Source organism: Corynebacterium sp. NML140438 (assembly GCF_001875725.1).
In the GTDB taxonomy this organism is placed as follows: domain Bacteria; phylum Actinomycetota; class Actinomycetes; order Mycobacteriales; family Mycobacteriaceae; genus Corynebacterium.
The window spans coordinates 115,344-169,411 of the sequence record NZ_MLCQ01000018.1; the positions used below are offsets into that span (position 1 = coordinate 115,344).

General features: G+C 56.2%; 49 protein-coding genes and 2 tRNA genes (1 of these 51 only partly in view). 36 read left to right on the plus strand and 15 right to left on the minus strand.

The annotated features are described in order from the left end of the window. The 4 genes in view from BJP08_RS05760 to coaD are tightly spaced (at most 16 nt apart) and all read left to right on the plus strand, a layout consistent with a single transcriptional unit that may run on beyond the window. Positions 1 to 746, plus strand: partial view of a DAK2 domain-containing protein gene (locus BJP08_RS05760; RefSeq protein WP_071568709.1) — the 3' end only. 805 nt of this gene lie to the left of the window's left edge; only the last 746 of its 1,551 coding nucleotides appear in the window; its start codon lies beyond the left edge, outside the window; it ends in the stop codon at positions 744 to 746. A gap of 3 nt (positions 747 to 749) precedes the next feature. Then, on the plus strand, positions 750 to 2,852 hold the full coding sequence (locus tag BJP08_RS05765; RefSeq protein WP_071568710.1) for an ATP-dependent DNA helicase RecG: 2,103 nt from the start codon (positions 750 to 752) through the stop codon (positions 2,850 to 2,852). A gap of 16 nt (positions 2,853 to 2,868) precedes the next feature. After that, entirely contained in the window at positions 2,869 to 3,453 is a 585-nt protein-coding gene (locus BJP08_RS05770) for an RsmD family RNA methyltransferase (RefSeq protein ID WP_071568711.1), read from the plus strand. A gap of 3 nt (positions 3,454 to 3,456) precedes the next feature. Continuing rightward, a complete protein-coding gene (gene coaD, locus BJP08_RS05775; protein ID WP_071568712.1) occupies positions 3,457 to 3,966 on the plus strand; it encodes a pantetheine-phosphate adenylyltransferase in 510 nt (169 codons plus the stop codon). Between the two features lie 52 nt (positions 3,967 to 4,018). Here the strand turns inward: coaD and BJP08_RS05780 are convergent, their stop codons facing one another. From BJP08_RS05780 to BJP08_RS05805, 6 genes are all read right to left on the minus strand, one after another. Next, on the minus strand, positions 4,019 to 4,807 hold the full coding sequence (locus BJP08_RS05780) for an amino acid ABC transporter ATP-binding protein (protein ID WP_071568713.1): 789 nt from the start codon (positions 4,805 to 4,807) through the stop codon (positions 4,019 to 4,021). Between the two features lie 2 nt (positions 4,808 to 4,809). Continuing rightward, positions 4,810 to 5,751 carry an amino acid ABC transporter permease gene (locus tag BJP08_RS05785; protein WP_071568714.1) on the minus strand — a complete coding sequence of 314 codons (942 nt, stop codon included), beginning with the start codon at positions 5,749 to 5,751 and terminating at the stop codon, positions 4,810 to 4,812. A 6-nt stretch (positions 5,752 to 5,757) separates the two neighbouring features. After that, positions 5,758 to 6,624: an ABC transporter substrate-binding protein gene (locus BJP08_RS05790; RefSeq protein WP_083428443.1), complete on the minus strand. Its 867-nt coding sequence runs from the start codon at positions 6,622 to 6,624 to the stop codon at positions 5,758 to 5,760. 87 nt (positions 6,625 to 6,711) lie between these two features. Further along, positions 6,712 to 7,266, minus strand: a complete 555-nt coding sequence (locus BJP08_RS05795; protein WP_071568716.1) for a hypothetical protein — start codon at positions 7,264 to 7,266, stop codon at positions 6,712 to 6,714. A gap of 87 nt (positions 7,267 to 7,353) precedes the next feature. Beyond that, positions 7,354 to 8,493, minus strand: a complete 1,140-nt coding sequence (gene hypD / locus BJP08_RS05800) for a hydrogenase formation protein HypD (RefSeq protein ID WP_071568717.1) — start codon at positions 8,491 to 8,493, stop codon at positions 7,354 to 7,356. Positions 8,494 to 8,520: 27 nt separating this feature from the next. Then, the gene (locus tag BJP08_RS05805) at positions 8,521 to 8,790 is read right to left on the minus strand and encodes a HypC/HybG/HupF family hydrogenase formation chaperone (protein ID WP_071568718.1); all 270 of its coding nucleotides are present in this window, start codon (positions 8,788 to 8,790) and stop codon (positions 8,521 to 8,523) included. A 215-nt stretch (positions 8,791 to 9,005) separates the two neighbouring features. Here BJP08_RS05805 and hypE point away from each other — a divergent pair, with 215 nt between their 5' ends. Then, positions 9,006 to 10,100, plus strand: a complete 1,095-nt coding sequence (gene hypE, locus BJP08_RS05810; RefSeq protein ID WP_071568719.1) for a hydrogenase expression/formation protein HypE — start codon at positions 9,006 to 9,008, stop codon at positions 10,098 to 10,100. Positions 10,101 to 10,122: 22 nt separating this feature from the next. Here hypE and hypF read toward each other — a convergent pair whose 3' ends face one another. Next, a complete protein-coding gene (hypF, locus tag BJP08_RS05815) occupies positions 10,123 to 12,423 on the minus strand; it encodes a carbamoyltransferase HypF (protein ID WP_071568720.1) in 2,301 nt (766 codons plus the stop codon). A gap of 47 nt (positions 12,424 to 12,470) precedes the next feature. Here hypF and BJP08_RS05820 point away from each other — a divergent pair, with 47 nt between their 5' ends. The 6 genes from BJP08_RS05820 to BJP08_RS05845 all read left to right on the plus strand — a co-directional run bounded on the left by BJP08_RS05820 (position 12,471) and on the right by BJP08_RS05845 (position 18,626). After that, a complete protein-coding gene (locus BJP08_RS05820; RefSeq protein ID WP_071568721.1) occupies positions 12,471 to 12,815 on the plus strand; it encodes a hydrogenase maturation nickel metallochaperone HypA in 345 nt (114 codons plus the stop codon). Between the two features lie 17 nt (positions 12,816 to 12,832). Beyond that, positions 12,833 to 13,651 (plus strand): hydrogenase nickel incorporation protein HypB, encoded by an 819-nt coding sequence (hypB, locus tag BJP08_RS05825; protein ID WP_071568722.1) that lies wholly within the window; start codon positions 12,833 to 12,835, stop codon positions 13,649 to 13,651. A gap of 168 nt (positions 13,652 to 13,819) precedes the next feature. Next, complete coding sequence (locus BJP08_RS05830; RefSeq protein WP_071568723.1) at positions 13,820 to 15,064, plus strand: hydrogenase small subunit; 1,245 nt, start codon at positions 13,820 to 13,822, stop codon at positions 15,062 to 15,064. A gap of 38 nt (positions 15,065 to 15,102) precedes the next feature. Then, the gene (locus tag BJP08_RS05835; protein WP_071568724.1) at positions 15,103 to 16,842 is read left to right on the plus strand and encodes a nickel-dependent hydrogenase large subunit; all 1,740 of its coding nucleotides are present in this window, start codon (positions 15,103 to 15,105) and stop codon (positions 16,840 to 16,842) included. After that, entirely contained in the window at positions 16,839 to 18,071 is a 1,233-nt protein-coding gene (cybH, locus tag BJP08_RS05840) for a Ni/Fe-hydrogenase, b-type cytochrome subunit (protein WP_083428433.1), read from the plus strand. Before BJP08_RS05835 ends, cybH begins: the two co-directional genes overlap by 4 nt. Positions 18,072 to 18,074: 3 nt before the next feature. Beyond that, the gene (locus tag BJP08_RS05845) at positions 18,075 to 18,626 is read left to right on the plus strand and encodes a HyaD/HybD family hydrogenase maturation endopeptidase (protein ID WP_083428434.1); all 552 of its coding nucleotides are present in this window, start codon (positions 18,075 to 18,077) and stop codon (positions 18,624 to 18,626) included. Here the strand turns inward: BJP08_RS05845 and BJP08_RS05850 are convergent. Further along, positions 18,604 to 18,939, minus strand: coding sequence for a hydrogenase maturation nickel metallochaperone HypA (locus BJP08_RS05850; RefSeq protein ID WP_071568725.1), 336 nt, complete (start codon positions 18,937 to 18,939; stop codon positions 18,604 to 18,606). The two genes, BJP08_RS05845 and BJP08_RS05850, sit on opposite strands and share 23 nt — an antisense overlap. A 51-nt stretch (positions 18,940 to 18,990) precedes the next feature. Here BJP08_RS05850 and BJP08_RS05855 point away from each other — a divergent pair, with 51 nt between their 5' ends. The 3 genes from BJP08_RS05855 (at position 18,991) to BJP08_RS05865 (ending at position 20,511) form a co-directional block, all read left to right on the plus strand. Continuing rightward, the gene (locus tag BJP08_RS05855; protein ID WP_071568726.1) at positions 18,991 to 20,115 is read left to right on the plus strand and encodes a hypothetical protein; all 1,125 of its coding nucleotides are present in this window, start codon (positions 18,991 to 18,993) and stop codon (positions 20,113 to 20,115) included. Between the two features lie 7 nt (positions 20,116 to 20,122). Further along, the gene (locus tag BJP08_RS05860) at positions 20,123 to 20,380 is read left to right on the plus strand and encodes a HypC/HybG/HupF family hydrogenase formation chaperone (protein ID WP_071568727.1); all 258 of its coding nucleotides are present in this window, start codon (positions 20,123 to 20,125) and stop codon (positions 20,378 to 20,380) included. A gap of 57 nt (positions 20,381 to 20,437) precedes the next feature. After that, positions 20,438 to 20,511 (plus strand) — tRNA-Leu (locus BJP08_RS05865). Positions 20,512 to 20,640: 129 nt separating this feature from the next. On the opposite strand, the gene BJP08_RS05870 is transcribed toward BJP08_RS05865, so the two are convergent. The 3 genes from BJP08_RS05870 to BJP08_RS05880 all read right to left on the minus strand — a co-directional run bounded on the left by BJP08_RS05870 (position 20,641) and on the right by BJP08_RS05880 (position 22,287). Continuing rightward, positions 20,641 to 21,000 (minus strand): hypothetical protein, encoded by a 360-nt coding sequence (locus tag BJP08_RS05870; protein WP_071568728.1) that lies wholly within the window; start codon positions 20,998 to 21,000, stop codon positions 20,641 to 20,643. Beyond that, positions 20,997 to 21,404, minus strand: coding sequence for a TetR/AcrR family transcriptional regulator (locus BJP08_RS05875; RefSeq protein ID WP_071568729.1), 408 nt, complete (start codon positions 21,402 to 21,404; stop codon positions 20,997 to 20,999). Before BJP08_RS05875 ends, BJP08_RS05870 begins: the two co-directional genes overlap by 4 nt. 133 nt (positions 21,405 to 21,537) lie before the next feature. Further along, positions 21,538 to 22,287: a sulfite exporter TauE/SafE family protein gene (locus tag BJP08_RS05880; RefSeq protein WP_071568730.1), complete on the minus strand. Its 750-nt coding sequence runs from the start codon at positions 22,285 to 22,287 to the stop codon at positions 21,538 to 21,540. Between the two features lie 143 nt (positions 22,288 to 22,430). On the opposite strand from BJP08_RS05880, the gene BJP08_RS05885 reads away from it, so the two are divergent. From BJP08_RS05885 to BJP08_RS05915, 7 genes are all read left to right on the plus strand, one after another. Beyond that, positions 22,431 to 22,504 (plus strand) — tRNA-Leu (locus BJP08_RS05885). 106 nt (positions 22,505 to 22,610) lie between these two features. Then, positions 22,611 to 25,214 (plus strand): DNA polymerase I, encoded by a 2,604-nt coding sequence (gene polA, locus BJP08_RS05890; RefSeq protein ID WP_369816405.1) that lies wholly within the window; start codon positions 22,611 to 22,613, stop codon positions 25,212 to 25,214. A gap of 635 nt (positions 25,215 to 25,849) precedes the next feature. Then, complete coding sequence (gene rpsA / locus BJP08_RS05895) at positions 25,850 to 27,313, plus strand: 30S ribosomal protein S1 (protein WP_071568732.1); 1,464 nt, start codon at positions 25,850 to 25,852, stop codon at positions 27,311 to 27,313. A gap of 67 nt (positions 27,314 to 27,380) precedes the next feature. Continuing rightward, complete coding sequence (coaE, locus tag BJP08_RS05900) at positions 27,381 to 27,983, plus strand: dephospho-CoA kinase (RefSeq protein ID WP_071568733.1); 603 nt, start codon at positions 27,381 to 27,383, stop codon at positions 27,981 to 27,983. Between the two features lie 43 nt (positions 27,984 to 28,026). Further along, the gene (gene uvrB / locus BJP08_RS05905) at positions 28,027 to 30,126 is read left to right on the plus strand and encodes an excinuclease ABC subunit UvrB (protein WP_071568734.1); all 2,100 of its coding nucleotides are present in this window, start codon (positions 28,027 to 28,029) and stop codon (positions 30,124 to 30,126) included. Between the two features lie 18 nt (positions 30,127 to 30,144). Continuing rightward, the gene (locus tag BJP08_RS05910; RefSeq protein ID WP_071568735.1) at positions 30,145 to 30,603 is read left to right on the plus strand and encodes a universal stress protein; all 459 of its coding nucleotides are present in this window, start codon (positions 30,145 to 30,147) and stop codon (positions 30,601 to 30,603) included. A 108-nt stretch (positions 30,604 to 30,711) separates the two neighbouring features. Beyond that, complete coding sequence (locus tag BJP08_RS05915; RefSeq protein ID WP_071568736.1) at positions 30,712 to 31,155, plus strand: universal stress protein; 444 nt, start codon at positions 30,712 to 30,714, stop codon at positions 31,153 to 31,155. A 46-nt stretch (positions 31,156 to 31,201) separates the two neighbouring features. Here BJP08_RS05915 and BJP08_RS05920 read toward each other — a convergent pair whose 3' ends face one another. From BJP08_RS05920 to BJP08_RS05930, 3 genes are all read right to left on the minus strand, one after another. Beyond that, positions 31,202 to 33,385 carry a UvrD-helicase domain-containing protein gene (locus BJP08_RS05920; protein ID WP_083428435.1) on the minus strand — a complete coding sequence of 728 codons (2,184 nt, stop codon included), beginning with the start codon at positions 33,383 to 33,385 and terminating at the stop codon, positions 31,202 to 31,204. A gap of 82 nt (positions 33,386 to 33,467) precedes the next feature. Next, positions 33,468 to 34,508: a DoxX family protein gene (locus BJP08_RS05925; protein ID WP_071568738.1), complete on the minus strand. Its 1,041-nt coding sequence runs from the start codon at positions 34,506 to 34,508 to the stop codon at positions 33,468 to 33,470. 82 nt (positions 34,509 to 34,590) lie between these two features. Then, positions 34,591 to 35,202: an MBL fold metallo-hydrolase gene (locus tag BJP08_RS05930; protein WP_071568739.1), complete on the minus strand. Its 612-nt coding sequence runs from the start codon at positions 35,200 to 35,202 to the stop codon at positions 34,591 to 34,593. A 106-nt stretch (positions 35,203 to 35,308) separates the two neighbouring features. Between BJP08_RS05930 and uvrA the strand changes: the two genes are divergently transcribed. The 14 genes from uvrA (at position 35,309) to tyrS (ending at position 51,391) form a co-directional block, all read left to right on the plus strand. Further along, positions 35,309 to 38,161, plus strand: coding sequence for an excinuclease ABC subunit UvrA (uvrA, locus tag BJP08_RS05935; protein WP_071568740.1), 2,853 nt, complete (start codon positions 35,309 to 35,311; stop codon positions 38,159 to 38,161). 271 nt (positions 38,162 to 38,432) lie between these two features. Beyond that, positions 38,433 to 38,981, plus strand: coding sequence for a translation initiation factor IF-3 (gene infC / locus BJP08_RS05940; RefSeq protein WP_083428436.1), 549 nt, complete (start codon positions 38,433 to 38,435; stop codon positions 38,979 to 38,981). A 31-nt stretch (positions 38,982 to 39,012) separates the two neighbouring features. Beyond that, the gene (gene rpmI / locus BJP08_RS05945) at positions 39,013 to 39,207 is read left to right on the plus strand and encodes a 50S ribosomal protein L35 (RefSeq protein ID WP_070362525.1); all 195 of its coding nucleotides are present in this window, start codon (positions 39,013 to 39,015) and stop codon (positions 39,205 to 39,207) included. Positions 39,208 to 39,260: 53 nt separating this feature from the next. Then, the gene (gene rplT / locus BJP08_RS05950; RefSeq protein WP_070362524.1) at positions 39,261 to 39,647 is read left to right on the plus strand and encodes a 50S ribosomal protein L20; all 387 of its coding nucleotides are present in this window, start codon (positions 39,261 to 39,263) and stop codon (positions 39,645 to 39,647) included. A gap of 88 nt (positions 39,648 to 39,735) precedes the next feature. Beyond that, positions 39,736 to 40,557 (plus strand): RNA methyltransferase, encoded by an 822-nt coding sequence (locus tag BJP08_RS05955; protein WP_071568741.1) that lies wholly within the window; start codon positions 39,736 to 39,738, stop codon positions 40,555 to 40,557. 91 nt (positions 40,558 to 40,648) lie between these two features. Beyond that, complete coding sequence (gene pheS, locus BJP08_RS05960; RefSeq protein WP_071568742.1) at positions 40,649 to 41,695, plus strand: phenylalanine--tRNA ligase subunit alpha; 1,047 nt, start codon at positions 40,649 to 40,651, stop codon at positions 41,693 to 41,695. Between the two features lie 14 nt (positions 41,696 to 41,709). Further along, complete coding sequence (gene pheT / locus BJP08_RS05965) at positions 41,710 to 44,217, plus strand: phenylalanine--tRNA ligase subunit beta (RefSeq protein WP_071568743.1); 2,508 nt, start codon at positions 41,710 to 41,712, stop codon at positions 44,215 to 44,217. 161 nt (positions 44,218 to 44,378) lie between these two features. Continuing rightward, on the plus strand, positions 44,379 to 45,512 hold the full coding sequence (locus BJP08_RS05970; protein ID WP_071568744.1) for a bifunctional ornithine acetyltransferase/N-acetylglutamate synthase: 1,134 nt from the start codon (positions 44,379 to 44,381) through the stop codon (positions 45,510 to 45,512). Between the two features lie 110 nt (positions 45,513 to 45,622). Continuing rightward, positions 45,623 to 46,570, plus strand: coding sequence for an ornithine carbamoyltransferase (gene argF, locus BJP08_RS05975; protein WP_071568745.1), 948 nt, complete (start codon positions 45,623 to 45,625; stop codon positions 46,568 to 46,570). Beyond that, entirely contained in the window at positions 46,570 to 47,055 is a 486-nt protein-coding gene (locus BJP08_RS05980; protein WP_071568746.1) for an arginine repressor, read from the plus strand. Before argF ends, BJP08_RS05980 begins: the two co-directional genes overlap by 1 nt. Before the next feature lie 95 nt (positions 47,056 to 47,150). Then, positions 47,151 to 48,350, plus strand: a complete 1,200-nt coding sequence (locus tag BJP08_RS05985; protein WP_071568747.1) for an argininosuccinate synthase — start codon at positions 47,151 to 47,153, stop codon at positions 48,348 to 48,350. An 18-nt stretch (positions 48,351 to 48,368) separates the two neighbouring features. Further along, the gene (gene argH, locus BJP08_RS05990) at positions 48,369 to 49,802 is read left to right on the plus strand and encodes an argininosuccinate lyase (RefSeq protein ID WP_071568748.1); all 1,434 of its coding nucleotides are present in this window, start codon (positions 48,369 to 48,371) and stop codon (positions 49,800 to 49,802) included. A gap of 101 nt (positions 49,803 to 49,903) precedes the next feature. Beyond that, positions 49,904 to 50,086: a Trm112 family protein gene (locus BJP08_RS05995; RefSeq protein ID WP_071568749.1), complete on the plus strand. Its 183-nt coding sequence runs from the start codon at positions 49,904 to 49,906 to the stop codon at positions 50,084 to 50,086. A 36-nt stretch (positions 50,087 to 50,122) separates the two neighbouring features. Continuing rightward, complete coding sequence (tyrS, locus tag BJP08_RS06000) at positions 50,123 to 51,391, plus strand: tyrosine--tRNA ligase (protein WP_071568750.1); 1,269 nt, start codon at positions 50,123 to 50,125, stop codon at positions 51,389 to 51,391. 45 nt (positions 51,392 to 51,436) lie between these two features. On the opposite strand, the gene BJP08_RS06005 is transcribed toward tyrS, so the two are convergent. Continuing rightward, positions 51,437 to 51,964, minus strand: coding sequence for a gluconokinase (locus BJP08_RS06005; protein WP_071568751.1), 528 nt, complete (start codon positions 51,962 to 51,964; stop codon positions 51,437 to 51,439). 190 nt (positions 51,965 to 52,154) lie between these two features. On the opposite strand from BJP08_RS06005, the gene BJP08_RS06010 reads away from it, so the two are divergent. Next, complete coding sequence (locus BJP08_RS06010) at positions 52,155 to 53,534, plus strand: GntP family permease (protein ID WP_071568752.1); 1,380 nt, start codon at positions 52,155 to 52,157, stop codon at positions 53,532 to 53,534. The last annotated feature ends 534 nt before the right edge of the window (positions 53,535 to 54,068 follow it).

Genomic DNA, 54,068 nt, shown 5'->3' on the forward strand with positions numbered 1-54,068 from the left:
TTCACTCCACCGAAGCAGGCGCAGTTATCGAGTGCGCGTTTGCCCGCGGGACCGTCACACAGCTGCACCTCGAAGTTCTGCCAGATGAACCGGTCACCCAAACCCCCACGCGCCTGGTGATCGCAGTAACGCCCCCCGGATCACTCACGGACCTTTACACGCAGGCAGGGGCAGCCACCGTCGCCCCGAGCGAGAACATTGTCGCCGACATCCTTGCAGCAGTCCATAAGACCGAGGCACGCGAAGTCATCCTGCTGCCCAACGGGCTGCTCGACCAACGAAGCCTCGCCGCCGTGGAAAAAGCAACGCATGCCTTCGAGCAAAACATCACCTTGCTGCCCACAGTCAGGCTTGTATCAGGCATCGCGGCCCTCGCCGTCCACGATCCAGCCCAACCACTCGCAACCGCAGCGTTCACCATGTCGGAGGCCGCCGGCGAAATGCGCACCGCAGTCCTACAGCGCGCCCCTAAATCGGGATTGGTCCAGGGAGGAGCCGTCTCGAAAGGCGACATCATCGCCATGGCACACGGCGAAACACTCCTGATCGCCGACGACGCGTTAGCCGCCGTCGAAAAGACTTGCAAGCGTCTCCTCGAGCCAGGAGGCGAACAAGTTACCGTCCTCTTCGATACCGCAACACTGCACGCCGAAGACCTCGCAGCGCTCGAGGAAAAGCTCGACGTCGACGTCATCGTCTTCCCCGCAGACGGCCTCGGTGCGGTCGCCGAGATCGGAGTCGAATAAACAGTGCTCGGAAACATCGACCCCAGGCCCCTCAACCTCGTCATACCCCTCAAACAAGCCAAAGCAATCACCAAACACCTTGGCTACAACACCTGCGGCGAACTCCTCGAGCACTACCCGCGCCGATACCTCCACTACGGCACAGCAACCGACCTCGCAGCCATCAACGATGGCGACACCCTCAGCATCGTCGGCGAAATCACCGCGACCCAACGCATCCCCAACCGGAAACACCCCAACCGTCCCATCTACCGCACCCACGTCTATGACGGAACCAACACCTTCACAGCGACGTTCTTCGGCTCCAACTACGCCATGCGCGTGCTCAAAGAGCACACCCGCGTCATGATGACCGGAAAAATCAGCACCTACCGCAACGAAATCCAATTCCAGCACCCAGATTTCGTACTTCTCGACGGCCCCACCCAAGCCACCGGAGCCCTCCGCCAACTCCAACACTTCGGCGACCTCGAAACAATCCTCTCCGGACGCGAATGGCTCCCTATCTACCCAGCAACAAAACAGGTCAGCACGTGGACCATCATGGGGGCCATCCACACCATCCTCCAAAGCCTCCCCGAAATACCCGAACCCCTCGGAACAACCCCCAACGGATACATTTCGCGCGACATCGCCATTCGAACCATCCACCAGCCAGACGCCGAGGGACCCGAACCCGCCCGCCAACGCCTCAAGTACGACGAAGCCATGACCGTCGCGCTCGCCATGAGCGTGCGACGCACCGACGCAAACAACCACAACGCGCCAGCCCTTCCTCAGCAGCCAGATGGAGAGCAATCCCGGCTCATTACACAGCTGCCATACCCACTCACCGGCGGGCAACAGCGGGTCATCCGAGAAATCTCCACCGACCTGGCGCACGCTCACCCGATGAGCCGTCTTCTCCAAGGCGAGGTAGGCTCCGGTAAAACCATCGTCGCATTGATCAGCATGCTCCAAGCTGTCGACAATGGCGCTCAAGCAGCGCTGCTTGCCCCAACGGAAGTCCTCGCGCAGCAACACGCGCGTTCGCTGACAGAGACGCTCATGCGCGCCGGGCTGCACACGACCGTGGTGCCACTGACAGGTTCCATGCCGACGGCCCAGAAGCAGGACTCGCTACTCAAGATCGTCTCGGGAGAGGCGGATATCGTTGTGGGCACGCATGCGTTGATTCAGGACAGTGTGGAGTTCTTCAACCTCGGTTTCGTTATCGTCGACGAGCAGCACCGCTTTGGAGTCGAGCAGCGTGACCGCCTGCGTGCGAAGTCAGGGGATCAGACTCCACACCTGCTCGTCATGACGGCAACGCCGATTCCGCGCACGATCGCGATGACTGTCTTCGGTGACCTCGAGGTATCAGTGCTCAACGAGCTGCCGGGCGGGAGGAAACCGATCCAGTCCTCGGTGGTTCCGGAGTTCAAGCCGACGTGGATTGCGCGTGCCTGGGAGAAAATGCGAGAGGACGTCGCGGCTGGCCACCAGGTCTACATAGTGTGCCCGCGCATTGACGGTGAGGGCGGCGTCCTTGAAACCGCCGAGTGGCTGCGCGCTACGGAGTTTCCGAACCTGCACGTGGATGTACTTCACGGCAAGATGCACGCCGAAGAGAAAGACGCCGTGATGTCCGATTTCGCGGCGGGTGGCATCGACATCTTGGTGGCAACAACCGTCATTGAGGTCGGCGTGGACGTGCCAAACGCAACGGTGATGATGGTGCGAGAGTCCGAACAATTCGGTGTATCGCAGTTACACCAGCTGCGAGGTCGCGTCGGGCGCGGCGGCAACCAGTCGCTCTGTCTCTTCCATACTTTGGCAGAAGAGGGCAGCGATGCGTTTCAGCGCGTTTGGGAGGTTGCTCAGACAAGCGACGGTTTTGCCCTTGCCGACCTCGATCTGCGCCATCGCCGCGAAGGAGATGTCCTTGGTACCGAACAGTCAGGTATCCGACGCACCTTCAAGCTAATCGACTTGATCGAGGACTACGAGATAGTCACACGGGCGTATCGCGATGCGGCACGCTTTGTTGAGGAAGATCTCGAGAAGGCTCGATCACTGAGTGCACACCTGCAAGACGAGGACTTTGTGTACCTAGAAAAGAGCTAAAGCTAGAGTGAGTACCATGAATCGCATCATTTCTGGTGAAGCCCGCGGACGCAAGATCAAAGTTCCCCCGGAGGGGACCCGTCCTACATCTGATCGGGCACGGGAAGGCCTCTTTTCGTCGCTGCAGGTCCGCTTTGGGTTCCCGGGGCAGCGAGTGCTGGACCTTTTCGCGGGATCAGGAGCGTTAGGCCTCGAGGCGGCCTCCCGTGGCGCTGAAGAAGTAGTGCTGGTTGAGGACGACCCGAAAGCAGTCGCCGTGATCGAGCACAACGCGAGCGTTGTGGGGCACCCAAACACCCGCATCGAGCCTGTGAAGGTCTCCACGTTCGTGGCACGCGCGCCACGCCAGCACTTTTCCATGGTGCTTGCTGACCCGCCATACGACCTCGCCGATGAAGCAGTCGCCGAAATGGTCACCGCACTGCAGGAGCTACTTGTCGACGGCGCCGTTGTCGTCATCGAGCGGCACCGCGAAAGCCCCGAGACCGCATGGCCACCAGCCTTCACCCCAACGGGTCAGAAGCTGAAGAAGCGCCTCTACGGGATCGCCAGATTCGATATGGCAGTGTATACGGCGCCTTCGGGCAGCCAGGAGGTGTAAGTAATGGCGCAGGCACCAACCGAGCACCGCAACGTCGCCGTGTGTCCTGGCTCGTTCGATCCGTTTACCAATGGGCACCTTGACATCGTTGATCGAGCTCGGCGCCACTTCGACGAAGTAGTCGTCCTTGTAACGGGTAACCCAACCAAGCAAACCGGCATGTTTACAGTCGCGGAGCGAGTCGCTTTGATCCAGTTCGCGGTCGCCGATATGCCGAACGTGAGAGCAGATAGTTGGGGAGGGTTGCTGGTCGACTACACCAGCGCTCACGGAATTAACGCCCTGGTCAAAGGGCTGCGCTCGTCGGTTGACTACGAGTATGAGCTGCCGATGGCGCAGATGAATCGGCGCCTTACGGGGGTTGAAACGTTCTTTCTGCTTACCGACGAGAAGTACGGCTACATCTCGTCTTCGTTGTGCAAGGAAGTCGCTCGCTTCGGCGGCGACATCGCAGGGCTTGTACCACCAACGGTCATGCAGGCGATGAGCGAACGTCTCAACGAAGCAAAGTAGAAGCCCGGCAGATCAACCAACACGCTCTACCGGGCTCGGGCTTCATGCGTAACTAGAAAATTGTGGACAGGAAAGCCTTCGTCCGTTCCTTTTGCGGATTGTCCAGCACTTGCTCCGGGGTACCGTATTCGACGATCTGGCCGTCCGCCATAAATGCGACGCGATCGGCGACCTCGCGAGCGAATGCCATTTCATGCGTGACCACCAGCATCGTCATGCCATCCTGGGCGAGCTGCTTCATCACCCGCAACACTTCGCCGACAAGCTCTGGGTCGAGTGCGGACGTGGGCTCGTCGAAAAGCATGAGCTTTGGATCCATCGCGACCGAACGCGCGATGGCGACGCGCTGTTGCTGACCACCCGAAAGCTGGATTGGGTACGCATCAGCTTTCGACTCAAGACCAACCATGCGCAGCAGCTCTAGAGCGCGGACCTTCGCTTTCTCTGGAGACTCACCTTTGACATGGACGGGAGCCTCAATAATGTTGTCCAGCACGGTGCGGTGCCCGAACAAGTTAAAGTTCTGAAACACCATCCCGATGTCGCGGCGCTGCACAGCAGCGTCCTTCTCGCTCATTTCGTAGAGCGTGCCGTTCTTCTCGCGGTAACCAATCAGATCACCATCGACGTAGAGACGGCCGGCAGTGACCTTTTCAAGGTGGTTCACGCACCGCAGGAACGTGGACTTACCGGAGCCCGATGGGCCGATCAGGCAGGTGACAGAGCCGGGAGCGACCTCGAGGTTAATACCTTTGAGTACCTCCAAGTTGCCGAAGGACTTCCACACGTCAATCGCTTGGATCATCGGAGTCTGGGCAGGGGAAGAAGTAGTAGCGGCCATGGTTACCGTTGGTTCCTTTCAGGAGCTTCAATGATCTCTACGTTGTTCGGGATTGTGCCTTCGGCATCCGCCAAACTTGCCAACTGACGGGCAGTGAGCTGGCGGGTGGCGCCGCGGTCGAAATACCGCTCCAAGTAATGTTGGGCGACCATCAGCAGGGACGTAATAACCAGGTACCACGTTGCTGCGACAAGCAATAGCGGAACAGGCTGGAACAGTGCTGCAGCGATATCCATCGAGCGGCCGTACAGCTCCAACGAGTAAGGAACCGCAACCACCAACGAAGACGTCTTCAGCAAGGAGATGAACTCGTTGCCTGTCGGCGGGATAATGATGCGCATCGCCTGGGGGAGGACCGTCCTCGTCATGGTCTGCGACCAGCTCATGCCAAGAGACTTCGACGCCTCGATCTGACCTTCTGGCACCGCAGAGACACCCGAACGAACGATCTCTGCCATGTAGGCGGCCTCATTCAGACCCAGGCCAACGACGGCGAGTGCAAAGGCGGAAGAAGTGAACGGGTCAAGAGATATCTGGGTGAAGCCGAGATTAATCGAGTCGTAAATCGCACCAATCAGGCCCCAGAACATGAGCTGCACGTACACCGGGGTGCCACGGAAAACCCAGAGGAAAACCCAGCTCACGGTGCGGAAGACTGGATTCGGGCTCATGCGCATCACTGCAAGAAGCACACCGCCAACCACGCCGATAATCATGGCAAGGACCGTAATAGCAATGGTGTGCAGTGCTGCTACCGCAATCCGGGTATCGAAGAGGTACTGCGCGTAGGTACCCCACCCATAGGCTTCGTTCTTGGCAGCGCCGATCACAAACCAGACAACGAGGATTCCAAGCAGGATCGCAAGCGCCCAACGCCCTGGATGACGTAACGGCTTCGCTTCAATCCTGGCTGGCCGACTGGTGCTTGTAGATGATGTAGTCATGGTCTGTTAGTTCCATTCTGTAAGGGGCTGTTCGTTAATGAGCGCGGTATCGAGCAGGCCGGTGTGTACATTCCACTGCGCTAGGATGCGCTCGTAGTCGCCGGTGTCAATGAGATGCTGCATTGCGCGGGCGAGAGCGGTACTCAGCTCGGAGTCCTTCGGTACTGCGATACCGTAGGGAGCGGCGTCGAACATATCGCCCACCAGCTCTAGTTTGCCGTCAGAGCGTTCGACCGCCCACGATGTCACAGGGGAGTCAGCGCTGAGCGCGTCAGCTCGGCCTACAAGTGCTGCGAGCGCTGCGTTGTCGGAGGTATCGAAGGACAGGACCGTGATAGGAGGCTTTCCTGCCTCGATGCACGCATCGTTCTTCGGGCGAACATCGTCGGTTTCGGAAACGGTTGTGCGCTGTACCGCGACGGTGAGGCCACAGGCGTTCTCCGGGTCCACGTTGGACCCGGCGGGTTGCGCCCACTGGATTCCGGCGTAGAGGAAGTTCACGAAGTCGAAGCTCTTGCGACGCTCTTCGTTATCAGTAAATCCCGACATGCCCGCGTCAAGGCTGCCAGCTTGAACCGCTGGCAGGATCATGGAGAAATCCATTTCTTGCGGGTCAAACTCAAGGCCCATGATCGAGGCGAGCGCACGTCCGAGGTCAAGCTCCAAGCCGATCAGGTTGCCTTGCGAGTCTTTAAACTCGAACGGAGCGAACGGCGGGTTTGCGCCAATTGAGAACTTGCCGTCTTTCGCAACTTCTTCAGGGACCATCGCCGCAATTTCCGGCACCGTAGCAGGCTCGATTGATTCCCAGCCCTCTGGGTTGCCGCCCTCGACGTTTGTGACGCAGCCACTCAGCAGACCAATGCTCAGCATAAGTGAGAACGCGCTGACAGCCTTCGCTGCCTTGCCGAAGCGTTTGTTTTGGTTCATTATTTTTCGACCTTGTTTATGGGGTTGTTTCTAGCGCATGGTTGGAAGCGTGCGAAGCCCACGCATGATGAGCTCTACCGTCTGTCCAATGAGAAACACGCTTAAGATTCCGAGGAGAACTGGAGCAGTTGCTTGGCTTGACCCCTGCGAACTTTGAGCGAAATCTCCGGTGAATAACCCGCGAACCATATTCGAGGAGCCCTGAATTTCAGCCTTGGTCCACTCAACGGGGTTTGCGGTACTTGGTATCGACGATCCCTTCGCCCATCCCTGGACAACATCCTTTCCGTCGCCTTCTGCCATGCCATCCGTCCACTTCAGGAATAATTCCGAGCTGGAGATCTTCTGCACAGGATTCTTCTCGGGCGGAATATAGAGAGGATCGTTTTCAGGATCTTGATCCAGGGAGCTGGACTTTTCGTCCTTGGAATCGCTGGCGTCTTTCTCGGGAGTCTTGTCAATGTCTGAAGAACTCGTCGCTGGGGTGTCAGGTGTCGCAGTTTCCGCGAGCGCTGATGGGGTACCCGTCGGAGCCGTTGCGATGAGAGAAGCCGCGATGGCCGCGGCTGTGATACGTTTGCGCATGAGTGAATAATACCCATTCGGGTAGTTTCATGCTACCGAATTGTAGAAATCTACCCCCAAGCCAGCATGGCCTGGGGGTATCGAACGTTAGGAGAGGGAAGAAGTCGTGATTTTATCAATTCTGCCGAAGTTGTAATATGCGGCACAGGCACCCTCAGGAGAAACCATACAGGTACCGATCGGGGTATCCGGAGTGCACGCTGTACCGAAGACTTTGCACTGCCACGGCTTGATGTGTCCGGTAAGCACCGACCCACATTCGCACGCGGCGGGATCTTCAACTCGGTTGCCAGGCACATCGAAGATGCGCTCAGCATCCCATTTGGCAAACTCCTCCGAAATTGCCATCCCCGAATTTGGAAGCACCCCGAGGCCACGCCACTCAAACTCATCACGGATGTCGAAGACGCGATTCAACAGTGCTTGCGCAGAGGGGTTCCCCTCTGGGCGGACGACGCGAGCGTACTGGTTTTGCACGCGAGCCTTGCCTGCGGCAATTTCGCCCGAAGTGAACTGCTCCAGCAGTTGTGCAACGCCCTGGAGGATGTCTAGTGGCTCGAACCCACAGACGGAGACCGGTCGGTTGAATTCTTCGGCGAGGAAATCGAATGCCTTCGTGCCAACCACGGTTGCTACGTGTCCTGGTCCGATAAAGCCATCAACCTCAGTGACTCCACCGTTTGCGATTGCGCGCAGGGGTGGCTCGATCGTCACGTGGTTCGAAAAGATGGAGAAGTTCGGGATATTGCGCTGCTTGGCCGCGGTGAGCGTGACTGCAGTGGATGGCGTCGTCGTCTCGAAGCCAATTGCGAAGAAGATAACGTGTTTGTCTGGGTTCTCCTCAGCAATCTTGAGCGAATCCAGCGGAGAGTAGACGAAGCGGACGTCGCAGCCGCGTGCACGAGCCTGCAAGAGCGACTCCTCGGAGCCCGGAACACGCATCATGTCGCCGAATGTCGTCAAGATAACGTCGGGCTGATTCGCAAGCCAGAGTGCATCATCGACCCTGCCCATTGGGATGACACAAACCGGGCAGCCGGGGCCGTGGACGAGATCGATTGAGTCGGGGAGGAGGTTTTCGAGACCGTAACGGTAGATAGTGTGCGTGTGCCCACCGCAAATCTCCATGAGTTTAATCGGGCGTTCGAGGTGCTTTGCTTGTTCCTCGATAGTCGCAATCAGCTGACGGGCTGCAGCTGGGTCACGAAACTCATCAACGAATTTCATGTTGGGTCCTTTCTTCGGAACGTGGGCTTAATCGATTCTTGAAGTCGTGAAAGAATCGAGTTCGTCCTCAAACGTGTTCGCGCCGAGTTGTTGAATTTGTTGCAGCGTCGTTGCAGCCTCTTCCTCATCAATTTTGGAAAGTGCAAAACCGACGTGTACGAGTACCCATTCGCCGACTTCGAGGCCTTCTTCAACGAGAAGGTCGGTTGAGATCGCACGGGTTACACCCGAAATGCTGACCGTGGCGCGGGTAGGGTCTTTAATTTCGACAACCTGCGCTGGAACTCCCAGACACATAAATACAGAGCCTTCCATCACTTGGATTAATGTCACACATTTTCGTGCTTATTCCGTTCTACATTATCGCCTACCCTTCGCGCTTTTCTAAACGCGACGTCCGTCGAGGGACGTGAGCACCCCAAGCTGAGGCGACAGCGGTAGAATCCACATTCGGAACTATTCGTAGCAATTCCATGTGATGGCTAGTTGCGAAAGAAGAAAGGGAAAGTGCTGTGCAGCCTAAGAATCGCCTCAATGTTGATGAGACCAAAGTCAACGACAACATCGCTCGGGTGCGCCGTCGTGGTGGCCGTTTGAAGGACGAATATGTCACGCTTGCGCACGGTGCCGGTGGAAAGGCGAGTGCGACGCTGCTCGAGCAGGTATTTTTCGACGAGTACGGTAACGATCTGCTTTCCCAAGGCGAGGACGCAACGCTGTTGGACTTGGACCTTGAAGGCGGCACGCTGGCGTTCACGACCGATAGCTACGTGGTAAATCCAATTGAGTTTCCAGGTGGATCTATTGCAGATCTTGCAGTAAACGGCACGGTAAACGATCTGGCAGTCGGTGGTGCGGAGCCGAAATATATTTCGGTGGGCTTCATTCTCGAAGAAGGGCTTGAGGTGGAGACCCTTCGTCGAATCGCACAGGAGCTCCGCGTCGCAGCAGAGCGTGCCGGTGTACAGATTGCCACAGGCGACACAAAAGTGGTCCCGAAGGGTGCAGGAGACAAGATTTATATCAACACGGCCGGAATCGGAGTCGTACCCGCGGGGAGGGATCTTGGCTTCACTCAAGTCAAGCCTGGTGACCGGATTATCGTTTCCGGGCCAATCGCGGATCACGGGATGGCGGTGATGATGGCCCGCGGCGACCTTGCGATCGAGGCGCCAATCGAGTCTGATTCGCGGGAGGTCGCAAGCTTGGTACGAGCACTGCTTGCCGACGCCCCCAATACTCGTTGGATGCGTGATGCTACTCGTGGCGGCCTGGCTACTGTCATGAACGAACTTGCAGAGACAACCGGCTATGGTGTCGCGCTGCACGACGAAAAGATCCCTGTGCAGCCGATGACGCGAGCCGCCTGCGACATGTTGGGGATTGACCCCCTGTACGTCGCGAACGAGGGGACTTTCGCAGCAGTTGTTCCCGAGGAACAGGCTGAACAGGCAGTCGTTGCGCTGCATGCTGCTGGTGCCGAGGGGGCGGCGGTTGTTGGAAAGATCGTTGAGGAGCCGGCTGCGGCTGTGGTTCTCGTGACTGGCTTTGGCGGCACCCGCATGGTCGACAAGCTGGTAGGAGATCCGCTTCCGCGTATCTGCTGACTGACCTAGACGGTGGAGGGCGCTATTTCGCCCACAGCCTTCCTGCTGCAGCTTGGCCCAGGCTGAGCCCACCGTCAGTTGCGGGTACTTTCTGATGGGTGAGCACTCTCAGGGATGGACTGTGGCTCCGCAACACATGCAGTATGTCGGTCATGAGGAGACGGTTTACGGCGCAGCCGCCAGTGATACCGACGACCTCGGTTGCTGAGGCGTTAGTGGCGTCGATAAGCGGATTGGCAATCAATGTCGCCATACCAGCGTGGACGATCCGAGCGGTGTCTGCACGTGGATGCGAACCGTCCCGCATTGAATTGATTGCCCACTGTGCAAGCTGAGGGAACGTGCCGAACTTTTCGACTGCGCTGATGGACTCAGCGCGCGTAAGCCGCGAAGTGCTTGCCAAGGCTTCAAGCTCCATCGCTGCTTGCGCCTCGTAGCTCACCGATTGCCGAACCTGAAGTATCGACGCGAAGGCGTCGAAGAGACGCCCCATCGACGACGTGGTTGTGGAGCCGAAACCGCTGCTGATCTGCGAATCGACTAGTTGTAATTCGGCTTGAGCAACTCCGGAGGGCGCAGCGAGACCTTCGAGATGCCAATCGTGCGCGAGGCCGCGTGCGATTCGCCAAGGGTTGCGCACAGCCTTGTCACCGCCGACGAGCGAAAACGGTGGGAGGTGCCAGCGTCGTTCTGCTTCTCCATTGCTGGTCACGTGGAGGATTTCGCCACCCCATATGGTGCCGTCTGTCCCGTAACCCGTGCCATCGAGTGCTGCGATTGTGGCAGGCGTTGATAACTGTTGATGCTCTGCCAGCAGCGAAAGGGCATGGGCATGGTGATGCTGCACCTCGATGAGCTCGACACTGTGGCGATCCGCGTAGCGTTGCGCCCACGCCGACGTTTGGTACCCAGGGTGCATATCGCACACCACGATGTCCGGATGCGCTCCCTGCATTGAACAAAGCTGATCCACCATTTTCTCGAAGTGCCGTTGCGCATCGAACGAGCCCATATCGCCAACGTGCGAGGACATGTGCGCATATCGCCCGACAGCTAAGGTTGCCGTATTCTTCAGCTCCCCACCGACTGCCAGGACCGTCGGCTGCGCTTCGGTGCGTAACAACACCGGGAGCGGTGCTAGTCCTCGCGACCTTCGAACCAGCGTCGTATCAACGTAGACGGAGTCTTCTACAGGCACGTATATCTCGCGATCGTGCAGCACGAACAAGTCTGCAAGGTGTGAGAGCTTACGGAGTGCATCGTCGTTGGTGACGCACAAGGGTTCCCCACTCAGGTTGCCAGAGGTCGCAACCACCGGCCGATCAACGAGCAAATGATGGAGAGGCGAGTAGGGAAGCATGAGGCCAACTTCGTGCAAACCAGGTGCGATCCCTTCGCATAGTGAGTCTTCACGAAGTGGTACAGAGACAATGGGGTGAGGCGCAGAGGTTAAAAGATCCTCTGCCGATTGACTCAGCACCGCAACCGTTCTGGCAGCGTCGAGGTTGGGCACCATGACAGCAAGCGGCTTGTCAGGCCGCTGTTTGCGCTTCCGCAGCGTTTCGACGGCAACTTCGTCTGTAGCCGAACACATCAGATGAAAGCCGCCAATCCCCTTGACAGCAACGATTGCACCGGAGTCCCACGCGCTGCGAACCTTGTGCACGAGCTCGTCAAACTTGGCCGGATCGAGCATTAGCTCACTTGTGCGTGTTTCGGCGAGGGGTATGCCGTTGGAGTCTGTGCACCACACCGTGGGTCCACAGTGTGGGCAACTAATCGGTTGGGCATGAAAGCGTCGATCATCTGGGCTTGTGTACTCCGCCTCACACTGGGGGCACATGGGGAACTCCCTCATGGTGGTTGTCGCGCGGTCATAAGGAAGTGATTCGATGATGGAAAGTCGTGGGCCGCAGTGAGTGCAGGTCGTGAACGGGTAATGGTAGCGGCGATTGTTGGGGTCATCGATGTCCGCCAAACAGGCCTCACAGGTAGTTATGTCGGGGGAGATGAGGGTCTTTTCGCCTTCCACATGTGTCGATGCAACGATCCGAAATGCTTCCTCCCCCTTCACCAGGGAAAGCAGCGACGTTTGGATGTCCAAGATGTGTGCGAGGGGCGGAAGCTCGTCGATAAGTGCTGCTTGTGCTTGTTGAAGCGCTGAGGTGTCGCCCTGGAATTCGATGAACACACCACGCTCGTTGTTGCCTACAAGTCCTGTGAGCCCGAAGCGCCGAGCTACCCGCGCAACATGCGGGCGCATTCCAACGCCTTGAACGATGCCCTCAAGAAAGATGTGGACTCTGCTATTTTCTGCTCCCATGCTGCATACTCTACAAAGTTCTTGAATAATCGCCTAGGCTAGGGCGTGTGCATGAAGTTGCATTAAGTCATCAATTAGCGTCAGCAGTTCAGCGTGCTTCGGGCGGGCGAACTGTGCTGTCGGTGCACCTACGAATCGGTGCGCTGCGACAAGTGGTGCCAGAATCGCTCGAATACGCATGGGGATTCGTGACAAAGGGGAGCGCCATGGAGCAGTCAGAGCTGCAGATCGATTGGGTTCCCGCCCAAATCGAGTGTGCAAACGGCCACCAAAGGACACTTGACCCAAATGAGTACCTTGATGTCCGTTGCCGCGAATGTGATGCACCGACGTCCGTAATCGCAGGCGAGGAATTCGCTGTCGTTGACATTGATGTGACATCTGACAACTGAGAAGGAGACATAAAAGCATGGGACGTTTTCATCGTCACGATGACGGGACAGTTCATAGCCACGATCACTCGCATGATCACACACACCACCACGACCACGATCACCTGCACGTGGGGTCGGACTCCGAGCACTCTGAACACGGAGACCATACGGGGTACGACACCGGTCGGGAACGCATTGCGGTGCTCGAGGACATTTTCACCGAAAATGACGTCAAAGCCGCTGCAAACCGTTCTGCTTTTGAAGAGAACGGTGTGGTCTGCGTAAACGTCATGAGCTCCCCGGGGGCGGGCAAGACGACGCTGCTGCGTAAAACTCTGGAATCGCTGGCCGACAAGATTCACTTCGGCATCGTAGAGGGAGACATTGAAACGGCTCTCGACGCGGAACGCCTGGAGAACCTCGGCGCCCAGGTCAGCCTCCTGAATACGGGCAATGGGTTCGGGGGTGAGTGCCACCTCGACGCACCGATGGTTGCACACGCGCTCAAAGGGCTCAGACTCGATGAGGCCGATATGGTGCTCATCGAGAACGTCGGCAACCTGGTATGCCCGGCCGAATTTGAAGTGGGTGAACATCATAAGGTAATGGTTGCCTCAGTTACGGAGGGCGAAGATAAGCCGCTGAAGTACCCGGTGATGTTCCGGAGTGTCGAAGTGGTCGTGGTGAACAAGGTTGACCTGCTTCCTTACCTGAATTTCGATCTGGAATTGTTCAGGGAGAACCTTGAAAAAGTAAATCCTGGCGTGAAAGTAATCCTTACTTCAGCTACAACGGGGGAGGGGTTGGACGAGTGGAATGAATGGCTCAGCGCCCAATCGGGGGTAGATTTCTAGCCCCACATCTCTGCGAAACCGGAATTACTTTCATGTCTTGATACTCTGGCCTTATAGATGCGTTAAGCATGCAGTCTTACCGCTGAAGGAATCTGTACACGTTCATTTGAGGGGTGTGCACCGGAGTGACAGCCGGCACATGACCCTCGCATGAGAGGGAAATAATCGATGCTTCTACAAGACACCTGGCAGAGTGGAACGCTTTGGGAAAACCTGTCGAAAAAGGGGGTGAAGCGTCGAGACTTTCTGAAGATGTGTAGCTCAATGGCTGCTGTGTTTGCAGTGGGCGCGCCGCTTGCCTCGCGCGCAAACGCCGAAGAGACTGAAGTAATTGCCGAGGCGCTTGGTGACGTCAAGAAGCCCATGGTTGCGTGGCTTCAGTTGCAGGAGTGCACCGGATGCATGGAGTCAGTGCTCCGCTCTGGCTCCTCTACAGTTGAAGACTTAGTCCTTAATCAGCTGTCGATGAACTACAACGAGCTTGTAATGGCGGCCTCTGGGCATGCCGCTGAGCAAGCCCTTGAGGAGATGAACAAGGAACCGCACATCCTGGTGGTGAACGGTTCCGTTCCAACCGGTGCAGGCGGCGCGTACTGCCAAATCGGCGGCAAGAGCGCTGAGCAGGTCCTTCGGGAAGCGGCAGAAAATGCAACCGTCATTCTCTCCGTTGGCGCGTGCGCAGTGTACGGCTCCGTACAGGCGGCACGTCCGAACCCAACCGGGGCCGTCGGCGTCGACGAGATCATTAAGGACAAACCTGTCATCAACGTCGCTGGCTGCCCGCCAATCGGTGAAGTGATCACCGCGACCATTACCTACCTGTTGACTCACGGCGAGCCACCAAAGGTGGACGGCGAGGGTCGTCCACTCTTCGCGTACGATCAGCGCATTCACGATTCTTGTCCAAAGCGTCCCCACTTCGACGCTGGCCAGTTCGTGCGCACCTTTGACGACGAGGGCGCTCGTAACGGTTGGTGCCTCTACGAGGTGGGCTGTAAGGGGCCGTCGACCTTCTCGCCATGCCCGATTATTCAGTGGAACCTCAAGTCCGGCTGGCCGATCGGCGCAGGTCACCCCTGCATTGGTTGTACGGAGAAACACTTCTTTGACCGGTTCACGCCGTTCTATGAGGAGCTGCCGAATGTTCGTGCATTTGGGCAGGAAGCCTCTGCAGGCAAGATCGGCCTTGGCCTGATCGGTGTCGCAGCAGCTGGTACTGCAGTCCACGGCGCGCTCAGTGTTGTCAAGGAGGTCGGCATCCGCCGTAAGAGCGGCGAAGTGCAACCTCTCGCTGCCTTCGGCGAAGAAGACCAGCCGGAGGAGATGTCGGCACTCATGGCAGAAGGCGATCAGGCATTTGCGACGAGTACTGATGCCGATGGACACCACAGGCCGACCAACCCTTCCGCGTAAGCGGCGTTCACGACGATTGAAAGGAATAGCAACTAAAAATGGCTGAAAGAGTTGTTGTAGACCCGCTGACACGTATTGAGGGTCACCTCCGTATGGAGATGGAAGTCGAAGACGGCACCATCACGAACGCGTGGAGCGAAACCACGATGTTTCGTGGTATCGAGAAGATCGTCGAGGGTCGAGACCCCCGCGACGTATGGGCGTTCGTTGGCCGTATCTGTGGCGTGTGCACCGGCGTGCACTCCATGGCAAGCGTAGTGGCCGTCGAGGACGCAATCGGAAGCCACGTCCCGAAGCAGGCGCAGCTTATCCGCGATCTGGTTTTGACAAGCCAGGAGATCCACGACCATGTCGTGCACTTCTACCACTTGCACGCCCTCGATTGGGTCAACGTTGTCTCTGCTGCAAAGGCCGACCCGGAGAAGGCTGTCGAGTTTGCAAAGTCGATTGGCTCGAAGTGGAAGCTCAACTCTGTTGATAAGTTCCAGCAGGTTAAGGACACCTTAAACTCGGTTCTTGACTCTGGTCAGCTGTCTATCTTCACAGGTGGGTACTGGGACCATGAGGACTATCGCCTGCCACCAGAAGCGAACTTGATGGCGGTTTCTCACTACCTCGATGCGCTGCAGTTCCAGCGCTCGATTATCCGAATCAACACGGTGTTTGGTGGGAAGAATCCGCACCCGAACTTCCTGGTCGGCGGCATGGCCTGCACGATTGATCAGGATAAGTCCGAGACGGTCAACCAGGTTTCGATTGACCAAATTAAGAACTGGGTCGCAGAGATCCACGAGTTCATCAACGGTGTGTACTTGCCTGATGCTATGGCGATCATGGGCGTCTACAAGGACTACTTCGATATTGGCGCTGCAGCTCCGAACTTCCTCGCAGTCGGGATGGCTGGTGCAACGGTTCGTGGTGACCATATGGAGCGCACTTTGGGGTACACCCACACGGACATCACTCCAGGTGTTCTCCTGAACGGTGACTACTCTAAGGTTCATGAGCTCAACCCGGACTTGTTCAAGGAATACGTTTCCTCGGCATGGTTCGCTCAAGACGACAAAAACGAGGGCAAGCACCCATTTGAAGGCGATACCATCGCCGACTACACCGGGCCGAAACTGCCGTACAAGTGGCTCGGCGACAACGAGGAGTACACGTGGTCGAAGGCGCCGCGTTACGACGGCCACGTTGTTCAAGTTGGTCCGCTTGCTCGAATCTTCCTTGCATACGCGCAGAACGAGCCAAGTACGAAGCGCATCGTCGACGACGCGCTCAAGAAGCTTGGTATTAAGCTTGAACAGTTAAACTCAACGGGTGGCCGTACGTTGGCGCGCGCTCTTGAAGCGGTATTGACCTCTGAGTCGATGAGCAATGTGTTGTTGCCTGAGTTCATCGAGGGACTGCGCAAGCGCGACTACGATGTCTTCGATTCCAGCAAGTGGGAGCCATCGACCTGGCCGAAGGAGACCGAAGGCTTCTGTATGATGGAAGTTGCGCGTGGCTCTCTCAGCCACTGGATCCAGATCAAGGATGGCAAGACCGAGCGCTACCAGGCTGTTGTGCCTACAACCTGGTTGGCGGGTGGCCGTGACCCTGAAGGAAAGATGGGCCCATATGAGGAGTCGCTGGCAAATGGTAAGCACCCGCTTGCTAATCCGGAAGAACCGCTCGAGGTGCTTCGCACGATCCACTCGTTTGACCCCTGCATGTCTTGCGCAGTTCACCTGTTGGACGCAGAAGGTAATGAACTTGTGAAGGTGATTACCCAATGAGCACCCAGTTGAATCGTGTATCTGCGAGTTCTGGCGATACGCCAGCCACTCGTACGATCACCCCGGACAAGAATTTGGTTTTGAGCGTCACTGAATCTCGTCCAATTGATGACATCGGTGCTGAGACTCTGTTGCGCTTGGCATCTTCGCAGCCCGCGAACTCTCCTGATCCTGTGGACCAAGCTCTGCTCCGCGCCGTTGATCCTGACTATGTATATGGCACCGTGGAAAGCTTTAGCCCTGCGACGCCGAGTCGAAAGTACTCGCTTTCGGTTGTGCGCAACGCAAAGCTACTCGGTGAGCGCAAAGACGTAGCGGTCATGCGCGGTGACCTTGCATCAGTAGTCCAAGCATCTGCATGGGATAAGCATGAGATGAAGACGATGATGCAAAACGTCGACACGGTTTCGAAGTTCGGCAATCGTTGCATGGGTGTCGCGGTTGCGCCCGTAGATGGCGACACGACGGGCGAGTTCGTGCTCAAGGGCTACATTGCCTTCGGCATCGGGGACCATGTGCGTCCCCGTCCCGTTTCTAAGGGTGGCTACACCCGCATCGAGATGTGGCCCGTGGCGTTGCGCTGGCAGCACTGGATCAACATGCTCTTGATCATCATTATGACGATCACGGGTTACTACATTATGGATCCGTTCTTCGGCCCATCGAACGCGCATGATGCAGGGATGCTCATGGGCTGGAATCGTCTAATTCACTTCATCGCTGCATTTGCCTGGATTGCGCTCTCTATCTGGCGGCTTTCTATCATGGTTTTCGCCCAAACACGGCAAATGAAGTGGCGCGCGCTTTGGCCGGTGCGAAGTCAGGATGACCTCAAGTTGATGTGGGAGCAGACGAAGTACTATCTGCTGCTCACCAATGAACCGCCACCGCGCGTCGGGCACAACGGTCTTCAGCAGACGGCGTACACCGGCATCTACGCGCTGTGCATGGTGCAGATTTACTCCGGGCTAGCGCTCTTCGGTCTACCTAAGCAGGAAAGCTGGTTCTGGCAGCTGATGGCGGCGCCGGTGGAATGGATCGGTGTTCCGTACTTCCGCCTGGTCCATGCGCTCATCATGTTCATTATTTGGGCCTTCGTGATCTTGCACGTCTACCTTGTGTTCCGTGCTGACGCCACTGAACGGCATGGTGGCCTGTCCGCGATGATTAACGGTGGTGTTTGGCTGCCGAAGGGCACGAAGCCGGTTGACGGTCCAGAGGTTGAGTAACGTATGACAGTCACGAGGAAACTGCGGCCCGCGCCGGATGTACCGGTACCGACGCGCGAGTTGGTGACGCTCGACGGAGTCACCATTAACGTCATCGGTATCGGAAACGAGATTATGGCAGACGACGCAGTTGGCCTGGCCATTCTTCGCGAGCTGGAGTCTGAACCAATCCCGGGTGTGAACTTCATTTACGGGGGAACATCCGGGATGGAGATCCTGCCCATGGTGCAGGACGCCGATTACTTGTTAGTGCTCGATGGGCTGAAACAGGGGCAGCCAGGCGATGTGGAGGTTTTGATCGGAGACCAAATTCCCCGCCTTTTGCAGCAGCAGTTATCGCCGCACCAGGTGGGGCTGCTGGATCTGCTGAGTGCAGCTCGTCTCACAGGTCAGGAACCCGCGAACGTGGCCGTCGTAGGTATCACTGCTCGTGACGTTGAGTTCAGGACGTCGCTAAGCGAAGAGATCAAGGCAGCGATACCGGAAGCAGTACAACGAGCTCGTCAGTTGCTGGAGAAGTGGACAGCGGAAGCTACTCAACATCCACCCAAGTAACTTGGAATTCGTCGCCCCCACGCAAATCAGCGGTGGGGGTGTCGCATTTCGGGCAACGAAGCGCGAAGTATTCGTCGATCTCGACGGTGTCTTCGCACTGGGGGCACCAAACAGAAGCGGGGATGACGTCGAGGTCGAGCCGAGCATCAGCGCAGGTTGTGTCGACGCGCGCCAGGTCCCATGCCTGACGAAGCGCGTAGACATCGACCCCAGAACGAGTGCCTACCTTCATCCCGATTGCCAGGACATTGCGGCCGGGAACTGACTCGTTGACCGCATCGATTACCCCACGAAGTAGACTCAATTCATGCATACCCCCATTATGTTCAATTGGGGCGAGCATAGCGAGTAAGGAGCATGGAAAATGTCAGAGAAACTATTTCTTGACGCCGTCATCGATCCACTTGCTGCGACAGTCATTGTCGAAGGCGAAGGTGATGAGCGCACCGCACGTTTCGACATTGCAGGGGTGCCGCGCGTAGACAAGCTCTTGGTGGGTAAGCGTGCGAGCGAAGTGCCCACTATCGTGACGCGTCTTTGCGGGCTCTGCCCGGTAACGCACCACTTGGCGGGGATGCGAGCACTTGACCAACTTGTTGGCTCGAGCCATTCGATGGGCGCGCAGGCTTTACAGCTCCGACGTCTCCTACATGCAGGTTCAGTGCTTGACACGCTCGCACCGCGCCTACTGCCTGATCACGGGTTAGAGATTCGCAAGTTTGCGAAGCTGGTGCTCCGCGCCGCCGGATGCCCGGGTCATTTCCCTGACGTGGCGATTCCTGGGGGAGTGCACGCACATGCGGATGCTGATGCGGTCAATCGTGCAGCAGAGGGCATTCCTACGATCCGTGGTCTCTTACCCTCCCAACCAGCTGAGTCCGTGGAGCAGCATCCACCGGAGCTCGCCGACCTTTTCGCCTGTGATGCCGACGGCACAGCAGATCCCCTCGGCGGTTGGATCGCCACACGCTATTTGGGCGAGCTTCACCTGTTCCCAGCGCACGATTTCTACGACCACGTTCGAGAGCAACATCCAGGTTCGATCACCCCGCGACCCCAGGTACTTATCGACGGCCACTGGCGCGATTACCGGGTAGGTCCAGTTGCGCGGTTTCCTCACCTGAGCGCGCGCGATGCCCAATTTGCGCTCGTGCGCTCGGTGCTGGACGATATCGAAAAGCTTTTGCAGGTTCCTGAGCTGTTGGCAGAGCCGGATGTCGTCGATAATTCACTGCGCGATGGCACCGCAACGGGAATCGTTGACGGTCCTCGAGGCTTGCTGGTGCATCGCTACACTGTGGAAGACGGCAATCTCGTCGATTGCCAGATTTTGAGCCCTACCGCGCAAAATGAGGGATGGCTTGCCCGGATGCTGACACAGGCGTCGACTCCCGCGGAGATGGAGGATGCGATCCGTAGCGCGGATCCTTGTCTGCCGTGTACCTCAGCACCGGAGGGTGCCATGAACATCAACATTGAAAGGAAGTGATGTAGCGATGTGTCTTGGAGTTCCAGCGAAAGTGCTCAGCACTGGCGACCTGTCGACCCCCATGCCCATGGGGGCTATTGATGTAAAAGGCGAGAAGCGTCCGTGTTGCTTCGCATATCTACCAGACGTTGAGGTGGGGCAGTGGGTGCTCATCCAAAATGGATTCGCGATGGATGTTATCTCGGAGGAGGACGCCCAGTCCTCGTTCGAGGCGATCGATGAGTTTGACCTGTTGCCCAACCAGCCCGGCTCTACTGTGCGCTGACCTTAACAGCGTCTGATTGTTATTAGGCCCGCCCTGTGCGCTATATTGGGCAGGCACGCCCCAGTAGCCCAATTGGCAGAGGCAACGGATTCAAAACCCGTCCAGTGTGAGTTCGAGTCTCACCTGGGGCACAACGAGCGGGGTCGGAGTCCTTTCTCCGACCCCGTACTTGCCTAGATACGGCTGACTTATATACCTCCGCACGTCTCTTTCAACGGCTAGCGAATATTTTTTACCTTGTTATGTATCCGCCAGTAGCCCTATTTTGCCGAGGCCAGACCGTTGATGCGTTCGACGGCTGTTACAGGGTCATCAACTGTGATAACCAGACGGTCGAATTCCTCGTCTTTTAGCTCGATAACAACTGTGTTTTCGAATCCGCTGACATTCCAAAACAATGTTTCACCATTTGAGTGGAACGTTCCCGCCAGCTTTTCTCCCATCCTTAATCCAGGAAATCGAAACCCCTTGGGCTCGTTCTTCATGCCCGGGTCGTGCGTGGCTCCGCGCACATGTTCCCAGGGGATGTCGATGGATCCCTTGCGTGACCAAATCTTGTCCAGTCCAAGTGGTTCAACAACAAGGGTAGTGTCGGTGAACTTGAGGTTGTTGTTTCTCATGGTGTCTCTCCTTTGGGTGTACCGCTTGCGCGGTCTAGCAGGTGCTTGCCAAGTGCCGTCGGGTTCTCCTCGAAACAAAGTGAGTTTGCTTCGAGGATCAGGGGCCGTAGCTCTTGGTTGATGGGCGCTACTTCCACGAGCGCGACTACAACGAGGTTTTTGGCTTCGGGTGTCACTGCACCAGCCCTCGCGCCCTGACATACTGCCTCAAGCGCGGTCCTCAGAAGGCCGTGCTTGGAACCGAAAATCTTGTAGAAGCTTGAACGATTTAACCCGAGGTACGACAGAGTTGTGTCAACAGACAGTGCTGTGAATCCTCGTTCGCCAAAAAGCTCTATCGCCTTACGAACTACCTCGTCTTCATTAAACTCTCGCGGTCTGCCCATAGGTTTCATACTACTCATTCTGGAATGGATTGTCCATAACTTGAAGAGGGTTTGTCTATGTGTTAACTCGGTCAATTATGGCGCTTCGGGTGGACCGTAATTGAGTGCTGTGTGGCGAGAGCTTCAGTGCAAAACGGCGTTGGTTTGTGCGTTACGATCCGACACCGACCAGCCCGCGAACGAGCGCGGTGAACCCGCCGAAAATCGCCAAAGCGAGCGCGATACGGTATCCCACTTGTACCGGCACTCGTGCTGCCATGCGGGTGCCAACGACGATGCCCAGCACCATCGCAACAATGCCAACCACCCACGTTTCAGGAGTCACCGCGGAGAGGTTTGCTGCACCAGTGATTTCCTTAATGGCAAAAGAGAGAGCGCCACTGACCAGGAAGATTGGCTGGAGCGTAGCTGCGTAGATCTCCTTAGGCCAGCGTGCCGCGTGGGCGTACACGGTGATCGATGGGCCAGCTACCCCCGCCAGTGTGTTCATAAAACCACCAACCGAACCTGCGATAGCAGAAGGTACGGTGCCCTCAATGTTCGGTACATAGCGTTTTCCCAGTGTCACCGTGCCGAGTGCAAGCAACAACAGAACACCAACGATGATCAGAAGCAAACTGGTTGAAACGGCTCGGATGAGGAATGCGCCGGGTACCGCACCCAAAACAAGGGCGCCTGCGATAGGGGCGAAGCGTTTCCAGTCCACTTGGTCGCGCATGGAATAGGTGTTGGCGATCGCGTTGACGGTTGCTAGTACGTTGACCATGAGAACGCCAGAGACTGGTCCGAGGAGGACAGACAGTGCGGGGGCCGCGATAAGTCCGAGTCCCATCCCTGAAATACGTTGTAGGGCAGCTCCAGCGAAGACAGCCAGGAAGATTCCGATCAGAACTGTTGTCACTGTGCCCTCCTGCGTTCTGCTTCTTATATCGCGCTCATCACCCTACATGACGAATTTGAGATACCCGCAGTGAGCTGGCATTTTAGATGGTCGCACGGTGCGATTCACGCGAAAGCGCCCGCCTGCTATATACTTTCGACGTCGCCCCAGTAGCCCAATTGGCAGAGGCAACGGATTCAAAACCCGTCCAGTGTGAGTTCGAGTCTCACCTGGGGCACAACACCCGGCCATGAGCCGGGTTTCTTGTTTGAGTCGTCATGTCGGGGCGTACGTCTACACTAGGGGCCGTGAAGAAACGGTTATTGCTCATTGACGGACACTCCATGGCATTTCGAGCGTTCTATGCTCTGCCTGCTGAAAACTTTTCGACGACCGGTGGCCAAACAACGAACGCGGTGTACGGCTTCTTGTCGATGTTCGCCAACGTTGTTGCACAAGAAGCACCAACGCATATTGGTGTGGCGTTTGATGTGGGGCGCAAAACGTTTCGAACGGAGCGCTTCCCGGAATATAAGGCGCAGCGCGAATCCACCCCGCCTGAGTTTAAGGGGCAGGTTCCTCTGATTCAGGAGTGCCTCGGGGACCTCGGAATTGTCAGTTTGTCGAAAGAGAATTTTGAAGCAGACGACATTGTGGCGACGCTTGTGCACCAGGCACGTGCTGAACAAGACTTCGAGATAGTTCTGGTGTCCGGCGACCGCGATTACCTGCAGCTGGTAGATGACTCCACGACGCTGTTGTACCCAATGCGTGGTGTTTCAACGATGACGCGATTTACCCCGGACAAGGTTGTGGAGAAGTACGGGCTGACGCCGGCGCAGTACCCCGACTTTGCCGCACTTCGAGGAGACCCGTCTGACAACCTCCCTTCGGTTCCGAAGGTCGGGGAGAAGACAGCGACAAAGTGGATTACCCAATACGGGTCGCTTGCGGAACTTGTTCATCACGCGGATGAGATCAAGGGGGTCGCTGGGCAGAATTTCCGAGACCGCATTGAGCAAGTGCAGCTGAATCGTGAACTGACGCAGATGGTCACCGAAGTGGAGCTTCCCGTAGCACCTGCTGATTTAGAGCTTCACTCCGTTGAAATCGGTGCCATCGCGAAGCGTTTTGATTCGTTGGAGTTTGGCACGAATCTGCGCGAGCGGGTGCTTGCTGCGCTTCCGACCGAGGGAGACGCCGAGCAAGATCTGCCGGTTGAGCTTCCAGACGTCGTGATCGCCGAAGATCCTTTGGAGGCTTGGCTTGCTGCACGCCGCGGTCAAGGTTTAGCGCTGTACGTGGATGGCAACCCCACTCCGGCAAACGGCGATGCGACGGCGATTGGGATCGTCGATAAGGAGCGGCACGGCATCCAACGCGAAACAGCGGAGTTAACCCCTGAAGAAGATGCTGCGCTGAAAGAGTGGTTGGAGTCAGATGACCCTAAGTACCTCCACAATGGCAAAGCGATGTACCACATGTTGCGGGGCAGAGGCATCACGCTGGGTGGAATTGCGCATGACACTGCGATTGCTGCCTACCTGCTCCGTCCAGGACAGCGGACCTATGCGCTCGCGGACGTGTATCAGCGTCACTTACAGCGTCAGCTTGACGTGGGGCAGGAGCAACTTAGCCTACTGGATCAGACTTCGCAGGTTGATGCTGCTGTTGCTGTGCTTGAACTCGCGGAACATTTAGCTCAAGAACTTCGTCAAATTGACTCCTATGCGTTGTATGCAGACCTGGAGCTGCCGCTCGTGCCTATTTTGGCTCGTATGGAGGACACCGGTGTGGCTGTTGATGTCGCTGCTCTCGAAGATCTTCGCAAAGAGTTCACCGATAAGGTTGCGCAGGTCGAAGGAGAGGCTCGCACGCTTGTCGACGAGCCCGATCTCAACCTTTCGAGCCCGAAGCAGCTTTCCGTTGTGCTTTTTGAAAAACTCGACCTTCCGAAAACCAAAAAGACAAAGACTGGCTACTCGACGGCAGCCAAAGAAATAGAGGCGCTTGCGGAGAAGAATCCGCATCCGTTCCTCGACTATCTTCTTGCGCATCGTGAATATCAGAAGATGAAGTCCACTATCGAGGGCCTCATTAAGGCGGTACACAGCGACGGTCGAATTCACACAACGTTCAACCAAACTGTGACTTCAACGGGCCGACTGAGTTCGACTGATCCTAACTTGCAGAATATTCCTGTTCGCACAGAGACAGGCCAAAAGATTCGCGGTGCGTTCACGGTCGGCAAGGGGTATGAGTATCTGCTGACTGCTGACTACTCGCAGATTGAGATGCGTGTAATGGCCCACTTGTCTGGGGACAAAGGGCTCATCTCCGCATACAAGGCTGGCGAGGACCTACACAACTACGTGGGGTCTCAGGTGTTTGACGTTGCTATTGACGCAGTGACGCCCGAACTACGTCGCCGAGTCAAGGCGATGTCATATGGATTGGTTTACGGGCTTTCCGCCTATGGCCTTGCTTCGCAGCTCTCAATTTCGCCAGGGGAAGCCAAGGAGATCATGGAAAGCTACTTCCGGCGTTTCGGTGGAGTGAAACACTACCTGGACTCGGTCGTAGAGCAGGCCCGAAAGGATGGCTACACCGCAACAGTGTTTGGGCGTCGCCGCTATCTTCCGGAGCTCAACAGTGACAACCGTGTCGCACGAGAAAATGCTGAGCGGGCAGCACTGAATGCTCCTATTCAGGGCACGGCCGCAGACATCATTAAGGTAGCGATGATTCACGTCGACCGAGCGCTAGCTGGTTACAAGTCTCGTGTGCTGCTGCAGGTCCACGATGAGCTGGTAGTCGAAGTCGCTCCAGGCGAGCTTGACCAAGTGCGCGCGATTATCGAGCGGGAAATGGATCGGGCTATTGAGCTCAGCGTGCCCCTTGAGGTCTCCACTGGGCACGGAGATAATTGGCAGGACGCCGGCCACTAGGCGAGGGTGAGGCTATAGAGCGGACCCCCATTACTCCGCTCTATAGCCTCGGCGGTAGTCCCAGAGCCTCCTACTCTATTTGTCTGGGACCACCGTTCCCCCTTACCAACCGCTTCTTCCCCCGAGTTCCCCCGAGAAGCGGTGCCACGGTTTGCCTCGCGAGGTTTCACAGCTCCGGGTTGGTCAACCCCTCACTGCTGCGCCTTGTTCGTGGCAATGAAAACACTAACAGACGTCTGTGTGTTGCGTAAGAGAATTGATCGAAAAAGGCCTGCACTAAACAAAAGTGTGACTTATTGTGGGGGTGTTCTGGTGGATTGTTGGCGTTGTGACCTGCGGTGATGGACTTGCTGTCCAGTTGGGAAAGCTTACGGCGTTCTTAAATGGGGGCCGCGGATGGTGACGCTTTCACGCTTAGTGGATGCGTTGGGTGCGAGTTTGTGAGGGTGTCCATATTTGCACGAGCTGGTCAAAGGCGATATTCTTGCACGAGCATATCTGGGCAATAGGGCTCGTGGTGTCGTAATAGGAGGGCACGGCGACCTTATATTGCGGGATCTTTCTTTTTCTGGAAGAGATGATATGCCCCTGTCCAAATACGATCTCCTATTTCTATTTCGGAGCACATTTAACTTATGCGCACTTCCAACGCACCACAGGTCGCCATCAACGATATCGGCGGACCTGAGGAATTTCTCGCCGCTGTAGACGCAACCATCAAGTACTTCAATGATGGTGACATCGTCTCCGGCACCGTCGTCAAGGTTGACCACGATGAGGTTCTCCTTGACATCGGCTACAAGACTGAGGGTGTTATCCCTACCCGCGAGCTTTCGATCAAGCACGACGTTGACCCGGACGAGGTTGTCCAGGTTGGCGATGAGATCGACGCACTCGTCCTGACCAAGGAGGACAAGGAAGGTCGCCTCCTGCTCTCCAAGAAGCGTGCTCAGTACGAGCGTGCTTGGGGCACCATCGAGGAGCTGCAGAAGAACGACCAGCCTGTCACCGGTACGGTCATCGAGGTTGTCAAGGGTGGCCTCATTCTCGACATCGGTCTTCGCGGCTTCCTGCCGGCATCTCTCGTTGAGATGCGTCGCGTTCGCGACCTGGACCCATACATCGGCCAGGAGCTTGAGGCGAAGATCATCGAGCTGGACAAGCACCGCAACAACGTTGTTCTGTCGCGTCGTGCTTACCTCGAAGAGACGCAGTCCGCTGTTCGTTCCGACTTCCTGCACCAGCTGCAGAAGGGTCAGGTCCGCAAGGGCGTCGTTTCCTCCATCGTCAACTTCGGTGCATTCGTGGACCTTGGTGGCGTAGACGGCCTGGTTCACGTTTCCGAGCTGTCCTGGAAGCACATTGACCACCCATCTGAGGTTGTCACCGTTGGCGACGAGGTCACCGTTGAGGTTCTCGACGTCGATCTGGACCGTGAGCGTGTCTCCCTGTCGCTGAAGGCGACCCAGGAGGATCCATGGCGCGTGTTCGCACGTACCCACGCTGTTGGCCAGATCGTTCCGGGCAAGGTCACCAAGCTCGTGCCATTCGGTGCGTTTGTGCGCGTCGAAGAGGGCATCGAGGGCCTGGTTCACATCTCCGAGCTGGCACAGCGCCACGTCGAGGTTCCGGACCAGGTTGTCAACGTCGGGGAAGAGGTCATGGTCAAGGTCATCGACATCGATCTCGACCGTCGTCGTATCTCCCTGTCGCTGAAGCAGGCCGACGAGGACTACAACGAAGAGTTCGATCCGTCCCGCTACGGCATGGCTGACTCCTACGATGAACAGGGCAACTACATCTTCCCAGAGGGCTTCGATCCGGAGACCAACGAGTGGATGGAGGGCTTCGACGAGGCTCGTCAGGAGTGGGAGGCACGCTACGCCGAGGCAGAGCGTCGTTTCCAGGCCCACACCGCCCAGATCGAGCGTCACCGCGCTGCTGCTGCAGAGGCAGCAGAGCAGGCTGGCGACCAGGCGAACTACTCCTCGCAGTCCAACGCTGCAGCTCCGGCAGCGGAAGAGACCGCAAGCGCGGGTGGCTCGCTGGCATCTGATGAGCAGCTCGCAGCACTTCGCGACAAGCTCGCTGGCAACTAGTCTTTACTAGTTAATCGACGACCCCTTCCTGGAATCCCGGGAAGGGGTTTCGCCTATTATGTGACCCATGTTGAGAATTGGACTCACAGGCGGAATTGGGAGCGGTAAATCAACCGTCGCATCGCTATTGCGTGACCACGGCTTCGTCATCGTCGATGCAGACCGGATTGCACGTGAAGTTTTGCAGCCTGGTAGCGATGCGTTGCAGGAAGTGGCTGCAGCATTCGGCAATGACCTGGTGGACGCTTCAGGCGTTTTGAACCGCAAGCTGCTGGCGCAACGCGCATTTAGTTCGGAGGAACAAACGCAGAGGCTTAACGCTATTACTCACCCTGCGATACGCAAGGAAGCACTGCGGCAGTTTGATGCTGCTGAAGCTGCCGGGGCGCAGGTCGCAGTGTACGACATGCCATTGCTGGTCGAACTCGGGCTTCATCGTTCGATGGATTTCACAGTCGTGGTTGACGTGGACGAAGAAGAGCGCGTCAAACGACTGGTGAGTTTGCGAGGTCTTACGGAAGAAGACGCGCGTTCTCGCATAGCGCGACAGATCAACGACGCCGAACGGCTTGAAGCCGCAGATTACGTCATTGACAACAACGGTCCGTTGTCTGGGCTTTCACCGCAAGTGGATGCTCTTGTGGCGCATATTGAGCGCTACCTGTCGTGATGCCAACGTTGAGGAATCTCGCTGAGTCGTTAGACTGAGCTGCATGGCATTTGCAGCAGAGCACCCAGTCCTGGCGCATTCGGAGTTTAGGCCGGTCGGCGAGATCGAGCGGCGAGAAAAGCCGTTCGAAGTCGTTTCGGAATTTGAACCTTCTGGGGATCAACCGAAGGCGATCGCGGAGCTTGACGAGCGCCTGAACCGTGGGGAAGAGGACGTCGTACTGATGGGTGCTACTGGCACGGGAAAATCGGCGACGGCTGCATGGCTGATTGAAAAACAGCAGCGCCCAACACTGGTGATGGCTCCGAATAAGACGCTTGCAGCGCAGCTAGCAAATGAGCTTCGACAGTTGCTTCCGAATAACGCAGTTGAATATTTTGTCTCGTACTACGACTACTATCAACCCGAGGCCTACATTGCCCAAACGGATACTTACATCGAAAAAGATTCCTCTATCAACGATGATGTGGAGCGGCTAAGGCACTCAGCAACGTCCGCGTTGTTATCGCGCCGTGATGTCGTCGTGGTGTCTTCGGTGTCGTGCATTTACGGCCTTGGTACGCCTCAGTCCTACCTTGATAGGTCTGTTGTGCTCCGGGTAGGTGAAGAGGTCGAGCGGGATCGCTTCCTGCGCTTGCTTGTAGATATTCAGTATGAACGCAACGACATCGACTTCAAACGTGGAACCTTCCGCGTGAAAGGCGATGTTGTCGATATCATTCCTGCGTACGAAGAAGTTGCGGTCCGGGTCGAGTTCTTCGGTGATGAGATTGATAGTTTGTACTATATTCACCCGCTCACCGGCGACGTACTGAGCCAAGAAGAAGAGCTGCGGATCTTTCCTGCCACACATTATGTGGCTACCGATGAGCGGATGGAAAAGGCGATCGAGTCAATTAAGGAAGAGCTCGCCGATCGCCTCGAGGACCTCGAGAACCGCGGAAAGCTGTTGGAGGCTCAGCGACTTCGGATGCGCACCGAGTACGACCTGGAGATGATTCAGCAGGTTGGCTTCTGCTCTGGCATTGAGAACTATTCCCGTCATATGGATGGTCGTGAGGCGGGTTCGGCGCCAGCGACACTCATCGACTACTTTCCAGAGGACTTCCTCACGATTATCGACGAGTCCCACGTGACAGTTCCTCAAATCGGCGGAATGTTTGAAGGCGACATGTCGCGGAAACGCAACCTCGTGGAATTTGGGTTCCGGTTGCCGAGCGCCGTCGATAACCGCCCTCTTACCTTCGACGAGTTTGAAGCTCGAGTCGGGCAGACCGTGTACATGTCTGCTACACCGGGCGACTATGAGCTTGAGGCAGCGCATGGTGAGTTCGTTGAGCAGGTGATTCGACCGACAGGTCTGGTTGATCCAAAGGTCACTGTGAAGCCGACGAAGGGGCAGATCGACGACTTGATTGACGAGATCAGGGTTCGAGTGGGGAAGAACGAGCGCGTCCTGGTAACAACGTTGACGAAGCGCATGGCGGAAGACCTCACCGATTACCTGCTAGATAATGGGGTGAAAGTGCGCTACCTTCACTCAGACATCGATACATTGCAGCGCGTTGAATTACTCCGTCAGTTGAGGCTTGGCGAGTTCGACGTCCTCGTCGGCATCAACCTGCTCCGAGAGGGGCTGGACCTTCCGGAGGTATCCCTCGTCGCGATTCTTGATGCCGACAAGGAAGGGTTCCTGCGTTCGACGAAGTCGCTGATTCAGACAATTGGACGTGCCGCCCGAAACGTTTCTGGCGAAGTCATCATGTACGCCGACCAGATGACTGAGTCGATGGAAGAAGCCATTAGTGAGACGGAGCGGCGTCGAGAAATTCAGTTGGCGTACAACAAAGAGCATGGGATCGATCCACAACCTCTGCGGAAGAAGATCGCCGACATTCTGGATCAGGTATACGAGAACGCCGACAGCGAAGAAGCACCTAGCGTTGCTTCAGACACCGCAGTGGCAGAGAAGCCAGATGTGTCGACGATGGCCTCTGATCAGGTACAAGCTCTGATCGACGACCTGACTCAACAGATGGGTGCAGCTGCACGTGAACTCAAGTTTGAGCTGGCCGGCAGACTACGCGATGAAATCGCTGATCTCCGAAGGGAACTTCGTGGTATGAAAGATACAGGAAACTAAGAAAGGTTCGAGGAATCTATGCATACCTATAAGTCGATTGCAGTCGGCACTGACGGTTCACCAACTTCGCTTGTCGCAGTGCGTGCTGCAGCAAGTCTTGCCCGGGTATATGGTGCGAAGCTCACCGTGATCTGTGCGCATTACACAGCGTCTGGTTCGATGCTGAATGCGACCAATGCGGAGCTCAGCAAGATCGACATCGTTACGAAATCGGGTGCAGAGGACATCTTGCGGCGCGCGAAAGCGATTGCGGTTGAAGAAGAAGCACCGGAGATCAATTTGGTTTCGAGCGGTGGCCAACCTGCGAATGTGCTCCTGGAATCCGTGAAGGAATACAGCGTTGATCTTCTTGTAGTTGGTAACAAGGGGATGCGCTCGCTTGCCGGTCGAATTTTCGGCAACATCCCAGGCAATGTGGCGAAGAAGGCTCCGGTTGACGTCATGCTCGTTGATACGCGTGCTGAGGGGCACGACTAGCGCTCATTTGAGTCGGAACCAGGTACTATAAATTAGACCGTGCTCGCTGGTATCATCCCTATTCCAGCGAGCGAGAGTTGAACCAGGAAAGGTCTCAAGAATACAGTCATGGCCAATTACTACAAGACCATCGTCGTAGGATCCGACGGGTCCAAATCGTCGTTGCTTGCCGTCGAACGCGCTGCGAAGATGGCGACCGCATTCGGTGCGACCCTCGTGATCGGTACCGCGTATTACGAAACAGAAGCCGATGCGACGAAGAGCCTACGCCAAGACTCCGTCACTATCCTCGGGGACCAAGACGCACTGGTCAATCTCGAAGCGGCGGCAGAACACGCCCGCCAACACGGAGCGCAGGACGTACAAACCGCAACTCGCCCGGGTACCCCAGTAGAGGCACTCATGGCGATTGTTCGCGACAACAATGCGGAGCTGTTGGTAGTCGGTAACCGCGGTATCAATTCGCTGACCGGACGCCTGCTGGGTTCGGTCCCCGCGGATGTAGCGCGTCAGTCCGACTGCGATGTCATGATTGTCCACACCGTCAGCTAGCACTGAGCGACACAACCTCCGACCACTCATACGGCCGGAGGTTTTTCTATGCAAGCTCGCCAATAATGGTGAGGCTTTGGGTCGCTCGAGTCATCGCAACGTAAAGATCTTGCCAGCCCTGCGGTGAGGCGTCGACAATCTCTTGAGGTTCGACGAGTACAACGTGGTCAAACTCGAGTCCCTTCATCTCTCCAATGTTGGAGTTGTCAATGATCGCCGTTGCCCGTCCATCTTCGTACGTTGCGACGCCCGCCGGATTGGTTCCTGAAGGGAAGAAATTAACTGGATGCCCCGTGCTTCGAATGCTTTCAGGAGCCGGGGACTCAGGATCGATCACGTGGAGGACGTTCGTGGCATGGTCCATAATCTCTGAGGGCGTTCGGTAGTTGACGCTGAGCGTATGGGTGCGGAAGCGCGTGCCTACGAACGGTTCAAGCGTTGCCGACCAATCATCGGAACCCGCCGGAGCCGACGTTTGCGCGGTATCTCCGACCAACGTCATCCACTTTGAGGGGCAGCGGCGAAACACCATTCGCCACTCCATCGGGGAAAGCTCCTGTGCCTCGTCTACGATTACGTGCCCGTAAGCCCACGCGCGGTCAGCGCGAGCGCGTTCGGCCGTTGATCGAATATCCGTCCCGGCCTGGCGCTCGGCAAGTGTCTCCGCATCGATCACGTCCGAAGCGGAAAGAATCTCAGCCTCAAATTGGTCATCATCATTGTCTGTTGACTCCGACGACGCCAACACATCCAACGCATCCTCGGCTTCAGCGACCTGCTGCTGCCATGTCTCATCCTCATCTACGAAATCGCTATCCGACGAGGTTCCAATGAGCACGGAGAGCTCGTCGAGCAAGGCCGCATCCGAAGATGTCCCGGGAGAGCCTGGTTCACGGTACAGCGCTTCCTGTGTGTACTCGTCGTAGTCGTACGCGACGGACGCAATCGCTTCGCGGTCCTCAAGCAGGTTTCGCAGCACCTCACGTGGGGAGAGAGTGGGGAAGTAGGTGTCAATAAGTTCGTGGATTTGTGGCTCCTCCGCAAGATCATCATGAAGCTGATCGACGTCCGCCGCTGACAGGAGGTTTGCTCCGCCAAGTGGATCTGCGCCAATTCTGTCTGCCAAAGCGCGCGCGAGCTGTTCGCAAAGATGCTCAGCGAAGATGGCTTGTGCCTCGTTGTGTGGGCGACGCGATCTACGCGCTTTGGTCCTAGCGGACCTTATCATGGCAGGTGTCGCTGCGATGGGAACATTCTCGAACGAAAGCGGCACCTTTTGCTTCGGCACTGTCTCATGCGCTTGGACGGCCCGCTTCAAAATCGTGACCATCTCAGCAGAGCCTTTTACCTCCCTAGCCGCGAAAGATTCGCTAGCTGTTGAAGTAAAACCAGGCACGAGATCCGAGATGGTGGAAAGTACCACGCCTGTCTCGCCGAGCTCGGGCAGGACGCGCGAAATGTAGTCCAAAAATACGGAGTTCGGTCCGAGAATGAGAACACCGGTCTTAGCCAACTGAGCTCGCCAGGTATACAAAAGATACGCGACGCGGTGCAACGCCACCGCAGTCTTACCTGTTCCTGGACCGCCTTCGACAACCATGACTCCACGCGTCGCATCGCGGATGACGGCATCTTGCTCGCGCTGGATCGTTTCCACGATCGACTGCATGTGGGCAGTGCGTGGCCGGTTCATGGCACGACGTAACGCGGCTTCGGAGCCGACACCCGACGCCTCATCTCCAGTAGCGTTGCCGGAAAGTACTTCGTCGTCGACGGATTCCACAATGCGTCCCAGCATTCGGATGTTTCGGCGGGTTTGCACCCCGGATGGGTGCGCTGTCGTCGCCAGATAGAACGGGCGGGCCATGGGCGCCCGCCAATCAATGAGCAGGGAACGGTATCGGTCTTCGGGCGCATCGATGCCCATCCTGCCAATGTATCGCCGATCAAGCCCAGCGCTTTCCGAAACGGGGTTCTCCGGATTGGTGTCTTCGACGTCAATCCGGCCAAACACCAGGCCGACTTCGGCCAGGTTCAGCGCATCGAGTTTTGCATTCAGCCCGTGATACTCGGTTTCACGCCTAACAAGCGCATCAGAGTCAGGGTTGTCTGGGTCGACATCGCGCTGCACGGCTGCAAGCTTTGCCTGCGCCTTTGATACTTCCTCGTCTAAGCGCGAAAATAGACCATCGACGTAGCGCTGTTCGCGAGCAACCTCTTGTTCTGACACCGTGAAAACATTCTCCTTATAAAGTGAAAGCGACCCCGTAACCACGACAACGTGGTCACGGGGTGTAGGACAGAAAGTAAGCCTAGCTAAGCTTCTTCTGGGCCTTCTTTACCAGCTTGGTTGCGCGCTTCTCGGCTTTCTTTGCCTTACGCTTCCACTTCCGCTGCTGGCACTTCGATGGTGCGACATCAAGGTTGTCGAATGCGTCCTGCAGTGAATCAACGGCACCCTGTGCACGATCCTGTAGCTTCGCCACGTTTTTCTTGACCTTGCGCTTTGCCTTGAACTGATCGAGTTTGCTGGGCTCAAGGCTTTCCAGTTTGTCCTGAAGATCGCCAACGACACTGTTGACCTTCCGCTTTGCCTTGAACTGCTGAAGCTTGCTCGGCTTCAGGTCCTTATAGGTGCTCTCCGCGTTATCGGAAACTTCCTCGATCCAGTCGCCTGCATCAGACAGGAACGAAGACGTCTGCTTGCTTGCGTCTTGCCAAAAGCCCTCTGCCGCGTCAGAAGCTTGGCCAGCGAACTTCGAAGCCTGCTTCTTCCAATCGTCTTTGTTGTGGTCAACGTAGTCTACGACTTGATCGGCAGTATCAGAGATCCAGTTGCTTGCCTTGCCCAGGGCCTTCTCTGTCTCAGACTGGGTAGGAAGCGCCTGCTGCACATTCTTCTTGGCAGTGCGAGCGGCCTGCTGCGCGCGCCACTGAAGACCAGGCTTTCCAGCGGTGTCCACAGTTGCGAGGAGCACACCACCAGCGAGGGCGATATCGGTCAGCGCTCCGGTTTGGCGACGCTGCTTCTCGCTGGACTCGTCAGCCTCCCAGAAAGCGTTCCGACCGATGATCGACGGGATTGCAGTCGCAGCGAGCAGTGCTGCGGACGTACGCGGCAGTTTGCCGATAGCGAACAGGCTCCCAGCGCCCGCTTTAATGCCGCCAACAACCTGAGCAGCCGTCTTCGGGTCGTTCGGAACTAAACCGCGGTACTCACGTGGAATTGCACCCCGGACCTTTTCTAAAAGCGCCTTCGTGCTTTCTTTATTGACGTTTGGGTCACGCAGGGTCTGTACACCATCGACGATGTATACAGACGCGAGCATTGGCCTTGCGAGTTTTCTAATCATGAATGCATTCCTCATTTCTCTTGGCAACGTATTAGTCGCTGTATATACGTGTTATGTGACGTCCGATATTCGGTTCACACCTCTACCAGCGACGGTTCCACCAAACATCTAGGCTCGGACGCTCTGCACCAAGCGTAGTGGATTTACCGTGGCCGGGCCACACGATTGTCTCGTCTGGGTAAGTGTCGAAGAGCTTCTCTGTCACATCTCTATAGAGCCGAACAAAGTCACCTTCGGAGTTCGTTTTCCCAAGACCACCAGGAAAAAGGGAGTCCCCAACAAAGAGATTTGGAACTCCATCGATATCCGCATGTACCGCAGCTCCACCAGGAGTATGCCCTCGCAGGATTGCCACGGGGAATTCATAGCCTGCGAATGAAAGTGTGTCGCCGTCATTCAGTTCACGATTAACAGGAACCGGCAGCGCGGGTACTTCAAGGAATGGCGCCCAGTGTGTTGCACCGGTAGCTTCTAGGACTGCTTCCAGCGCACGCACGTGGTCGTGGTGACGGTGCGTGGTGAGCACATCCGTGATGCGCACGCCGGCCTCCTCGGCCATAGTGAGGATCGCAGGCGCGTCGTCAGCGGCGTCGATAAGTAATCCCTGGTTACCGGAGCATAGAAGGTAGCAGTTGTTATCCATCGACCCAACGGAAATGTGTTGCAGTGTCAAAGGGGGTGTTGCTGAATCCATGTCGCCTACCCTAGCTAAAAGTGTTCCAACAGATCGACGGGTTGGGAATTGGTATACGCTGGTATGTTCGGAACAAATAAATGGATCTTCTGGAAGAGGTATCTAGGTGGCTGACCGTCTCGTCGTACGTGGAGCAAGAGAACATAATTTGAAGGGCGTCGATGTGTCTCTGCCCAGAGACAAGATGGCCGTATTTACCGGGCTGTCTGGATCCGGCAAGTCCTCACTTGCGTTCGACACGATTTTTGCGGAGGGGCAGCGTCGATACGTGGAGTCCCTTTCGTCCTATGCTCGAATGTTCCTGGGGCAAATGGACAAACCTGATGTTGACTACATTGATGGGCTTTCGCCTGCCGTCTCGATTGACCAGAAGTCGACGAACCGAAACCCGCGCTCGACAGTCGGCACCATCACGGAAATCTACGACTACCTGCGTCTCCTTTACTCGCGAGCTGGCACACCTCACTGCCCGCAGTGCGACGCCGTAATCGACCGCCAGACACCGCAACAGATCGTCGACCGCGTGCTTGGGATGGAAGAGCGTCTCAAGTTCCAGGTCCTCGCTCCGGTAGTGAGGAAACGTAAAGGTGAGTTCGTTGACCTGTTTAAAGATTTGGCGGCTCAAGGGTACTCTCGCGTGGCCGTCGACGGAGAGCTGTTCCAACTCAGCGATCCGCCAAAGCTTGAGAAGCAGATTAAGCACACGATCTCGGTCGTTGTGGACCGCCTTCAAGTCAAACAGAGTCAGAAGCAGCGCCTCACCGATTCAGTCGAAACTGCGCTCAAGCTTGCCGACGGCCTCGTTGGCTTTGAGTTCGTTGATTTTGAAGAGGACAACCCTGATCGGATTCAAATCTTCTCCGAGAAGATGGCTTGCCCAAACGGCCATAAACTGAACGTTGAAGAGTACGAGCCACGCGCGTTTTCCTTTAACTCGCCTTTCGGCGCTTGCCCAACCTGCGACGGCCTCGGAACTCAGAAAAAAATTGACGAAGAGCTCGTCATACCAGACCCCGATGCCCCCGCGATCGACGCATTCCAACCATGGAACTCAAGCCCGAATAAGCGGTACTTCGTTAAGCTGATTGAGGCGCTCGCGAAAGAGGAGGGGTTCGACGCGCACGCCCCGTTTAGCTCGCTGACGAAGACCCAACAGAAGCACCTGGTAAACGGCTCCAAGACTAAAATCAGCGTCAGCTACAAGAACCGATACGGTAGGCAGCGTTCATTTACCGCAGCCTACGAGGGGGTGATCGGGTACTTAGAGCGAAAGCTTGAGCAGGCGGAAAGCGATACCCAAAAGGACAGGTTGCTCGCCTATACGCGAGAGGTCCCGTGTCCAACCTGCCAAGGCGCCAGGCTGAAACCCGAGATCCTTGCCGTTCGTCTCGATTCCACGACTCACGGCGAACGTTCTATCGCGGGGTTAACGGAACTGAGCATTGAGGATGCGTCTGAATACCTCGATAATCTCGTGCTTGGCTACCGGGAAGAGATGATTGCTGGTGCTGTACTGCGAGAGATTCAGGCCCGCCTGCACTTTTTGCTGGACGTTGGGCTGAACTACCTCTCACTTGCGAGGTCGGCAGGTACGTTGTCTGGCGGTGAGGCGCAGCGTATTCGCCTGGCTACGCAAATCGGATCCGGCCTCGCGGGAGTCCTGTACGTGCTTGACGAGCCGTCCATTGGCTTGCACCAACGCGATAACCAACGACTCATTAAGACGCTGAAAAAGCTACGCGACCTTGGCAACACACTGGTAGTTGTCGAGCACGACGAGGAAACAATCCGCGAAGCAGATTGGCTCGTAGACATCGGTCCACTTGCTGGTGAATACGGTGGCGAAGTCGTATACCAGGGTGAGCCTGAAGGCATCCGTGACGTGGAAAACTCCATCACAGGCGACTACCTTTCGGGTAGGAAAAAGATTGAAGTTCCACAAGAACGTAGACCAGTAGACCCTGCCCGCATGCTGCGTATCGAAGGCGCCCGAGAGAACAACCTCGACAATGTCACGGTGGATGTTCCACTCGGCGTGTTGGTGGCCGTCACTGGTGTCTCTGGTTCTGGAAAGTCAACCCTGGTGAACCAGATTCTTGCCAAAACGCTTCAAAATGAGCTCAACGGAGCACGCCAGGTTCCGGGACGCGTGAAGAAAGTCAGTGGACTTGATCACCTGGACAAGCTAGTCCAGGTAGACCAGAGCCCAATCGGGCGCACACCGCGTTCGAATCCAGCCACATACACGGGTGTGTTCGACAAGATTCGAAACCTCTTCGCCGAAACACAGGAGGCGAAGGTTCGTGGGTACAAGGCTGGTCGATTCTCTTTCAACGTAAAGGGCGGACGTTGCGAGGCGTGCCGCGGCGACGGCACCATCAAAATTGAGATGAACTTCCTGCCCGACGTCTACGTGCCCTGTGAAGTCTGCCAGGGAGCACGCTACAACCGTGAAACCCTCGAGGTCCGGTACAAGGGGAAGAACATCGCGGAAGTGCTTGACATGCCGATTTCTGAAGCAGCCGAGTTCTTTGAACCGATTCAATCGATCCACCGCTACCTCAATACACTCGTTGACGTCGGCCTGGGCTATGTGCGTCTCGGACAGGCAGCAACGACGCTCTCTGGTGGGGAAGCACAACGAGTAAAGCTCGCGGCTGAACTTCAGAAGCGTACGAATGGCCGGACGATTTACATCCTTGACGAGCCGACGACCGGCCTCCACTTTGAGGACATACGCAAACTCATGCTTGTGCTGAACGGATTAGTTGACAAGGGGAATACCGTCCTGGTCATCGAGCACAACCTTGACGTGATCAAATCCGCCGACTGGGTCATCGATATGGGGCCTGAGGGTGGCTCGGGTGGCGGAACAGTTGTTGCGCAGGGGACCCCGGAGGAGGTTTCTCGTAATCGCGCATCGCATACTGGTGCCTTCCTGAAAGAAATCCTTGTGTAGGGGTCTGAGGCGTAGAATTAATGCGCGACTTGCGTGAGTAGACAAGATGCATTACAGTAAACAACCACTACCGCCCAGAGCATTCTTTACCAAGGTGCCTGGGCCACAAGTGGAGTGAATCCCACCCCATGCCGGTCAGTTTGATCAGGATACGGGTCAAGGTAGCGCTAGCTGGTATGGTGCTGCCTATGGAAAAGCTCCCGCGTTATTGTTCGTAGCGCGGGTTTTGTGCTTTTGCGCAGAATCACTGGTGGTCTGGTAGCGATCACACATTGGTTTCTATGTTTTAGGAGTTCTCATCAGCGCTGAAGCTCGGATTAACGATCGTATCCGCGTCCCGGAAGTCCGCCTTGTCGGCCCGTCCGGCGAGCAGGTAGGGATCGTCCGTACCGACGATGCTCGGAAACTGGCCTACGAGGCCGATCTTGACCTCGTTGAAGTTGCGCCAAAGGCAAAACCGCCTGTGGCGAAGATCATGGACTACGGCAAGTACAAGTATGAGCAGGATCAGAAGGCCCGCGAGGCCCGAAAGAACCAGCAGCAAACCGTAGTAAAGGAACAAAAGTTCCGTCCCAAGATCGATGAGCACGACTACCAGACGAAGAAAAACAATGTGGAGCGCTTCCTAGAGAAGGGCAACAAGGTCAAAGTCACCATCATGTTCCGTGGCCGTGAGCAATCGCGTCCGGAACTCGGCTATCGCCTCCTCGAGCGTCTCGCAGAAGACATTCAAGAGGTAGGTGTAGTGGAGTCCCGTCCAAAGCAGGACGGGCGAAACATGACGATGGTATTCGGACCTGCTCGCAAGGGCAAAAAGTAGATTAAGTTTTCAACTCTGAAGGGCTTTCAACATGAAGCAGAAGACCCACAAGGGCACCGCAAAGCGCATCAAGGTCAACGGCAAGGGCAAGCTGCGTCGTGAGCAGGCTGGTAAGCGCCACCTGAACGAGAAGCTGTCTTCGAAGCGTCGTCGCAAGCTCTCGGGTACGACCGATGTAGCTAAGAACGACGTGAAGCGCATGAAGCGTCTCCTCGGCATGTCCTAAGCACTGCCCAAGTTAAAACAACCGGTGAACGAAAGAAAAGGAAGTATTGACTCATGGCACGTGTCAAGCGTTCAGTTAATGCCAAGAAGAAGCGTCGCGCGATTCTGAAGTCCGCCAAGGGCTACCGTGGCCAGCGCTCCCGCCTTTACCGCAAGGCGAAGGAACAGTGGCTGCACTCTCAGACCTACGCCTACCGCGACCGTCGCAAGCGCAAGGGTGAGTTCCGTAAGCTTTGGATTCAGCGTATCAACGCTGCAGCTCGCATGAACGACATCACCTACAACCGTCTGATCCACGGCCTGAAGCTGGCCGAGGTCGAGGTTGACCGTAAGATCCTCGCTGAGCTCGCCGTGAACGACTTTGCAGCGTTCTCTGCCATTTGCGAGATTGCTAAGAAGGCGCTGCCGGCTGACGTGAACGCGCCAGTTGATGCAGCATAACTTCACCTAGACGTTGAACTAGGACCGAACCCGTCGGCAAGCGTGAATGCTTGGCGGCGGGTTTTTACTTTCAGGAGTGAGGATTTTCGTGGCCCTTGACTTTTCACAGCCTTTCACCGAACGTACCCCTCGGGTCGTGCAGGCAGCGAAGCTGCTTCGTGCAAGGGGAAGGAAGAAGGCGAACCGTTTCTTGGTGGAAGGGGTGAACAGCGTCGAAGCTGCCGTCGCGACGGGTGCGGCAACTGATGTGTTTGTAACCGAGCAGGCGGCGGAGACGTTTTCAGAGGTTATTACCACAGCGGAGTACATGGACGTCTACGTTCATGCAATCACCGATATCGCTGCTAAGCACCTTAGCGATACGGTCACCACCACTGGGATATTTGCTGTCTGCAAGCCCGTGTTGTGGTCTGTTGGGTCTGCGCTTCGGGGAAAGCCTTCGTTTGTTGTTGTTGGCGTTGATACAAATGACCCTGGCAACGCTGGTACGATGATCCGAATCGCTGATGTGTGTGGCGCCGATGCCGTCATTTTTACCGGGGACTGCGTCGATCCAGAATCCGGTAAGGCAGTCCGAGCATCGGCAGGGTCGTTATTCCATCTGCCGGTCGCACGCGAGCACAACATACAGGACGTCCTGGGGCAATTGAAAGCGGCTGGGCTTCAGACCGTCGCAACGACTATCGACGGCGAGGTGTCCCTTGAGAACGCGAGTGAAATGCTTTCCGCGCCGACTGCTTGGCTCTTTGGCAACGAGGCTCATGGTTTGCCAGCTGAAATCTCAGAGGGTGCAGACGCACGAGTATCGATCCCGATCCAAGGGTCCGCGGAATCGCTGAACCTTGCAACAGCATCAGCAATGTGCTTATGGGAATCGGCCAAAGCAAGGATGTCACGACGAGAGCATTAGTCATATGTGTCGTGTCTGATGCGACAGGTATGCTTAGTTTCGTTTCAACAGCTTTAGAACTTAGATCAAAGCTTAATCGGAAGGACCAGGTGTGTCGGGTAATAGCGGAATTGAACTATCAGAAGAGCAACTCAATGCAGCAGCAGAGTCAGCCATTGCGGATTTTGAGGCAGCTGCGGATCTCCAGGCATTAGAGGAAGCACACAGGCAACACCTTGGAGACCAGGCGTATATCCCGCAAGCACGCCGCGCACTCGGCACACTGCCCAAGCAAGACCGTAAGGATGCCGGTAGGGCAGTGAATATGGCCCGCGGTCGTGTTGAGAAGGCATACGCGAAGCTGCATGCGATACGCGAGGCCGAGTACCGAGAGGCACAGCTGAAAGCAGAAGCTGTCGATGTCACGTTGCCCACTAGGCGTTCACAGACTGGCGCGATGCACCCCATCACGACCTTGAGTGAGCAGATTGCAGACATTTTCATCGGTATGGGCTGGGAGATCGCTGAAGGCCCCGAGGTTGAGGCAGAGTATTTCAACTTCGACGCGCTTAACTTCATCCCTGACCATCCAGCGAGAACCCTGCAGGATACGTTCTACGTTGGCACGCCAGGCTCGCGTCAGGTAATGCGTACACATACTTCGCCAGTGCAGGTGCGAACGATGCTTGATCGTGATGTGCCCGTGTACATTGCTTGCCCCGGCAGAGTGTTCCGCACAGATGAGCTCGATGCGACGCACACTCCGGTGTTCCACCAGATTGAGGGACTTGCCGTCGATAAAGGACTTACGATGGCACACCTTCGAGGTACACTCGACCACCTCGCAAAGACGCTTTTCGGCCCCGAGACGAAGACCCGGATGCGCACCAACTACTTCCCCTTCACTGAGCCTTCCGCCGAGGTAGATGTTTGGTTCCCGAACAAGAAGGGCGGTGCCGGCTGGATCGAGTGGGGTGGCTGCGGCATGGTGAACCCGAACGTGTTGCGTGCGGTCGGCGTTGATCCGGATGTTTACTCGGGTTTCGCTTTCGGGATGGGCCTTGAACGCACACTGCAGTTCCGAAACGGATTGTCAGATATGCGCGACATGGTCGAAGGCGATATTCGTTTCACCGTCCCATTCGGTGTGCAGGCGTAAAAGGAGTTTATGACATGCTAATTTCTAAGAGTTTCCTTACCAACCTTCTTCAACACGCAGGCAACGCTGGTTGGTCCGTCACCGACGAAGAGATGGATGCGGGCTTTGTCCGCGTTGGTTTTGAGACAGAAGGCTACGCACCAATTCAGAAGACTGACGGCCCGTTGGTTCTCGGTAAGGTCCTCGAGATTGAGGAGCTGACGGAGTTCAAAAAGCCAATCCGTTACTGCCAGGTCGACGTCGGGCAGGCCAACGGCACTGGCGAACCCCAAGGCATTATTTGTGGCGCACGAAACTTCGCTGTCGGCGACACAGTTGTCGTTGCACTCCCGGGATGCGTCCTTCCTGGCGACTTCGCCATTTCTGCGCGTGAAACTTACGGTCACATCTCAAATGGGATGATGGCTTCGGCCGCGGAGCTTGGGCTAACCGCGAAGAGCGCTGGCATCATAACGCTTAGCGACGACGCTGGCACCCCAGGCACCGATGCGCAGGACGTTTTGGATCTCGACGACACCGTCTTCGAAGTTAACGTCACACCTGATCGTGGTTACGCACTGTCTGCACGAGGTTTGATGCGCGAGCTCGCATCGGCTTTTGACATTGCTTTTACTGATCCTGCTCAGCAGCCTGGCATCGCGGGTATTGATGTTTCGGCGGTGCCTGCGCCATCTGGCTCTCTTATCGACGTCGCCGTGGAGCCAGACACCGAGACGAAACGCTTTGGGCTGCGCAAGGTTGAAGGCATTGACCCTAAGGCAACGTCGCCATTCTGGATGCAGCGCGAGCTCATGCTCAGTGGCATTCGCCCAGTGAATGGTGCCACTGACGTCACGAATTTCGTCATGCTCCTTCTTGGCCAGCCAATGCATGCTTTTGACGCCAGCAAAATCTCTGGTGCGCTTCGGATTCACAACGCAGAGGATGGTACGAAGTTCGAGACACTGGACCACACGACGCGAACGCTGCGCGCTTCTGATGTAGTCATTTCCGATGACTCTGGCATACAATCGCTGGCGGGTGTGATGGGAGGTACCCTCTCGGAGATTTCAGACACCACGACGGACGTCTATTTCGAAGCAGCGACGTGGGACGAGCTTACGGTTGCTCGTACAGCGCGCCACCATAAACTGAGTTCAGAGGCCTCCCGTCGTTTTGAGCGAGGGGTCGATCCAGCTCTGGTAGAGGTATCACTGGATATTGCCTGCGCGCTGCTCACCAGCTTTGCCGGCGGTAAGGTTATTGAAGGTCGCACACTGGTGGGCGACGTGAAGCCACGCACTGCGATCACCATGCCGAAGTCGTTCCCATCCACGCTGGTTGGCGTCGAATACTCCGATGAGACTGTTACGAAGCGTTTGCATGAAGTTGGATGCGATGTTGAACCGAGTGGTGACAACTTCATCGTGACACCGCCTTCTTGGCGCAATGACCTCACTGTTCCAGTGGAACTTGTGGAAGAGATCGTGCGCCTCGAGGGCCTCGACGCGATTCCATCAATTCTTCCGACGCCGAAGGGCGGGCGTGGCCTTACTGCGTCACAAAAGCGACGCCGGGCAGTGACGCATGCACTCGCGTACTCGGGGTATGCAGAGATTATTCCGACTCCATTTATGTCCTCAAATATTTTTGATGCCTGGGGCTTGAGCAAGGATGACGCTCGGCGTAACACGGTGCCCGTCCAAAATCCGCTGGATAGTGACTATGCGGAATTGGCTACGACGCTTCTTCCCGCGATGCTTGAGGCAGTAGCAAAAAATGCTGCACGCGGGCAGCATGACGTGTCAATTTACTCAGTTGCGCAGGTAGCTATCGGTGGAGAAGCCGAGACACCAATGCCAAGCGTTGAACAGCGGCCAGACGAAAACACCCTGGCAAAAGTTATCAATTCACTACCGAAGCAGCCACTTCATGTAGCGACTGTCGGCGTCGGGAACGCTGAAGTCGAAGGGCCCTGGGGCGATGCGCGTGCATACACATGGGAGGATGCGATTGAATCTGCTCAGATTGTAGCGAGGACTGCCGGGGCGGAACTCGAAGTGCGCGCAGTAGACTATCTTCCGTGGCACCCAGGACGCTGTGCGGAGCTGCTGGTCGAAGGCCAAGTTGTTGGGCACGCAGGAGAACTGCACCCCCAGCTTCTCGAAGAGAATGGTTTGCCGACGCGAACGTGCGCTATGGAGATGGATCTTTCAGCATTGCCGCTGACTTCTCAACTGCCTGCCCCGAAGTTGTCGGCATATCCGGCAGTTCACCAGGACCTCGCACTGGTTGTGGACGAGACCACACCAGCAGAAAGCGTCCGAAAGGTTGTGACAGAGCATGCTGGGCCGTTGCTGGAAACCGTCACGTTATTTGATGTCTATCGTTCCGAGTCCCTCGGCGAAGGCAAGAAGTCACTCGCATTCGGTCTCTTGTTCCGAGCAAATGACCGTACGCTCACTGAAGACGAGGCATCTGAAGGGCGACTTGCTGCGGCGGAGGCCGCGAAGCAGGAGTTCAATGCAACGATGAGAGCATAAGCAAATTAGCGAGAGCAGGCAGGACAGCGCTACATGCGTTGCCCTGCCTGTTTACGTTTACGAGACAAAATACAGATGATATCGGTACTAACGTTCGAACAATCTGGCAGGATAGAGCGTCGTAGTCAGTCGCGCCTACAGTTTGAAGGAGCCTTGCAACCATGTCATACCAGACCGTCCTCACCCCAAAAGGATTTGTGGCTGCAGGCGTCAACCTGGGGCCAGGTGAACATGGTGACCCCATATCGCTACTTGTAAACCAGGGACCAGCTTGGAATGCAGCGGCAGTATTCCCGAGTAATCGACTATGCGCCCCGTCTGTCCGGGCTACTCGAGAGGTAATGCGTTCGCACGCCGTCAATGCCGTCGTGTTGTACTCGGGAAACGCCAATGCGTTTAACGGTGTTAAAGGGGCGGCCGACACGCGTGAAATTCAGGAGCGGGTGGCTCAAGAAATTGGAGTTCCAAGTGACCGGGTCGCTGTGTGCGCAAAGGGGCAGCTTGCCAAGCCTCTCCCAATGGATCAGGTCCGGGCAGCAGTATTCAATCTCGCATCGAGTTTGGGGGATAGCTCCGCACACGCCGAATCGGCATCGACCGCAGTTTCTTCATCTGTTGAGTCAATAAATCAAGCCGGGGTGAGCTGTGGGGCGTGGAGTGTGGGCGGCGTTGTCCAGGGTGGCGGTACTTTTTCAGAGGCACTGGATGCGGTGATTGTGTGTCTCACCACAGACGCGCTGGTGCCTGCTTTTTCACTAGATAAAGCGGTGCAGAGAGCGATGGAAAGCACGTTTAGCACGCTCGAGCGTTCGGAATCTCCGTCGACGAATGACACGGTGCTGTTGCTCGCGTCAGGGGCGAGCGGGGTTACCCCGAATCAAACTCAGCTCGATGAAGCAGTACTCCAGGTTTGCGAAACGTTGCTGGACCAGCTGCTGACTGATCCAGAAGGAATAGCAAAGAGCCTTACGCTAACCGTAGTCGGTGCCACAAATCACGAAGAAGCTAATCAAGTTGCCAAGGCAGTTGCTGGTGATGAGCGCTTCCGCCAGTCGCTGCTTGGCGCCTCTATTGCGTGGCCACACGCTCTTGCGATCGCAGGAAAGACAGGGGTGTGTCTCGGGGCGGATGAGGCTTTGGCAATGTACGTAAACGGGAGACAGCTTTGCGGGGGAGTCGAGCAAAGCTCGCTACCCCAAGAGACTGACACAGAGGATCAGTTGGCAGTGACTGTTGACCTCCGAACCCGGGGTAACGGTAGGGCTACGGTCCGTACGATGCTAAAGCCCGTGTAATGGGGAAGTGGGCGTCGAAAAGCAAACTTCTCATGACGATAGAAAATACAATGGGAGCAAAGTCTGCATATTTTGCAGCACGAACAACACAGAAATAGGAAGTAGACAGCATGGTGAACTCAGTAAGGCACTTTTTCGCGGATGATGACTTGACGCCGGAAGAACAAGCGGAAGTCCTCTCACTGGCGGCCGAGATGAAGAAGGACGCGTATGCGTATCGGCCACTTGAAGGTCCGAAGTCGGTGGCGGTGCTGTTCGATAAGACATCGACCCGAACGCGATTCTCATTCGATACTGGTATTGCGCAGCTAGGTGGGCACGCAATTGTTGTGGAGACGCAGAACGCGCAGATGGGCAAAGGGGAGTCGTACCAAGACACAGCGGCTGTGCTGTCGCGATACGTCGAAGCAATCGTGTGGAGGACCTACGGCCACGATAACCTGCATCAGATGGCTGAAACATCGCGAGTGCCGATTGTGAATGCGCTTTCAGATGATTTGCATCCATGCCAGATCCTTGCGGACCTGCAAACTATTATTGAGAATTTCTGCCCGGAACAAGGCCCATCAGGGCTTCGAGGATTGAAAGCAGTCTATCTGGGGGATGGCGCCAACAATATGGCGAATTCCTACATGATCGGTTTTGCAACAGCGGGGGTAGACATCGTGATTATCGCGCCCCCCGAGTTCCATCCGGAGCAGCGGTTCATTGCTCGAGCTCGCGACCGCGCTGCCCAAACAGGTGCGACGGTGACGGTTACCAGCGATATTGCTGCAGTAGCCGGAGCCGACGTTGTCATCACAGATACATGGGTGTCGATGGGGATGGAGGCGGACGGGAAAGACCGCCGCACCCCGTTCTTGCCATACCAAGTAAATAGTGCAATTATGCAATTGGCCGGTAATAATGCGATATTCCTGCACTGCCTACCGGCGTACCGTGAGAACGAAGTGACCGCAGAAGTCATCGATGGCCCACAATCGCGGGTCTTCGATGAAGCTGAAAATCGTCTACACGCTCAGAAAGCGTTGTTGACCTGGCTCTTGGAGCACCAATAATGACCCAAACTGTCTCAAGGACCGCGCGACAAGCTCGGATTCTCGAGATACTCGTGAGTACACGAGTGTCTTCGCAGATTCAGTTGTCCGAACTTTTGCAAGACGAAGGTATCGAGATCACACAAGCGACGCTCTCGCGCGATCTTGACGAGCTTGGTGCGAAGAAAGTACGGCCCAACGACGGGGGGCGTGCATATTACACAGTGCACTCCGACGCCGAAGCATTCGATGCGCTGCATACAGGCCCTCGTGAGAAGCTACGGCGAATGATTGAAGAGCTCGTTGTTTCTGTCGATCACTCCGCGAATATGGCTGTATTGCGGACACCGCCCGGCGCTGCGCAATACCTGGCTAGCTATATCGATCGCGTTGGATTGGAGCAGGTCGTTGGTTGCATTGCTGGGGACGATACGATCTTTGTACTCGCAAGAGATCCGCTTACAGGCAGTGATCTAGCCGAGCAGCTATTTGGACGCTCAACATAGGCACAAGTAGTGCCCAACTAAACCCCAAACCTGCACAGGGTATAGTATGTATCGCAGTGCAGAATATTATCTAGAAGCGCAAGGAGCTTTATTCCATGACTAACCGTGTTGTACTCGCATATTCAGGCGGGCTTGATACTTCCGTTGCTATTTCTTACCTCGGTGAAATGCTGAACGGTGAGGTAATCGCCGTCGCCCTTGATCTTGGTCAGGGAGGTGAAGATATGGAGTCGGTACGCCAGCGCGCATTAGACTGCGGCGCGGTGGAATCAATCGTTATCGATGCGAAAGATGAGTTCGCGGAAGAATACTGCCTTCCGACGATCAAGGCAAACGGCATGTACATGGGCGAGTACCCGTTGGTATCAGCGATTTCTCGCCCTCTGATTGTCAAGCATCTGGTGAAGGCTGCACAGGAACACGGCGGCACTCACGTTTCGCATGGGTGCACCGGCAAGGGCAATGACCAGGTCCGTTTCGAGGTCGGGTTCCTGAACCAAGATCCTGATCTGGAGATTGTTGCTCCCGCTCGTGACTTTGCGTGGACCCGCGATAAGGCGATTGCATACGCGGAAGGGAAGGACCTGCCGATTGAGCAGTCTGCGGCGTCGCCGTTCTCGATCGACCAGAACGTCTGGGGACGTGCGGTCGAGACTGGGTTCCTGGAGGATCTTTGGAACGCTCCAACGAAGGATTTGTACGCGTACACCGAAAGCCCTTCAATGGGCAATGCTCCAGATGAAGTGATCATCTCGTTCGAGGGTGGCAAGCCTGTAGCTATCGACGGTCGCCCAGTAACGATGCTGGAAGCAATCGAGGAGATGAACCGTCGCGCAGGTGCTCAGGGTATCGGCCGACTCGATATGGTCGAAGACCGCTTGGTCGGTATCAAGTCCCGCGAGATCTACGAGGCGCCTGGTGCACTCGCATTGATTACAGCGCACAAGGCTCTCGAGGATGTCACCATTGAACGTGAGCTCGCCCGTTACAAGCGCCTGATTGATGCACGTTGGTCGGAAGAAGTATACGACGGCCTGTGGTTTGGCCCGTTGAAGCGTTCGTTGGATGCATTCATCGAGTCCACTCAGGAGCACGTCACCGGCGATATTCGCATGGAAATGCATGCCGGCAAGGCGGTAGTTAATGGGCGTCGCTCGAACCACTCCTTGTACGATTTCAACCTTGCAACATACGACACTGGTGACACTTTCGACCAGACCTATGCAAAGGGATTCGTCCGTCTGCACGGCTTGTCGTCGCAGATTGCCAACAAGCGCGACCGCGAAGCGAAGTAACAGGGAGCATCGGTTGTAATGCAGCAGCATAAGACAAATAAGGGCGCGTTGTGGGGTGGCCGATTTTCTGGTGGCCCCTCGGAAGCAATGTTCGCCTTGAGCGTATCGACGCACTTCGACTGGGTGCTCGCGCCGTACGATGTGTTGGCCTCGAAGGCCCACGCAAAAGTGTTGCACAGGGCGGGGCTGCTTTCAGACGAAGACCTGACCACAATGCTTGAGGGGCTAGAGCAGCTTGGAAGGGACGTTGCGAGTGGCGCATTTGTCCCGGAGCCGACGGATGAAGACGTCCACGGAGCCATGGAGCGTGGCCTGATTGACAGGGTGGGCCCAGAGGTTGGTGGACGCCTGCGTGCAGGGCGCTCGCGGAATGATCAAGTGGCAACCATGTTCCGCATGTGGCTGCGCGATGCACTGCGCGGAGTTGCGCTTCATATCACTGACCTTGTTGATGCACTCGTGGATCAAGCAGCTGCCCACCCTGACATCATCATGCCGGGGAAAACCCACTTCCAGGCAGCTCAGCCAATCCTTCTAGCGCACTCCTTGTTGGCCCATGCACATCCACTGCTTCGTGATCTTGAGCGGATCCAGGACGCAGACAAGCGAATGGCTGTGTCACCGTATGGGGCAGGCGCTTTGGCCGGTTCCTCGCTTCATCTTGACCCAGAGGCGATTGCTGATGAGCTGGGGTTCTTTGAAGCTACGGACAACTCCCTCGACGGCACATCATCGAGAGATTTCGCATCCGAGGCAGCGTATATCCTGGCGCAGATCGCGGTCGATATTTCGCGGTTTGCAGAAGAGATTATCGCGTGGTCAACTCCTGAGTTCGGTTACGTCACCCTGGACGATGCATGGTCGACGGGCTCTTCCATCATGCCGCAGAAGAAGAACCCGGACGTGGCCGAGCTTGCCCGTGGTAAGTCCGGCCGTTTGATTGGTAACCTCACTGGCCTGCTGTCGACGCTCAAAGCGCAGCCACTCGCGTACAACCGTGACCTGCAGGAAGACAAAGAGCCAGTCATCGATTCGGTGAGCCAGCTCAACATCCTCTTGCCGGCGTTCACCGGGCTGGTTTCCACGTTGAAGTTCCACGGAGACCGAATGCGAGAAATCGCACCTGCCGGCTTTACACTGGCCACTGACTTGGCAGAGTGGATGGTCCGCCAAGGCGTGCCATTCCGAGAGGCTCATGAGGCATCTGGCGCGTGCGTCCGTATTGCTGAATCCCGTGGAGTCAACCTCATCGACTTGACAGATGAAGAATTGGTGAGCGTGGACCCGCGACTCAATGCCGATGTTCGCTCGGTGCTCACAATCGAGGGAGCTGTGAGCTCCCGTGACACTCGTGGCGGAACCGCGCGACCACGAGTAGAAGAGCAACGAGAACGTGTAGCGGAGGCGAACCGCAAGTATCGTGCTTGGGCGGAGACACCTGTGCGCGGATAACGCCGTTGTCGCAGTTGGAACGCTCACCTGGTGGTGGGCGTTTTCCTTTTGCGGTGGTGGCGTCGATAAGCAGCCGGTAACTGTGAGGTAAGCTCGACACCATGAGTCTTGACCCCAAACTTCTTGATGTACTGGTGTGCCCGCAGGACAAAGGGCCACTTGAGTATAAGGAAGACGAACAGCTGCTGGTGAACGCGCGCATTGGCGTCGCCTATCGAATTGACGAGGGCATTCCCGTCCTCCTGATCGACGAAGCGATTCCCTATACAAATATTCGAGAATAACTACGCTGGGATAAACGACTCTCCGAAAGGTTTTTCATGACGAAAGCAAACATTGTTGACGAGCTTGAATGGCGTGGCCTGATTAATCAGCACACCGATCTGGATGCACTACGTGAGGAGACGCAGCATCCTATCACCCTGTACTGCGGTTTTGATCCGACAGGACCCTCGCTGCACGCGGGGCACCTTGTGCCGCTGCTCATGCTGCGCAGGTTTCAGCTCGCAGGCCACCGCCCGATCGTGCTCGCGGGTGGCGCTACTGGCAAGATTGGTGATCCGCGTGACGTTGGCGAGCGGACCATGAACTCGGATGACACTGTTGCAGACTGGGCAGAGCGTATCGGTAACCAGTTGTCGAAGTTCGTTGACTTCGAGGGCGAGAACGGTGCACTCTTGCTCAACAACAATGACTGGATCAAGGATTGGAAAGTCATCGAGTTCCTCCGAGATGTGGGCAAGCACTTTTCCCTCTCAACGATGTTGAGTCGTGACACCGTGAAGCGTCGTCTAGAGAATGACGGCATTTCCTTCACTGAGTTTTCGTACATGCTGCTGCAAGCACACGACTTTGTTCAACTGCGTCGGACCCACAACTGCGTTCTTCAGGTTGGTGGCGGTGATCAGTGGGGCAACCTGGTAGCGGGCGTCGACCTGAACCGTCGTATGGACTCCGAGCGCGTACACGCATTGACGGTTCCGCTGGTGACAGACTCCGAGGGGAAGAAGTTTGGCAAGTCGACGGGCGGTGGCTCACTGTGGCTCGACCCTGAAATGACGAGCCCGTACACCTGGTACCAATACTTCGTCAACGCTGCGGACGCTGACGTATTGCGTTACCTTCGGTGGTTTACCTTCTTGGATAAGGAGGAACTCGACGCGCTGGCAGTTGAGGTTGAGGAGCGTCCGTTTAAGCGCGAGGCGCAGAAGCGTTTAGCTCAGGAGATGACGGACCTCGTGCATGGTCGTGCAGCTCGTGAAGCCGTAGAGCTGGCCTCCCAAGCGCTTTTTGGTAAGGCTGATTTGGCCGAACTTGATGAGCGGACCCTTGCAAGTGCAGTGGAAGAAACGAGTGTCTTTGAGGTTCCTGCAAATGGAGAAAACAGCATTGTGGAGATGCTGGTAGGCACCGGTCTGGCGGATTCGAAGGGCGCTGCTCGTAGGTCGCTCAAGGAAGGCGGTATTTACGCCAACAATGAGCGTGTGACAGACGAGACCTGGGTGCCAGCCGAGGATGATTTCTTGCATGGCGTGTGGCTTGTGCTTCGCCGTGGAAAGAAGACCTTTGCGGGAGTTAAGCGTATCTAATATGCACTGACAGGATCCGTGAAAACGCGGTTGCAGGCGGCAAGCCTACGCGACCGCGTTTAGCTTTTCCATGATCGTTTTCGCAATATCCTCTGGGGATGCACCAATATCCACAACGAACCCCTTTTCGTCTTCTTGGAGTGGTTCTAGGGTATTAAGTTGTGAATCCAGCATCGTAGCTGGCATGAAGTGGTCGGTCCGGGCGCGAAGACGCTGGAGCAGTAGCTCGCGAGTTCCATCGAGGTGCACGAAAACGAGAGGAGCGTTGGTGCTCTGTAGTTTGTCGCGATAGGTACGCTTCAGGGCGGAGCAAGTGATGACCGTGCGTTTTCCTGCTTTGTCTTCTCGGTTGAGCCAGTCCGAGAGTATTTCTAACCATGGCCACCGATCCTCGTCGGTGAGCGGTTGACCGTTGGACATCTTCATGATGTTTTCAGCCGGATGAAAATCGTCCGCCTCGCCAAGTTCGAATCCGAATTGCTTCGCAAGCACTTTGGCCACTGTTGTCTTGCCGCATCCGCACACGCCCATCAAAACCAGGTGTGCTGGGGGCAAAAGCTCAGCTTTAGGCATGCTTTCCCTCCTACTCAGTTCGCGATCGGGGGTAGTCCAAGTGGGTCCAGCGTCGACTTTACGCCAGCGCACTACGGGACTTCGAAGTATGTGTATTCTAACGTTATAACCAGTTTTCCGTATTGGCCCCTCGTATCTTTAGGGGGCAATACGGTCTCGAAGCCTCGCTTTAGAAAAGGCAGGAAACCTCATGGAAACTTGGGAACAAACGCTGTCCGCTGCCCCCTTAATGGGGATCGCTGCAGTCGGCATCGCCCTCATTCTCCTCCTCATCATTCAATTCAAAGTCCATGCGTTCGTCACACTGATCCTTGTTTCTGTCCTCACCGCTATTGCGGCAGGAATTCCAACAGGAGAGCTATACGATGTCGTCATGGGCGGTTTCCGCTCAACACTCGGAGATGTCGGCATTCTCGTCGGGTTGGGCGCAATGCTCGGCAAGCTCATCGAGTACTCGGGCGGGGCTCGGGTCCTCGCAAACACGATGATTGATAAGTTCGGCGAACGGCGTGCGCCTTTGGCGCTCGGAGTTGCTTCGTTGCTACTTGGTTTTCCGATGTTTTTCGACGCCGGCCTAGTCGTGATGCTGCCTATCATCTTCGCCGTCGCCGCTCGTATCGGTGGGCCAATTTTGCTGTACGCTATTCCGACCGTGGCAGCATTCTCCGTCATGCACGTATTCGTGCCACCCCACCCCGGCCCGGTTGCAGCATCGACTTTCTTCAACACGAATCTTGGTCTGTTAATTATCTTTGGCCTGATCGTGGCGATTCCCACGTTTTACGTTTCCGGTATTCTGTGGGGTAAGTACTGTGCAAAGAAGTTCCCTTACACCTCGGTAGCAAACGCCGTGTTTAACTCGGATGATAGCGATGTGAAGACTTTGCCAAAGACGAGCACGGTCATCATGATTCTGTTGTTGCCGATGCTGTTGATCTTCCTGAACACCGGCGTCGATTTTGCTACAAAGTATGGAGCTATCACCGGCGAGGAAACTTGGGCGCAGGCATTCACATTCGTAGGTAAGTCGGGTATTGCACTGCTGGTATCGGTGCTTGTTGCTCTGCCTATCCTGGGGACGTCGCGCGGGGTATCCGGTACCGCGCTCGAGAAGCTGGTTGATTCAGCACTAGGCCCCATTGCCTCAGTCGTGTTTATCACTGGTGCCGGCGGTATGTACGGGGGTGTGCTTCGCGCTTCAGGCATTGGAGATGCGATTGCAGAACTTATGCAGGGCCTCGGGATCCCAGTGATCCTTGCAGTCTATTTGGTGGCTGTAATCATGCGTGTCGCCCAGGGTTCCGCAACCGTGGCGCTGACAACAGCTGCGGGACTTATGGCTCCTGCAGTATTGGCAGGCGGGTATTCCGATGTCCAGATTGTCGCAATCACCCTGGCGTGCGCGGCGGGTTCGGTGTGCTGCTCTCTAGTGAACGACTCCGGATTCTGGTTGGTTGGTCGCCTGTTCGGGATGGATGTCAAGACCACACTGAAAACGTGGACTTTACAGCAGACTATCGAGTCGGTTGTGGCGTTCTTGATCACGCTCCTCATCTTCGTGATCTTCTAGTTTGTAGCGGAGTGGAGAGGTGTAGTGGCGGGCTAAAATGTTGTCATTACATCTCTCTGAAAGAGCCATTTACCTGGCGATTTGTGTTGTTGTTGGTGTGTGTGTAACTTTATGTGAGTCAGCGAGACCGACAACGCCCCGCCAGACAGACTCTTTACCGGGTTGGATGGTGAGATGGCGGTTAGGAAAACTACCGTTGGCCGACATAATGAAATAGGTTCTGTGATACGGCGCTGGTTTGCGTTGTTGAGAATGTTTTGTTAGTGTCAATCTTCGTCGCTTTGAATGTGCCACCGTGTTTGGTGGTGTGTTTGGGTGTGCGGTTGTTGTTTGAGAACTCGATAGTGTGCCAATGTACTTTTTATTTTTTTGATTGCATTGACGTGTGGTTGCGTGCTGTGTGCCATGTTTGTGGTGTGTGCCGGTGGTGATGCTTGAACCTATGATTGGGTGTCGCTAGTTTTGGTGCAGATGCATGGTCATGTTGACTGTTTTGTTGATGTGGTTGTGACTGGTCCTGTTGTGCCCCGTCGG

Coding starts and splice junctions, on each gene's coding strand:
- BJP08_RS05770 (WP_071568711.1), top strand. CDS start 2,869: ATGAATCGCATCATTTCTGGTGAAGCCCGCGGACGCAAGATCAAAGTT.
- coaD (WP_071568712.1), top strand. CDS start 3,457: ATGGCGCAGGCACCAACCGAGCACCGCAACGTCGCCGTGTGTCCTGGC.
- BJP08_RS05780 (WP_071568713.1), bottom strand. CDS start 4,807: ATGGCCGCTACTACTTCTTCCCCTGCCCAGACTCCGATGATCCAAGCG.
- BJP08_RS05785 (WP_071568714.1), bottom strand. CDS start 5,751: ATGACTACATCATCTACAAGCACCAGTCGGCCAGCCAGGATTGAAGCG.
- BJP08_RS05790 (WP_083428443.1), bottom strand. CDS start 6,624: ATGCTGAGCATTGGTCTGCTGAGTGGCTGCGTCACAAACGTCGAGGGC.
- BJP08_RS05795 (WP_071568716.1), bottom strand. CDS start 7,266: ATGCGCAAACGTATCACAGCCGCGGCCATCGCGGCTTCTCTCATCGCA.
- hypD (WP_071568717.1), bottom strand. CDS start 8,493: ATGAAATTCGTTGATGAGTTTCGTGACCCAGCTGCAGCCCGTCAGCTG.
- BJP08_RS05805 (WP_071568718.1), bottom strand. CDS start 8,790: ATGTGTCTGGGAGTTCCAGCGCAGGTTGTCGAAATTAAAGACCCTACC.
- hypF (WP_071568720.1), bottom strand. CDS start 12,423: ATGGGAGCAGAAAATAGCAGAGTCCACATCTTTCTTGAGGGCATCGTT.
- hypB (WP_071568722.1), top strand. CDS start 12,833: ATGGGACGTTTTCATCGTCACGATGACGGGACAGTTCATAGCCACGAT.
- BJP08_RS05830 (WP_071568723.1), top strand. CDS start 13,820: ATGCTTCTACAAGACACCTGGCAGAGTGGAACGCTTTGGGAAAACCTG.
- BJP08_RS05835 (WP_071568724.1), top strand. CDS start 15,103: ATGGCTGAAAGAGTTGTTGTAGACCCGCTGACACGTATTGAGGGTCAC.
- cybH (WP_083428433.1), top strand. CDS start 16,839: ATGAGCACCCAGTTGAATCGTGTATCTGCGAGTTCTGGCGATACGCCA.
- BJP08_RS05845 (WP_083428434.1), top strand. CDS start 18,075: ATGACAGTCACGAGGAAACTGCGGCCCGCGCCGGATGTACCGGTACCG.
- BJP08_RS05850 (WP_071568725.1), bottom strand. CDS start 18,939: ATGCATGAATTGAGTCTACTTCGTGGGGTAATCGATGCGGTCAACGAG.
- BJP08_RS05855 (WP_071568726.1), top strand. CDS start 18,991: ATGTCAGAGAAACTATTTCTTGACGCCGTCATCGATCCACTTGCTGCG.
- BJP08_RS05860 (WP_071568727.1), top strand. CDS start 20,123: ATGTGTCTTGGAGTTCCAGCGAAAGTGCTCAGCACTGGCGACCTGTCG.
- BJP08_RS05870 (WP_071568728.1), bottom strand. CDS start 21,000: ATGAGAAACAACAACCTCAAGTTCACCGACACTACCCTTGTTGTTGAA.
- BJP08_RS05875 (WP_071568729.1), bottom strand. CDS start 21,404: ATGAGTAGTATGAAACCTATGGGCAGACCGCGAGAGTTTAATGAAGAC.
- polA (WP_369816405.1), top strand. CDS start 22,611: ATGGCATTTCGAGCGTTCTATGCTCTGCCTGCTGAAAACTTTTCGACG.
- rpsA (WP_071568732.1), top strand. CDS start 25,850: ATGCGCACTTCCAACGCACCACAGGTCGCCATCAACGATATCGGCGGA.
- coaE (WP_071568733.1), top strand. CDS start 27,381: ATGTTGAGAATTGGACTCACAGGCGGAATTGGGAGCGGTAAATCAACC.
- uvrB (WP_071568734.1), top strand. CDS start 28,027: ATGGCATTTGCAGCAGAGCACCCAGTCCTGGCGCATTCGGAGTTTAGG.
- BJP08_RS05910 (WP_071568735.1), top strand. CDS start 30,145: ATGCATACCTATAAGTCGATTGCAGTCGGCACTGACGGTTCACCAACT.
- BJP08_RS05915 (WP_071568736.1), top strand. CDS start 30,712: ATGGCCAATTACTACAAGACCATCGTCGTAGGATCCGACGGGTCCAAA.
- BJP08_RS05925 (WP_071568738.1), bottom strand. CDS start 34,508: ATGATTAGAAAACTCGCAAGGCCAATGCTCGCGTCTGTATACATCGTC.
- BJP08_RS05930 (WP_071568739.1), bottom strand. CDS start 35,202: ATGGATTCAGCAACACCCCCTTTGACACTGCAACACATTTCCGTTGGG.
- rpmI (WP_070362525.1), top strand. CDS start 39,013: ATGAAGCAGAAGACCCACAAGGGCACCGCAAAGCGCATCAAGGTCAAC.
- rplT (WP_070362524.1), top strand. CDS start 39,261: ATGGCACGTGTCAAGCGTTCAGTTAATGCCAAGAAGAAGCGTCGCGCG.
- pheT (WP_071568743.1), top strand. CDS start 41,710: ATGCTAATTTCTAAGAGTTTCCTTACCAACCTTCTTCAACACGCAGGC.
- BJP08_RS05970 (WP_071568744.1), top strand. CDS start 44,379: ATGTCATACCAGACCGTCCTCACCCCAAAAGGATTTGTGGCTGCAGGC.
- argF (WP_071568745.1), top strand. CDS start 45,623: ATGGTGAACTCAGTAAGGCACTTTTTCGCGGATGATGACTTGACGCCG.
- BJP08_RS05980 (WP_071568746.1), top strand. CDS start 46,570: ATGACCCAAACTGTCTCAAGGACCGCGCGACAAGCTCGGATTCTCGAG.
- BJP08_RS05985 (WP_071568747.1), top strand. CDS start 47,151: ATGACTAACCGTGTTGTACTCGCATATTCAGGCGGGCTTGATACTTCC.
- argH (WP_071568748.1), top strand. CDS start 48,369: ATGCAGCAGCATAAGACAAATAAGGGCGCGTTGTGGGGTGGCCGATTT.
- BJP08_RS05995 (WP_071568749.1), top strand. CDS start 49,904: ATGAGTCTTGACCCCAAACTTCTTGATGTACTGGTGTGCCCGCAGGAC.
- tyrS (WP_071568750.1), top strand. CDS start 50,123: ATGACGAAAGCAAACATTGTTGACGAGCTTGAATGGCGTGGCCTGATT.
- BJP08_RS06005 (WP_071568751.1), bottom strand. CDS start 51,964: ATGCCTAAAGCTGAGCTTTTGCCCCCAGCACACCTGGTTTTGATGGGC.
- BJP08_RS06010 (WP_071568752.1), top strand. CDS start 52,155: ATGGAAACTTGGGAACAAACGCTGTCCGCTGCCCCCTTAATGGGGATC.